Consider the following 57,671-nt stretch of genomic DNA (forward strand, 5'->3'; position numbering starts at 1 on the left):
GCCCGGCAGGTCCGGAATGATCTGGAGGAAAACGGAATCACAATAGAAGCGGTTGTGCTGACTCATTTTCACGACGATCACATCTACGGGTTAAAAGTTTTGCCTAAAGTGCCGGTTTACGGAAGCGTGCATTATCAGACTACACTTGATATGTGGACCGATCCGGAGGATCATCACTTGTTTATTCCGGACTGCACAGTCGAAGGCAGCACGAAGTTTACTTTCGGGGAGCATGAGCTTACCCTGATCGGTTTTCCCGGGCATTCCCACTGCGGACTGCTCGTTGAGATTAACGGCACGTATGTGCACATTGCCGACGAACTGATTCACACAAACGGGGGAGAGCCGATTCTCCCTTCCATTGATTATCGGAAGTATGTGGGCAGGCACGCGGAATCTTTGGAAAAGTTAAAAACCTATCGTTCCCGTATCCTGATCCCGAGCCACGGTCGGGTTATACGCGGAGAGGCCTATATAGACCGGGACATTGCGAATCGGCTCACCTATTTAAATGCCCTGCTGAACAGTTCCAAAGAACTCACTTACGAGGAAGCGACCAAGGATTGCGATTGCTCGTTCCTTCATAGGGAGTGGGTCCGGTTTGCTTACCGTTGAGGAACAGAGTACGGCGCGATTCCGGAAAGGATGACCTTAGTGAAGATAGACCGACTGCTTGCGATGACGGTGCTGATGCTCAACCGGGGACGGATAAGCGCCAAGGAGCTGGCCGAACGGTTCGAAGTGACGACGAAAACGATCTACCGCGACATGGAGACGCTCAGCCGGGCGGGAATTCCGGTTGTCGCCCACCAGGGCGTGTCCGGCGGATTTGAAATTATGGAGCCGTACACGCTGGCCAGGCAGCTCGTCTCCCTCAAAGAGATTTCGTCCCTGCTTGCGGCCGTCAAAGGCGTAAGCACGGCTCTCGACGACCAGACCTACGCTAATCTGGCGGAAAAAGTGCAGGGACTGCTTTTACGGACGGATACCGCGGACTGGGAGCGGCGCAAGGACGAGATCGTTTTCGATTTTCATCCGTGGGGGCAGGGGGAGGCGGCGAAAAACAAAGTCTCTCTCTTGAAGCGGGCGATTGAGGAAAGCCGACGGGCGGCTATCGCCTATGTGAACACGAACGGGACCGAGACCGAAAGAATCGTTGAACCCGCCGCCCTGATCCTGAAGGGTTCCGTCTGGTACCTGCACGCTTACTGCACGATGAGAAAAGAGTTCCGCGTCTTCCGGCTCTCCCGGATCGCGGATCTGTCCGTCCTTTCTCAGGCTTCGGAGCCTCGTGAAGTTCCTCCTCTGGAGGGATACAACTGGAACCCGCAGTGGCTCGCTCACAAGGAAGTGGAGATGACGCTGCACTTTCGTCCGGAGGTCCGGCACCGCGTGGGGGATGCTTTTCCGCCCGGTCTGGTGAGTCTGCTGCCGGACGGAAGCCTGTGCGTCCAAGGGGTTTTTGCGCTGGACGAGTGGTTTTACGGGATGCTGCTGAGTTTCGGAGACAGTCTGAAGATCGAGCATCCGTCCAGCCTGGCCGGCGAAATCCGGGAGCGGGCCCGCAAAATTTTGCTCCGCTACGAGAACTAGGACATACAGCTGTCCACTTTTCCCGGCTACACTACTCTTAAACAGGGAAAAGAGGAGAATGAACCTATGAATATGAAATCCGTTTTTGCAAACAAACCATCCTTCCGACTGGCGGGCGTGAGTGTCCGAACCACGAACGCCGCAGAGGCGGGACCGGAAGGAAAGCTGCCGCAGCTCTGGCAGCAGTTTTTCGTCAGCGATATTGCGTCCAGGCCCGGCATTGAGAACCCTCATCTGATTTACGGATTGTACACGGATTACGAAAGCGACGCGTCGGGAGAATATACGGCGCTGCTTGGACATGAAATCAGTGAAGAAACGACCGGCAGCGCATCTTCCGGTCTTCAGTTTGCGGATGTTCCCGCAGCCCGATACATGATTTTCGAGACGCGCAAAGGCCCGGTGAAAGAGGTGGTACCACAGCTGTGGCACGAAATCTGGGCGTATTTCCAAAACGCCGCGGAGCAGCGGACTTACACGGGAGACTTCGAGGTGTACGACGGACGCGGGTTTGACCCCGAGAACTGTGTCGTCCAGGTTTATATCGCCATCCGATAAAACGGAGACGCCGGCGCACCAGCCGGCGTTTTTCTTTACCTTGACATGAAACCATAAGGTTTCCTATAATCAAATAGGTAACCAAAACGTTTCCTAAATTAACGGAGGGAATCCATCTATGTCAGAAGAATTGCTCAAAAAACTTCGTTATAAAGAAGGACCGGCCCTCGTCCTGAATGCGCCTGAAGGGTACCGTCTCGGCATCGAAACGGAGACTGCCGACCAGGAGGAGGATAAGGCTGCATTTCTCCAGCTGTTTGTGAATCACGGGCAGGAGGTGGACGAATGGGTACCGAAGGTGATCCCCATGCTCCGGGAGGACGCCGTTTTCTGGATCACGTACCCCAAGCAGAGCTCCAAGGTCAAGACGGACATTAACCGGGATACTTTAGCCGCGAAGGTACAAAATAACACGGAGTTCCGGCCCGTCAGCAATGTGGCCGTCGACGACAAGTGGTCGGCTTTGCGTTTTCGCCGCTCGGATCTGGTAAAATCCAAAAAATAAGCACCTGCATACAGGAGGAACTATAGATGACTAACACGCCGAATACTCTGCCGGATATCCGCCAGACTCAGCTTTTCAATGCCCCGATCCAGAAGGTATGGAACGCCGTGGCGACGTCCGAAGGAATTGCCGCATGGTTTATGCCCAATGATTTTCAGCCCGAACTCGGATATGAATTCCATCTTGAAGCGGGGCCCTTCGGGAAGTCTCCCTGCAAGGTGACCGAGCTGGACCCGCCGAACCGGCTTTCCTTCCGGTGGGGCAAAGACTGGACGTTGACGTTCGAGTTAGCCGACCTGGACGGCAAAACCGAATTCACCCTGATTCACGCGGGATGGGACCCGGAGAAGGTGACCGAATTCGGACAGTCTCATGCGGAAGTCCGCGAGCGGATGTCCGGCGGCTGGGTAGGTCTGGTCGAGGCGCTCCGCAAGCAAGTCGAGGCCTGATATGGGCACGGCCGAACCGAATCAGGACGTATTTCAGGCCATTGCGGACCCGACCCGCCGCAAGGTCCTGAATCTGCTTGCCGGGCAGGAGATGCCCGTCAACGCGATCAGCGGCCACTTTCCGATGAGCCGGACGGCCGTTTCGAAGCATCTGCGTATTCTGGCCGATGCGGGCCTTGTCCAGGAGCGAAAAGTCGGCCGCGAGAAGCGGTACCGGCTTCAGCCGGAGCCTTTGCTGGAGCTGAAGCGGTGGCTGGCGTACTACGAGCGGTTCTGGGAGAACCGGCTCTCCGTGCTCAAGCACCTTGTGGAAGCGGACGAACCCGGCGAAAGCGGCGGAGAGCCTTCCGGGCTCAAGGCGGCGGAGCCGGGAAGCCGGCCTTAGCCGTCCATGCTTGCCCGCCCCGCGGCGGACGGTGAATCCCGTGTCCCTCTTTGTACCGAGGGGCACGGGATTTTTTTGGCGTCGCAGCCGGATGGCCCGAAGCGACGGCATCGCCAGAGCCGTTCAGCACCATGGCCATGACCGGTTAAAGGTAGCTCTGAAGGAATGGCGGTAAAATGTTCCACGGGAAACATGTCGAATTAGCGGGAGGAAGAGCGAACCGGGTCGGGCAGGCCGTTGGCTAAGCGGTTCCCCGCAAAAAGTAAAGTTGACTGAAAGTTAAATAAACTAAATTAATTAAGAGGATATTCGATAAATCATACAGAACTATTCATTTTTTTGTTAGGGGGATCAGCAATTTGGAGCAAACCATTTATTTAATTAGACATGGGGAAACCGTTTTAAATTCACAAGGGAGATACCAAGGAGAGCTTGATTCACCATTAACTTTAGAAGGAATCGAACAAGTAAGAAATATATCGAAGTTATTAAAAATCGTAATTCATGACAGTATACGGGACAAAAAGAAAGTAATCGCTGTATCACACGGACTAACAGGAAGAATCATAAGAGGAATCTATCAAAATTTAACAAAGGATCAAGCATTAAGATTGGAAGTATCTCAAAACACTTTCTTTAAATTGGCCGATAATGATATTAAAAGCTTTTGTTGCGAGTACGATGAATTTTGAATCGGATGCGTGAGTTGAATAACAAAGGACATAACGGATTAGATGATTAATCCGTTATGTCCTTTAATTTATAAATCTTTTTTCGCCCGTCGTCCGGTGCCCGTCGCCCCGGTGCTCGCGCGCCGCATCAGCCCTCGTCCGGCTGCGCCCAGACCGATACGCTTCCCCCGTTCACCGGGAAGTCGGCAAAACCGTCCTCGCCGATGGTGATTTCATCTTCCCGCGTGCCGGTCATATCGAGCCACACCTGGCCGGCACGTTCTTCGCCGACGAACATGCGCTTCTCGCCGTCCTCGCCGTTGGAGATGACGACCGCACAGCCGGAGCGCTCGACTTCGGCATCTCCGCGGCGGACCCAGCCGATCGTGTTCGGATGATCGAAGTAGTCCTCCTGCTCACCGTAGGCTTTGCGCTGGCGGGCATAGAGCAGCGGATCGATGGCCGCCGCCTTGCCCTCCGCCGGCTCCTCTCCGCCTATGCCGAAGTAATCCCCGTAGAAGACACACGGGTACCCGTCCTTGCGGAGCAGGACAAGGGCGTACGCGCTCTGCTTGAACCAGTCTTCGATCCACGATTCCAGCGACTCGTTCGGCTGGGAGTCGTGATTGTCCACGAAGGTGACGGCGTGCAGCGGATGGGTTTGAACGAGCGTGTCCTCGAACACGGTCGTAAGGTCAAAATCTTTGCCGGCTTGCGAGGCGGCATGGAGCTTGTAGTGGAGGGCGACGTCGAATAGGTCGATTTTGTAATCGACTTTATCGAGAAATTCGCGGCAGGCCGCCACCTCGGGGTTCCAGAACTCTCCCACGATGTAGAAGTTTTCTCCGCGTTCCTTGATCATTTCGCTTGCGAATTCCCGGATGAAATCGTGGTTGATATGCTTGATGGCATCCAGCCTGTATCCGTCGCACTGCAAAGTGTCGACAAGCCATTTGCCCCAGGTGATCATCTCTTTTCTCACGCCGGGATGGCTGTAGTCGATGTTGGCGAACATGAGATAGTCGTAGTTGCCAAATTCGTCGTCCACATTGTCGTTCCAGCTCTTATTTTCCCCAAGGATGCGGAAAATGCCGGTTTTATCTTCCTTGGCATCGTAATCGGTGCCGTTAAAATGCCCGAAATCCCATTTGAAAGCGGAGTATGTGTCGCCCCGTCCCGGAAAAGTGAATTTCGTCCAGCCTTCGATATCGAAAGGCTCGGAAATCACCTCGTTGCGGTTCTGGTCGTTCACTTGGACCACCTTGAACAGCTCTTTCTCGTCCGCACCCGCTTTATGATTCATCACGAGATCCACGTATACGCAAATCTCGTTGTCCTGACACGTTTTGATGGCTTCCAGCAGTTCTTCCTTCGTTCCGTACTTGGTCCGGACCGTTCCTTTCTGGTCGAATTCGCCCAGATCGTACAAGTCGTACACGCCGTATCCCGTATCCTGATCGGACTGTCCTTTGGTAACCGGGGGAATCCAGACGGAGTCGAACCCTTTCTTTTTCAGCTCGGGAGCCAGCTCCTTAAGCCGTTTCCAGTGGGAGCCGTCCGCGGGGACGTGCCACTCGAAAAACTGCATCATCGTATGATTCCTTGTCATTCCTTTTCCTCCTAGTCGACTGTGGGCCTTTTGCAGCAAAGGGTCGCTCATCTCTTTTGGTCTAAGGAATGGTTACCCAAGTGGACGTCCTGTCTAAACCTGCATGGTTTAAATAGGCTGCTGTCGGGATTGACCGTCGGTTAAATACAGGACTTAAGAATCATTTTAAGCGTTTTCAATAAAATTATTAAATATTTTACACACGGTTAATTCCGAACCTGCTAAAATCGGTAAGTAACTATTTACAGGAAGGTGGAATTCTCGTAATGGGATCCAGGAAGTTCAAAAGAATGAAGCAGCTCGCGACCGCTTCCCTAGCATTCGGCATCATTTCATCTCAGTCTTTAGGAGGCATTGTGCAAGCGCAAACATCCGCTTCCCCAACCGTTAATCTTCGTATCATGGAAACGACGGATTTGCATACAAATCTTGTAGACTACGATTATTACAAAGACGCTGCCGCGGCAAGCGTAGGTTTGGCCAAAACCGCTACGCTGATCAAAGAAGCGCGTAAAGAAAACCCTAACACTTTCCTGGTCGACAACGGAGACTTGATCCAAGGGACTCCGCTTGGAACATACATAGCCCAGATTAACCAGCTCAAAGACCCCGGTGCCATCCATCCTGTCTACAAAGCTATGAATCTTCTGGATTACGACGTGGCTACCTTCGGCAATCATGAATTCAATTACGGCCTTGATTTTCTAGACAAATCGATCAAAGGGGCCAAATTCCCTTATATTAATGCCAACGTCTACATAGACGACAAAGACAACAATCCGGACAACGATGTCAACAAATTCACGCCTTATCTGATTATGGACAAGACGTTCAAAGACGAGAACGGCAACGACCAGAAAATCAAAGTCGGCGTCATCGGGCTTGTAACTCCGCAAATCATGGAGTGGGACAAAGTGAACCTTACCGGCAAAGTCGTGGCCAAAGACATCGTCGCGACCGCCAAGAAATTCGTGCCTGAAATGAGAGCCAAAGGCGCGGACATCGTGATCGCGATGGCACACTCCGGTTTTGACGGCACGGCCGCGGCGAATGATCAGCTCGCCGAGAACGCGGTTCTGCCTCTAAGCAAGGTGCCCGGAATCGACGCGATTACGTTCTCGCACTCTCATAAGGTGTTCCCTACACCTGACGTGAAGAAGCTTGATGCGCTGTTTAAAGACGCGAACGGAAACCCGGTTGCCGGCGTAGATAACGCGAAAGGCACGATCAACGGCGTTGCGGCCGTGCAATCCGGCTACGGCGGTTCGAACCTCGGTCTGATCGACCTGAAGCTCGTGCAGGAGGGCGGCAAGTGGAAAGTTTCCAACTCCCAGTCCTCGACTCGTTATATCTATGACAGCACGACGAAAAAAGCGCTTGTGGATACCGATCCGGCTATCGTACAAGCGGTTGCGGCCGAGCACGAAGGCACGAAAAAATACGCGAACCAGCCGATCGGCGAAACGACCGCTCCGATTCACAGCTATTTCGCGCTTGTGCAGGACGACCCTTCGGTCCAAATCGTAACGAACGCTCAGAAAGAATATGTGAGCAAGTATATTTCGACGACCCTGCCGCAGTATAAAGATCTTCCGATTCTCTCCGTAGGCGCTCCGTTCAAAGCGGGACGCAACGGCCCGTCGGAGTACACGGATATCGCCAAAGGTCCTATCGCGATCAAGAGCGCGAGCGATCTCTATCTGTACGACAACACGCTGAAAGCCGTCAAAATCAAAGGCTCCGGCGTGAAAGAATGGCTGGAAATGTCCGCGGGCATGTTCAACCAGATCGACCCGGCCAAAACGGACGAGCAGCAGCTGCTGAACGCCTCCTTCCAGGTGTTTAACTTCGACGTGATCGACGGAGTGACTTACCAGGTGGACGTAACCAAACCGGCGAAATACAAAGTGGACGGAGCCGTTAACGACGCTTCCTCCAGCCGGATCGTGAATCTCCAGTTCAACGGCAAGCCGATCGACCCGAACCAGGAGTTCATCGTGGTCACGAACAACTACCGCGCAAGCGGCGGCGGCAACTTCCCTGGCCTCAAGAACGCGGAGCTGATCGTAGATTCCGCCGACGAGAACCGTCAGGCTCTGATGGATTACATTTCCGAACAGAAAACGATCAACCCGGCCGCGGACAAAAACTGGTCCATCGCACCGGTTGCCGGCAATGTGAAAGTCACGTTCACCAGCTCCCCGAGCGCGGTTACGTATCTGCCGGAGAACCCGCATATCAAGAGCACGGGCGCAACGACGGACAAAGGCTTCAGCGTCTACTCCATCGACCTGAGCGGAAAAGGCCAGCCTCAGCCGGACAACAAGAACGTAAAAGTCCAGCTGTTGGGCATCAACGATTTCCACGGTCAGCTCGATACGACGACTGAAACCGCGTCCGGCAAAGTGGGCAGCGCCCCTTACCTGGCGACTTACTTGAAAGAAAGAAAGAAAACGAACCCGAACACGCTGCTTGTTCATGCAGGTGATTCCGTAGGCGCGACCGCACCGGTTTCCTCGATGGAGCGCGACAAACCGACCCTGGAATTCATGAACATGATGAAGTTCGACGTAGGTACGCTGGGCAACCACGAGTTTGACCAGGGCGTAGGCGCTATGCTCGCTCAAATCAACGGCGGTACCGATACGAAGAACAAAGACGTGACCTTCGATAAATTGAACTTCCCGTACGTGAACGCCAACGTGGTGGATGAGAAAACGGGCGAGAACATCCTTCCTTCTTATGTCATCAAAGAAGTGGGCGGCCAGAAAATCGGATTTATCGGCGTGGCGACCAACTCCACTCCGTCCAAAGTATCTCCGGACGGCCTGAAAGGCGTTAAATTCGTTGAGCAGGCTCCTGTCGTCAACAAAGCCGTACAAGAGCTGAAAGCCAAAGGCGTAAAAGCTATCGTCGTTCTGGCGCACGATCCGGCAAGCGTGAAAGACAACGTGGCTTCCGGTGAGGCGGTTGATCTGGCTAACGCGATCGACGATGAAGTCGACGTTATTTTCGCCGGTGACAACCATGCCAAAGTCAATACGGTCGTAAACAACAAGCTGATCGTTCAAGCGTATTCCTACGGCACCGCTTTTGCCGACGTTGACCTCGAAATCGATCCGGCTACCGGCGATATCGTGAAGAAAACGGCGGAAATCGTAGACGTGAAACAGGAAGGCGTAACACCTGACGCGGATACGGTCGCACTGATCAACAAATATCTGGACAAATATCCGGTTCTGAAGCAGCCTGTCGGAACGACAGACTCTGTGATTTCCCGAAACAACGCCTACAACGAAGAAGCTCCGCTGGGCAACCTGATTGCGGACGCTATGCGTGACGGCATGAACACGGACTTCGCTTTCATGAACCCGGGCGGTATCCGTGCCGACCTGCCTAAAGGAGATATCAAATTCTCCGATCTTGCTAAAATTCAGCCGTTCGGCAACACGCTGGTTAAAATGACGCTGACAGGCGCACAGGTCAAAACGCTTCTGCAGCAGCAGTGGGGCAAGAAATCGGACGGTTCCGCAGATACCAAAACGCTGCAAATTTCCGGTCTGAAGTACACGGCCGACTTTAGCAAACCGGCAGCCGAGCGCATCGTGAAGCTGACGAAGGCGGACGGCACTCCGATTGAGGATGCCGCCGAGTACACCGTAACCGTGAATAACTTCATGGCTGCGGGCGGAGACAACTATAAAGTACTGGTTGAAGGTAAAAACTCTCAAGCCGGCCTGATCGATCTCGATGTGTTCTACAACTACATCACGAAAACGTTCAAAGGCGGCAAAATCACGGCGTCTCTCGACGGCCGTATCGTGAATCTGAAGTCGTTCGCGGATGTTCCGCAGGCGCACTGGGCTTATAAAGTCATCCAGGAGCTTTCCGGCAAGCAAATCATTGACGGCATAGCCGACAACCGTTTCGAGCCGGAGCAGGATGTAACCCGCGCCCAGTTCGTGAACATGATCGTGAAGCAGATGAAGCTCGTTTCTTCCAAGCCGTCCGCGTTCAAGGACGTTCCGGCCGGAAGCTGGTATGCGGAAGCCGTTGCCGCCGCATCCGAGAAGGGCATCGTAGAAGGCAACTCCGCAGATACCTTCGCGCCGGATCAGAAGATTACGCGTGAAGAGATGGCGGTTATGATTACCCGCATGTACGCGCAGCTTCAAGGCACTACAGGTACGCCTAAAGCTATCTTTACGGATGGCGGGGAAATCAGCGCTTGGGCCAAAACGGCTGTGGAAACAGCGGCCGAGAAGGGCCTGATGACCGGCCGTGCCGATGGCGTATTCGCACCGCGTGCGAAAGCGACACGCGCGGAAGCGGCGCAAGTGATCTACAACGGAATTACGAAGTAATCGGACGGCGTTCGCATCCTTGCGTTAAGCTAGCCGGAAGAGCCGCCGGGGGATTTTTTCCCTCGGCGGTTTTTGTTTAATAATAGGCATTTTTATTATCGTTAATATGTATAAAAAATCAGTGAATTTAATAGCTAGATAGAGAATTATCCCCTTCCAGTGGATAAAAACATCCCTGTTAACCTTTTGTAAAACCATTATAATTATTAGTAACTTACATAATAACTTCCATAATTTTACCCTCAGTTTTCCCCCACTTTCGGCTTGTCGTCATTCATAATTCACGATTCATGAAGCACTCATTTCACGTCGTTAGGTCCATTTCTGTCTCCATGCAGCAGCACGCATTTGTCTTTCATCGGCTTTATGTAACCGTTTACCAAGTTTTCGGATGAGCTTTATAAGGCTTCACGAGTTTGTTTTAAGTTCAAGCCAAGCGGCTGAATTTAGAAGCAGTGCCTGCGAAGAGAACGCACTGGAGGTGAGAAGGATTCCTCTTTGGAATGGCATTGTATAAATTTGATGAAATTGGGGTGTAGTATGAAAGCGCTTAAGCAATCTTTTGTTTGGAGATGGCTTGTTTTACTTTTATGTACAAGCATGGTCTTTTCAACTTATCTGACTGTTGTTTCGGGACAAGCAAGCGCCCAACCGGCCGATATCAAGGGGCATTGGGCAGAGAAAGAGCTTGGCGAATGGCACGATAAAGGCCTGATTCAGGGCTACTCGGACGGTTCTCTTCAGCCGGACAATGCCATTACGCGCGCAGAGCTTATGGCGCTTATTAACCGGTACTATAAATTAACGGCTTCCGCTCCGATCCAATTCACGGACGTTACGGCGGAGCAGTGGCAGTATGAACAAATCAGCAAAGCGGTGGCAGCCGGGTATGTGGACGGCTACAGCGACGGAAGCATCCGTCCGGACCAGCCGGTGAGCAGACAGGAGTCCGCGGTCATGCTTTCCAAGCTGCTCAAGCTGGATGAGGCTTCCAAAGATGCGCTGAAGAACATCAAAGACGCGGCGTCGATTGCCGATTGGAGCAAAGGCGCTGTAAGCGCCATGGTAGCCAAGGGAGTCATCGAAGGCTACGAAGACGGCACCTTCCGTCCCGCAGGCAAGCTGACCCGCGCAGAAACGGTCGTTCTGCTGGGCCGCGCGCCATCGCTGCAAACCGTTTCCTATGACAAGGCCGGCACCTTCGGACCTGCATCGGGAACCGAAACGGTTAACGGGGACGTTGCCGTAAATGTTTCGGGCGTTACTCTGCAGAATACCGTCATTCAAGGCAATCTTCTTCTGGGCAAAGGCATCGGAAACGGGGATGTCACCTTGAAGAACGTGAAAGTAGCGGGAACCGTTACCGTCAACGGGGGCGGAGAAAATTCCATCCACCTCGTGGATACGTTCCTGGTGAAGGTGATTGTCCACAAGGAAACCGGTGTGGTCCGCCTCGTGGCCCAAGGAAACACCTCCGTTCAGCAAACGATAGTCCAGTCTTCCGTTAAATTAGAGGAAAGTTCTCTGACGGGAGCCGGTTTTATCGACGTGATCTTCCCGAAAGAACTGCCTGCCGGTTCTACGGCACAGCTGATCGGGTCATTTAACTCCCTTCACGTGCTGGCTTCCGGCATCAAAATCGAGCTTTCCAAAGGCTCCATCGGCAAAGTAATCGTGGACGGAAGCGACACGACACTGGCCGTTAGCAATGATGCCAGCATTGTATCTCTCGTGCTGAATGCCCTGGCCAAAATTACCGGCTACGGCTCCGTTGAAAACGCGACGGTCAACGAAGGCGGCAAAGGCTCCTCCTTCGAGAAAGCTCCCGTCAAAGTGGATGGCCCGCAGAAAGGCTCCATCACAATCGGATTGCCGATCGGCGGCGGCTGGGGCGGTTCTGGCGGCAGCACCGGCGGCGGTTCCACGGAAACGGCCAAGAAAGTCATCGCGTATGTGCCCGGCTGGAAGAACTGGTCGGCCTCCAATCCGATCGACGCGGCCAAGCTGACGCACATCAACTATGCGTTCACGCATGTGAAAGACAATAAAATCGTCTCCCTTCCGGGACAGAACGACGATGCGAACTATGCCTATCTGCAAAGCTTGAAGAAAGACAATCCGAAGCTGAAAATTCTTCCTTCCGTCGGCGGATGGGGAGCGGACGGTTTCTCGGATGCGGCATTGACGGAAAGCGCGCGCAACACGTTTGCGGACAGCCTCATCGAGTACGTCAAGAAGTACAAGCTGGACGGGATCGACCTGGATTGGGAGTATCCGACGCAAAGCGCCGATGGTGTGATGAAGGCGCGCCCGGAGGATAAGCAGAATTTCACGCTGATGCTTCAAACGATTCGTGAGAAGCTGAACGCTCTCGGTAGCCAGGACGGCAAATATTATGAGCTGACGATTGCCGTCGGCGCTACGCAGAAATACCTTGACGGGGTTGAAATCGAGAAGATCACCCCGCTGCTCGATAACCTTAATCTGATGACCTACGATTTCCACGGCGGATGGGATACCAAAACCGCTCATCATACGAATTTGTATGCAGGTGATCTTAGCGTAGATTCATCCGTTAAGCTGTATCTGGCCAATAAAGTTCCTGCAAGCAAAATCGTGATCGGCGGAGCCTTCTTCGGCCATCTGTGGACGGATGTCGCCTCCGCGGCGAATAACGGACTGGGTCAAGCGGCTAAGGGAAGCGGAAGCACACCGACCTATAATGAAATTATCGCAACCTACAATGAGGCCAACGGCTATACCCGTTATTGGGATAGTACCGCCAATGCCCCTTATCTTTTCAACGGCAGCACGATGGTTTCCTATGACGATCCACAATCTCTCCATGAAAAAGGGGGCTATGTGCTGAACCAGAAACTCGGCGGTGCGATGTTCTGGGAATACAGCCAGGATCAGACGGGAGCTTTGCTGGACGCACTGGTGAAAGGTGTTCAAGGAAAGACACTGAACCCTGATACGACAACGGTTCCGGCGGCACCTGCAGTTACAGGTGTAAGCGAAGGGCAGACTTACAAGACGGGCGTACTGCCTAACTGGAAGGATGCGGCGGGTACCGCAGGCGGCGCTACGCTGAACGGAGCCGCCTACACCAAGGGAACCGGCATTACGGAAGCGGGCGAGTACACGCTCGTCGTTACCGCAGCCCACGGCAAAAGCGGCAAAACGGCTTCCACGACCGTGAAGTTCAAAGTTGAACCGCAAACGAAGGTGATCGCTTACGTGGGCGGCTGGAAAAACTGGTCCGAAGCCAAACCGGTGGACGCATCCAAACTGACGCACATCAACTATGCGTTTACGCATGTCAAAGACAACAAAATCGTGCCGATCGAAGTGCAGAACGATGATGCGAATTACGCGTATCTTCACAGCCTGAAAGCTCAGAACGCCGATCTTAAAACCCTTATCTCCGTAGGGGGATGGGGGGCGGACGGTTTCTCAGACGCGGCATTAACAGAAGCTTCCCGCCAAACATTTACCGACAGCATCATCGACTATGTGAAGAAATACAACCTGGACGGCGTCGATCTTGACTGGGAGTATCCGACGCAAAGCGCCGACGGCGTAATGAAGGCACGGCCGGAGGATAAACAGAACTTTACTTCCCTGCTGCAATTGATGCGTGACAAGCTTAACGCGCTGGGTCTGGAGAAGAACCGCTATTACGAGCTGACCATCGCGGTCGGTGCGGGAAGCGGTTATCTGAAGGGCGTTGAAATCGATAAAATTACTCCGCTGCTGGATAATATGAACCTGATGACCTATGATTTGTCGGGAGGATGGGTTCCGAAAACGGAGCACCATACCAATCTTTACGGATCCGGCAACAACAGTGTCGATCAATCCGTGCAGCTTTATAAGAAGAACGGTGTACCTGCAAACAAAATCGTCATCGGTGCCGCATTCTACAGCCACTTGTGGACGAATGTGGAATCTTCCGCCAATAACGGACTCGGACAAAAGGCCGTAGGCACCGGCGCAACCCCGACCTACAGCGTAACTCTCGCGACCTACAGCGAAGCCAACGGATATACCCGTTACTGGGATCAGGATTCTAAAGCTCCATACCTGTATAACGCTCAGACAGGAATCTTCATCTCGTTCGACGATCCTGAGTCCATGGCTGAGAAAGCGGCTTATACACTGAAAGAGAAGCTCGGCGGAGCTATGTTCTGGGAGTACAGCCAAGACGAAACCGGTGCTCTGCTGGATGCGCTGGTTGACGGGTTGAAAGGCAACCCTTACACGCCGGACACGACTTCCGTGCCTGCAAAACCCCAAATTACCAATGTAGCTGAGGCGCAAACCTACACGACAGGTGTGCTGCCCAACTGGACGGATGCACCGGGTACAGTCGGAGTGGCTACGCTGAACGGAGCGGAATACATTAAAGGAACCGGTATAACAGAAGCAGGCGACTATACCCTGGTGGTCACGGCTGTTCACGGCAAAAGCGGCAAAACGGCTTCTACGACCGTGAAGTTCAAAATAGACCCTAGAAAGAAAGTTATCGCCTACATCGCGGGCTGGGAAGACTGGTCCGTCACGAATTCGGTTTATGCCAACAAACTGACGCACCTGAACTACTCTTTTACACTGGTGAAAGACAACAAAATCATCACGCGTCCGGAGCAGAAGGACGACCAGAATTACCAGTACATTCACAGCCTGAAGGCACAGAATCCGAACCTTAAAGTGCTGTTTGCCGTAGGCGGCTGGGGAGCGGACGGCTTCTCGGATGCGGTTTTGACTAACGAAGCCCGCGACACCTTCTCGAACAGCATTATGGACTACATCAAGAAGTACAATCTGGACGGCGTGGATATCGACTGGGAATATCCGACGATCAGCGCGGACGGTGTAATGAAAGCAAGACCGGAAGACAAGCATAACTACACCCTGTTCCTGCAAATGCTCCGGGACAAACTGAATCAGCAGGGGCTTGCCGACAACAAGTATTATGAATTGTCCATGGCGGCAGGCGCCGGACCAAGTCACTTGAAGGCTCTCGAAGCCGAGGAAATTTCCAAGTATCTGGATAATTTCAATATCATGACCTATGATTACTCAGGCGGATGGGTTCAGAAGACGGAGCATCACACGAACGTTTACGGACCGGGACTCAGCATGGAAACCGTGGTTAAACGGTTCATAGACGCGAAAGTGCCGGCTAACAAAATCGTCGTCGGCATCGCTTTCTACAGCCATCTCTGGACCGATGTGCAGTCGCCTGCCAACAACGGTCTGGGACAGGCTGCAACAGGCAGCGGCGCTACTCCGACCTACAACGAAATTTTGGAGAAATACAACGCGGCCAACGGCTATACCCGTTACTGGGACGATGCTGCCAAGGCACCGTACCTCTTTAACGGCAGCACATGGCTTTCTTACGACGATCCTGAATCCATAACGGCGAAAGCCCAGTTTGTACAGGATCTGGGATTGGGCGGAGCGATGTTCTGGGAATACAGCATGGATAAATCGGGCGCACTTCTCGACGCGCTGATCAACGTGATTCCCGTTAAGTAAACGCGGCTCGCAAGCATGCAGGATTAACGGATAGGCGTATATCAAAAAAAGAAACCGGCGGAGGCTCAGCCCTCCGCCGGTTTTTCTTGTTTCCGAACCGTTATTTAAAGTCCCTTGCCTGACCCAGACTCGCGCAAGGGGGGATATCTTTGGACTTTTTTGCCTTGGCGGCAAGGAAAGACCGGGGCGGCACGTTCACAAGCACGATGCTGACCACGATGAGGATCAGTCCCGCCAGCAAGTTGATCGTAATCGCTTCGTTCATGAAAATAGCGCTGGCGGTAATGGAGATCAGCGGAATCAGGAAGGTGAACGAGGCGACTTTACTCGCTTCGCCCGAACCGACCAGCGTGAAGAAAGCCAGCCATCCCATCGCAATGACGAATACCGAAATGAAGAGCAGGCTGAAGATGAAAGGGCCGGTCCATGCGATGTCCGAGACGCTTTCTGTGGAGAGGCCTGTGCCCGTCAGGACGACTCCGCCCATCAGCAGCTGCAGCGTGACCATCCAGATGGAGTCGACGCGGTCGCCTGTTTTTTTCATAAAAACGGTACCGAAAGCCCAACTTACCGCAGAACCGAGCGCCAGCAGAATGCCGGTAAAGGAGATATGCCCGCTCAGCCCCGCTGAAGTAATGGTCGCCACCCCGGCGAAACCGAGGAGCAGGCCGAACATTTTCAGCCCGTACATGGATTCGCCCAGCCACAGCCAGGAGAGGATCCCAAGCAGCACCGGCTGGAAGAAGACGATAGCGGAGAACAGCCCCGAAGGCAGGTAACCGAGCCCGACGGTCTGCAATCCGTAGAACAAAATGATGTTCAGCACGGCGGAAATCAAATAAATGTGCCACGTTTGCTTGAAGTTGAGTTTCTTGTATCTCGGAATTGCGACAAGCAGCAGCAGGAAGCCGCCGATCAATGTACGAATACCCGCGAATAGCAGGGGCGGTGTATAAATGAGCGCGTGCTTGGTCAAGGGCCAGTTGATCCCCCACATCAAGACCAGAAACGCGAGCAGCAAAGCCGTTCGTTTACGGGAAGAACGTTCCATGTGAATCACTCCTTGGTTAGAACTGCTTTCTTATGATACGATGGGCTATAAGATAAATAAAATGAATAATTTTTATGAGGAGCATAAGCAAAAGGTTATGACGATTACTCAATTTCAAGTTTTTGTTAAGATAGCGGAGACGGGAAGTTTCACCAAAGCGGGCTTGGAGCTCAACATGACGCAGCCTGCCGTGAGCCATGCCATCTCCAGTCTTGAGGCCGATCTCGGCATCCATTTGATGATCCGGGACCGGAAGAACGGCATTACCCTGACGCATATCGGGAAAAGGGTGCTCATCCAAATGCGCGAGATTTTGCAGCGCGTCGAGAACATCGAGCAGGAGATTGCCGCGGAGAAAGGGCTGGAGGTCGGAACCGTCCGCATCGGCGCGTTTCCTACTGCCGCGGCTCATTTTTTGCCGAAGATCATGAGTACGTTTAAGCAGAAATATCCGAATCTCCAACTGGTGCTTCATGAAGGTACGATTGCCGAAGTGAAGGAGTGGCTGTCGACGCGGTTTATCGACGTGGGCCTCGTTATTTTTCCCGATGCGGATATGGAGATCGTTCCTCTTTTTAGAGACAAGATGGTGGCTGTTCTTCCGGAGAACCACGCGCTGGGGGGCCGAAGTTCTCTTACCATCTCCGATTTGAGCGGAGAGCCGATGATTTTGTGCAGAGGAGGGTACGAAGCCCCGATTATCGATTTGTTTCAGAAGTCGGGCGCGGATCTCCGGTTGGCTTGTGCGGCGTCCAACGTCGCGACGGTGCTGAATATGATCCGGGAAGGGCTGGGACTCGCTATCATGTCCCGCTTGTCCTTATCCGCCCTGCCTCCGGGGCTCGTTACGCTCGACCTGGAGCCTCGCGTCTGCCGGGATATATCCGTAGCCGTGCCTTCTTTGAAAGAAGCATCGCTGGCGGTACATTTATTTATTCAAACGGCCAGAGAGCTTTTTCCCCGGGAATAAAGGGAAGATTGACGTCAGAGGCGTTTAAAACGGAAAAGAAGCATACCCGGTATTTTCGGGTAAAGAGCATGTAAAAGGTCATTCAAGCGAAAGGGGAACAAGATGAAGAGAATCCGTGTGATAGGGCTCGCCCTACTCCTGATATTTCTTACCTGTACGGCTGTGTTTGCCGCGGCGGTGCCCCGGAATAACGGAATCGTTACCGATCCCGTCGGTTTGCTTACGCAAACCCAGGCCCGTCAGGTGGAAAGCGGACTGAAGAACAAAGATTACGAAGTGTTTGTGCTTACCGCCAAAGGCTTAACCGAAAGGGAAGGAGAGCGCCTCGCGAATGAAGCTTACGATCAATGGGGGCTGAACCGGAATCAGCTGATGCTGGTCATCACGACTCAGCCGAATTTTGTGCATCTGGTTTATGAGAACGAGCAGCTGGCCGCGGCCGTTTCGCGAAGCAAGGCGAAGGATGCGAAGGGGATTGTCGATCTTAAGTTTGTGCCTGCTGCCGGGGAAGGCAAGATTGGAGAAGGTATTCTGGCGGTCAGCGGCTACGTGAACTCGCTTGCCGGAACGGGAGCATCGGGAGCCGGTGACTCTTCGGGCAGCATGGCCTCGATTATTCCGGTTGTGCTGGGGCTTGCCGTGATTGGAGCGGGAATTTGGGCTTTCTGGCAGTACAAAAGAAGGACCACGGCCCGGAAACGGCTGGCGGAAGCGAAACAGCTGCTCGACGGGACGCAGCCGGTGCTGAACGGAATGCTGTTTTCGGAAGTTTTTCAGGACCTGGAGAAACAATTTTTGCAAGGGAAAACAAAAGAAAAGGCTACCGAGTTGGAGAATGCGGTAGTGCGGCTGCAGGGAGAAGCCGAAGAGCTGGGCGGACACTTGGCGGCTCAGAAAATTCCTTTTCTCCTTAACGCCAAGGGAGAGGCCGAGATGAGAAACCTTCTCCAATCCGTGCAGGAATTTGTCAAAAAGCTGGAGCCGTACAGGACGCAGCTTGCGGAGATCGAAAAGCAATCCACGGAAGTCAGAAAATCCGTGAACCGGGCAAAGACCGGCATCGCCGAAGCGGAGGAAGTTGTCGAAGCGCTTGCCCGCCGGACAGGTTACTCGCTGACTGTTCTGAGGAAGCATGCGGAACAGGCCAAGACGGCTTATGCCAAGGCCGACGAGCTGGACGAATTCGATTTTATACAGGCCGAAACGTCGGTCGAAGCCGCACTGAAGGAGCTGGATTTCATCAAGAAGTCGGTTAAGGACTTCGAAGCGCTGGAGGCGCGGCAGCCCGGATTTTTACCGGGGATTCAAGCAATGGAACAAGAACTCAGGGAAAAAGCGCGGCGGGAAAGCCTGCTGCTTACCGATGGCGACCCATATGCTCTGCTTGAGCAGGCTAGGGAGGAGACTGTCCGTCTCGGTACTCTGCTGGAAGCGGGCGATACCGAAGAGGGCGGCCGGAGCGCGGCCGGCATAGAAGAGGGCATGGAAGCCGCCTGCAGCCTGGTAGAGGCGATGATCGCCGACCGGGAGTCTGCGCGGAAGACGGCTCATGAGGTCGAGGAGCTGACGGGGGACCTCGGCTCATTCGACCGCGCCTACCCGGAGGAGTCCCTTAAAATCGCCCGCGATTACGCGGAAGCGCACCGGCGGGAGCAGCAGGCCGACTACACCCGCATGACGCGGGCGCGCGAAGAGCTTGGCCGGCGGCTGACGGAGATCCGGTCCGGACTCGCCCCGGACGTTCAGGAGTACCGCTCGGCCCGGGAGGCCGGTACGGAGGCCCAAGCGCTGATGACCGAAATCCGCGAGCTTCGCACGCGGATTCTCGGGTATCACGACAGCTTGGACGCGCGGGTCCGGACCGTCCGGCATGCGCTGGACGAAGAACGAAGCCGGCTGCGGCAGGCGGCTTCCGCTTTCGGGGAGCTGCAGGTGGAATCACCGGAGCTGTCCGCGATGATCGGCGACGGCGAAAGCAGGCTGGCCGAGCTGGAGCAGCTGGCGCAGGCACCGGTGCTCGACGTGGACCTGCTGGAAGAGCGGCAGCGGGGGCTGGCCGTCCAGGCCGGGCAGGCCGCGGAGCGTGTGCAGCAGCTGCTGCGGGAGAAAGAAGAGACGCTGCGCACGATCAGGCAGCTCGAAGGAGAGTACCGGAGCCGGCATGCCCGGTACGGCGGCAGCATAAGCCTGTCGCCCTATTCCTCCGGCTACGAGACGCTGATGGAGGAAAGCCGGCGGCTTATCGCCCGGGGGCTTTTCGCGGAAGCGATGCAGCGCATCTCGTCCGGCCAGCAGCTGCTGGAGCAGATGGACCGGGACTATCAGCGCCGGATGCATGAGGAGCAGCTTCGCCGCAGAGGCCCCGGCGGGCCCGGGGGCGGCGGCAACTCCTCTGGCAGCTCCAGCTGGGGCGGCGGCTCTTCCGGAGGACGATCCTCGGGATCGTCCAAGTGGTAAGGCGCCGCGCGGCACGGTAAGCGCGGACTGGTTGCGGAAATGAACGAAAAGAAGGAGGGATCAGATTCCTCCTTCTTTTTTTGCATGCTAACGAAGGGGGAAGCTCGCGCTATCCCCGACTTTTCGGATAAGAGCTGACCCAGGGAGATCTCCTGCTCAATCTGAAACGTTTTTCTTGCCTTCGCCGTAGTACACCCAAAAGGAGGTATGGCCATGCTAAAAAAAATGCTGACTAAACTTCTTGGTGCCGACAAGCACAAAGGTTCCCACTACCGCCCCCATGACAGCAGTGACGATTACCGCAGACATTCCCACAAGAACTACAACGGCCACAATCACTACGGTCACAATCACTACAAGAAAAAACGCTCTTCCAGCTCCTACAGCAGCTGATCCTCATCCTTCAAGTTCTGCCAGAATTCCATCGATATCGCTTTGTATCTCGCTCGCTCGTTCATAAGGCTGTTCCGTCAAAAGCAACCGGCGGAGCAGTTTTTTTGTCCCGGGATGCAGAAGCAGCTCCTTTTCCCAGCTCGGCCCGGCGCCTTTGGCCGCGCTTTCGTCTTCCGTAGAATAGGTGCTGTACAGTAAAAATAAGAGCAGATGACCGGCCGCGTAAAAATCGCTGATCACATGAACGGCCCGCCGGAATTTTTTCTCCGACGGATCGTCGTCGTCCACATCCGCGTCCCAGCGGGGGAAATGTTCTCCGGCAGGGTTGTCCGAAGTGTTGCCGCCGGAACTTAGCGCCCGGGCGAGCCCGAAGTCGATCAGCTTCACCGTGTCCCCATCCAAAAGCACGTTGGCGATCGAAATGTCCCGGTGGACGACTCCCTGTCCGTGAAGCATCCCGGCAAGCTCCAGCAGCCGCCGGACCAGAAGCAGGGATTCCTTCTCGGAGAAGGCTTTCTCTTCACGGAAAAGCAGCACATCGAGCGAGCTTCCACGTACATACTCCATCGCAAAGCAGAACTCACCCCTCCATCGGAAAGCCTCGTAGAATGCCGGAATATCCGGATGCCGCAGCTGCCGGAGCATAGCGGTCTCCTGCCCGAAGATGTATTCCGCCCGCTTTTTGCCGCCTCTTACGGGCGATACCCTTTTCAGCACCACCTGCTGTCCGTTATCCGTTCTCAGCGCTAGATAGGCGACGCCGAAGCTGCCAGCTCCGAGTTTTTCCGCGATTTTATAGGTACCCGCTATCACCGCACCCTTCCGAAAAGGCAAGCCGCGTATAGACCGGAGGCTTTTGCCGAAGCATTTATGCAGATAGGTGTACAGGTGTTTGAAACGCTTGGGCATCCTCATGGCAAGGGCCTCCTTTACCGGCCGGTTTAATGGCTGCAGATCACGATCAACACAGGCAGAGTATCGATCACCAGGCGGGATGCGGCATTTTCCTATCTACCGGTCCCCTCCGCATATTCATAAGCATGTTATACGTTAAAACGCGGCTTGAAGTAACGGTTCCCTTTTGACAATCCGGCGAATGTCTTTGTAAAGTAACGGTAGCGAGACTGGAAGGAGTTAGTATCATGGCCGTTAAACAAATTTTGTACATTGAGGACGATCCCGAAATCGGCAAATGGGTCAACAGCCACTTGATCGAGCGGGGCTACGAAGTGAACTGGCTGAAATCCGGAGAGAAGGCGGCGGAATTCTGGGAGAAAAGCGACCTGGTCATCCTGGACGTGATGCTCCCTGGTCTGGACGGCTTTTCGATCGGGCAGCGGATGAAAAAAAATTACCCGGATACGCCCGTTCTGATGCTCTCCGCGCGGACTTCCATCGACGATAAATTGCAGGGTCTGCAATTCGCGGACGATTACGTGACGAAGCCGTTTCACCCGGATGAGCTGGCGGCCCGTGTCGAAGTGCTGCTACGGCGTACGGGGAAACTGGCGCAGGCGGAGCTCACGCTGCATCATTTGCAGGTGAATATGGAGGAGAACCGAATCGTGGACACGCGGACCGGAGAAGAAATTATTTTGACAGGGAAACAATTTCAGATTTTCATGTATTTCCTGCGTCATCCGAATCAGATTCTTACAAAAGAGCAGCTGTACGAAGGGGTCTGGGGAGATCCTTACATCGACGGGGACAAAACGCTGATGGTTCATATCCGCTATCTCCGCGAAAAGATCGAGCGCGACCCCAGCCAACCTGAAATCGTGGAGACGATCCGGGGCATCGGTTACCGGGTGAGAGCATGAAGTGGCGCCATTCGCTGCTGGTAAAATATTTGTGCATCGTGGTGTTCGCGATGCTGATTTGGCCGGTTATTTTTCCGATGGCCGCTGTTCTGTATTATTTGCCGCATTCGTTCAAGACCCAGGAAGAGAACCGGAAGACCAATCCTTATGCGAGGGGAAATGACATCGAGAAGTTCTGGCACGGGGAAGCTAAGAAGCTGCAGGGCGCCGGAGATGAGGGAATTGACAAGCGGATACGGGAGCTGAAGGAGAAATATCCGAAGGCGGATCTGTTCTGGGTCGACGGCAGCGGAAAAACGCGCTTAACCCTGCCTGAACGGTCGGACCTTCCAGCCGTATGGGAAACGGCCGATACGATCGCTTTTATGAAAAAAAGCTATGACGGCGATCCTTTTACAACGGTTGCTTTCGTGGGAGAAGATGCGTCTCAGGGGTTTATGGTGATGCAGATTCCGCGGGTGCTGATGAAGGAGGAACGGCCTATCTACAGCGACCGGTATGTCATCGGCATTGTTCTGCTGGCCTTCGGCTTGTTCCTGTTCACGTCGTGGCTGTTTTTCTACCGCATCCGCAAGCGTCTCGTTCATCTGGAGGAGGCGATGGGGCTGCCGGATGGCCGGGACATCCCCCATCCGATAGCCGTCAGCAAGAAGGACGAAATCGGACAGTTGGAGCTGGCCTTCAACCGGATGATCGAGGAGCTGACGACGAGCCGCCAGCGGGAACGCAAAGAGGAAGGGCTCCGAAAGCAGCTGATCGCGAACCTGTCCCACGACCTGCGCACGCCGCTGACGATTATCCGCAGCCACGCCTACTCGCTGCAGAAGGAGCCGATCTCCGCGTCAGGCAAGTCTTCGCTGGCTCTGATCGAGACGAAGTCCGACGATCTCAACCGGCTCATCGACAACCTGCTGTCGTATACGCTGCTTTCCGCCGGAAAGTACCCGCTCCAGCGGACCGAGATCGACGTGGCCCGGCTCGTCCGGGCGTCCGCCGCCGCCTGGTACCCTGTATTCGAGGAGGAAGGCATGGTCATGGACGTCGGTGTGCCGGAGCATCCCGTCTACTGGAAAGCCGATCCCCAGTGGATGAACCGGATTCTGGACAACCTGTTCCAGAATGTGCTCCGCCACGCCAAGTCCGGCGGATATATCGGCCTGCGCACCGAGGAAAGGGAAGGCGGGACCGCTCTCGTGATCGAGGACAAAGGCCCTGGCATGAAGGCGCCGTCGGCGGAGAAGGGGGCGGGGATCGGCCTCACGATCGTCGCGCTGATGGTGAAAGAAATGCATCTGGGCTGGGATGTCGTCAGCTCGCGGGAAGGAACGGCGATCTATTTGTTCCCGCGCGACCGGTGATTTTAAACGAATTTTAAACAAGCCCCACCCTGGGATTAACCTTCGCTCTTTAACATAAGGGGCGAGGTGATTTTCCATGAACGAAATGATTATTCAGACCTTCGGGTTGTCCAAACAATACAAACTGAGATCTGCTGTGGACAACGTGAATCTCCAAATCCGCAAAGGAGATATTTACGGCTTTCTGGGGCCCAACGGCGCCGGGAAAACGACAACCATACGGATGCTGCTCGGCTTGATCCGCCCGACGAAGGGAACGGTGCAGCTGTTTGGCAAAGATCTGCGCAAGGAAAAGCTGGCGATTCTGCGCAAGGTCGGCTCTTTGGTGGAGTACCCTTCCTACTACGGTCATCTGACCGCTTACGAAAATCTGGAGGCTATCCGCCGTATTCTCGACGTGCCGAAACAGCGGATCGACGAAGTGCTGGCGATTGTCCGCCTGACGAAGGAAGCGAAGCGCCCGGTGAAGGGCTACTCGCTCGGCATGAAGCAGCGTCTGGGCATCGCCGCCGCGCTGCTGGGCAGCCCGGAGCTGCTCGTGCTCGACGAGCCTACGAACGGGCTCGACCCGTCCGGCATCCTGGAGATCCGGGAGCTGATCAAAAGCATGCCGCAGCAGTACGGCGTGACGGTTCTGGTATCGAGCCACCTGCTGAGCGAGGTGGATCAGATGGCCAGCCGCGTCGGCATTATCCGAGGTGGCTCGATGATCTTCGAAGACACGATCGAGAGCCTGCGCAGAAAGGCGGGCGGCCAGATCCGCATTGCGGTGGACGCGCCGCAGCAGGCGCTGCGTACCGCCGCCTCGGCCGGCTGTTTCGCGGTGGCCGACGAGTCTTCGCTTCTTCTCGAGGAAGCTCCCGACGAGAAGATCGCGCAGGTTGTGGCCGGCCTGGTCCAGGCGGGACACTCCGTCTACCGGGTGGAAGAGAAGAAGAAATCGCTGGAAGATTTCTTCCTGGACCTGGTAGGGGAGGGAGACAGCTTATGACCGGCAGAGTACTGGCCGCGGATTTCCTGAAAATCCGCCGGACGCTCGTATGGTTCCTCGTGCTGCTAGGTCCCGTGGGCGTGGTCGGCCTCCAGGCCGTCAACTTTGGCCTGCGTTACGACTATCTGACCAAGCAGTACGCGAATGATCTCTGGTACGCGCTGCTCTCAAACATCCAGTTTCTCGCGGCCCCGGCCCTGCTGCTCGGCATGACGCTGCTGACGTCGATGATCGCGGGCTACGAGCATCAGAGGAATTCCTGGAAGCAGCTGCTGGCCCTGCCGGTTTCCCGCTTCAGCGTCTTCACGTCGAAGCTGCTGCTCGTATTCATCCTGCTGCTCGTGTCGTGCCTCTTGCTGGCGGCCGGATCCGTAATTCTCGGCCTCCTGCTCGGCTTCGGAATGAACGTTCCCGTTATGCACGTCATCCGCATCAGTCTGTTCCCGCTTCTCGCCGGAATCCCGATCCTGTCCGTTCAGCTGTGGTTGTCCGTAGCGGTCCGAAATCAAGCCATCCCACTGACGGCCGGAATTTTGGGAACCGTGCTGACCCTCTTTTCCATCCGGCTGCCGGACTGGTTCCTGTGGAAATGGCCGCTGCTCGTGAACGAGGCCGGACGGCCCGAGCTTAACGTATGGCTTGGAATCGGCACGGGTATCGTCGTGTTCCTGATCGGGCTGACTCACTTTACAAGACAGGATGTGAACTGAGATGGCCGCTTTCTTTAAGATATTGGGTGCGGAATGGCTGAAGCTGCGCAAAACGAACATCTGGCTGCTGATTTTCATCTCCCCGCTGCTCGCTTTTGCGACCGGTCTGGCCCTGCCGGTGCCGGCGAATGAACCCTTGATCGCATGGACGCTTCTGCTGAGCACGATGGCCCTCATTCATGCGATGCTGTTCCTCCCGCTGCTGACCGGCGTGTTCTCGGCTTTCGTGTGCCGCTACGAGCATACGGGCGGGGGCTGGAAGCAGGTGCTGGCGCTGCCGGTTTCGCGCTCCCACCTGTTCATCGCCAAGTTCCTGCTCGTCACCGGGCTGCTCGCCGTCACTCAGCTGCTGTTCCTCGGCGGCTTGATCGGAGCGGGCTTCATCAAAGGGCTCGGAGCAAGCATCCCTTGGAGCCAGCTGCTGTGGCCCGTCTTCGGAGGCTGGCTCGCTACCCTGCCGCTGGCAGCTCTGCAGCTCTGGGTATCCATCGCCTGGGTGAGCTTTGCGGCTCCGCTCGCGCTCAACGTTATCTTCACGCTGCCGAACATTCTGGTAGCCAATTCCGAGACGTACGGTCCGTTTTATCCGTGGGCGCAGCCGTTCCTGGCCATGCTTCCGGCGAGCGAAACCAGCTTGGGAGGGCTTCATGTTTCTTTTGAAACGCTGATCTATGTCATTCTGGGAGGCTTCGTCGTTTTCTTCCTCTCCGGTCTGGGTTATTTTCAAAGAAAAGAAATTGGATGAGATTTTACGGATTTCTCCCAATTTTCTGGATAAATGATAGAATGAGAGAAGGTGCCTGAAAGGTGCATCTTCTCTTTTTTTTCGTTAAGGAAAGGCGGAGGCGCACGGGGCGAAAATTTTTCGGAAAAGCTCCGCAAGGTGTGATTCGATTAAAGAGGTGTTGGCAGTTGAACGGGTTAATCGGACTTTTATGCCTCATTTGGGGTTACAACTGGGTTATCATGAAGCTCGCTAACGGCGTATTTCCCCCGGTGTTGTTCGCCGGGTACCGCTTCGGGGTGGGGGCCGCCGCTCTGCTGCTGTTCTGTCTGTTCAAGAAGGTTCCGCTTCCGTCACGGAAAGATTTGAAATGGTTTATCCTGTGCGGAATTCTCCAGACGGCCTATTTCAATCTGGCGATTCAGATTTCGCTGGAGGATATAAGCGCGGGGCTTACCTCCGTGCTGACGTACAGTATGCCGCTCTGGCTGACGCTGATGGCGCACTTTCTCATTCCGGGCGAAAAGCTTACGACCCGCAAAACGATCGGGCTGATCGCGGGAATCATCGGGATGTTCTTCGCTTTGGATGTGCGCCTCGGAGGAAGCTTCTGGGCCATGCTGCTGGCTTTGTCGTCAGGGCTTGCCTGGGCCGTCTCCAACGTGATCATCAAGCGCAAGCTGGCCCACTGCGACAATCTCCAGTTTACGACCTGGCAGATGGTAGCGGGAGCGGCGGGGCTGTTTCTGTATTCGGCTGTTTTTGAACACGGGGAGAGCCATTGGGGACTTATGCCTGCGGTTTATGTCGGTTTTGCCGGGATTGTCGCTTCCGCGTTCGCTTTCGTCCTGTGGTTCCATATTTTATCGCGCGCCGAGGCGGGGAAAGCTTCCGTTTCTCTGCTGCTGGTACCGGTCATCGGCGTTCTGTCGGGCGTTCTTTTCCTGGGTGAAACTTTGAGGGCGGGCACTGTGACGGGAATCGTTTTCGTGCTGATCGGCATCTGGTTCGTCAATTCTAAAAAGCCGGTCCGTAAGGAAGAGCGTGCGGCCGGATAGCGGGATAGGAGCAAAGGGGATCTCGAACCCCGATTCCTTTTTTTAGAAAATGTGGTCTGAATTTCTGGATCGGGGTAAGTATAGGCTAGAGATGGAAATTGGCGTAAGCGGAGGAGGCGGGGAGCATGTTCGGAAAAGCGATTCTGATTCATAACGGCAGCGCCGGTCAGGCGGAAACGGGCAGCAGACTAGGAGCGGTCATCGGCCCGCTTGCGGCGGGAATTGGAGAGCTTACGCTGGTGCAGACGAAAGAGCCCGGAGATGCGGAGCGGATCTGCCGGGAACGGGGGGAAGAGACGGATCTCGTCCTCGTGTTGGGCGGGGACGGGACCGTCCATGAATGCGTGAACGGGCTGGCGCCGCTTGCCGATCCGCCCGTTGTCGGTATTCTTCCCGGCGGGACATGCAACGATTTCTCCCGGGCACTCTACATTCCCCAGGAACTGGATCGGGCCGCGGAAACTCTTATGCGAGGGAAGACACAGCCGGTAGATATCGGACGGGCGAACGACCGGTATTTCTCGAACTTCTTCGGTATCGGCCTCATTACCGACGCCTCGGTCAATATCAATCCGCAGCTGAAAGGAACGATCGGCAAGCTGAGTTATTTTATCAGCACGCTCCAGACGGTAACGTCCGCAGATCCGTTCCGCTTTACGCTGGAACACGACAGTGGGCGAACAGACGGGGAAGCGGTGATGCTATTCGTCGCCAACGGCCGGTTTCTCGGTACGAGGCCGCTGCCCCTGGCGTCCGATGCTCTGTATGACGGCGTTCTGGATGTGGCGATTATCCGCGAGGCCGGGCTGCCGCTGCTGAAGGAGTTGTTCAAGATCAAAAATTTTGAGGAATGGGATTCCGAGAAGAGCAGCTTCGAGTTCATCCGCACCACTTCCTTAAAGCTAACCACGGATCAGCCTATGCAGGCGGACATGGACGGGGAAATTTATGTGCAGACTCCGGCGAGTATTTCAGTCCTGGGAAAAAAGCTGACTTTTCTCGTGGGGGAAGAACAGCCGTGAAAACAAGCGGCAGCCGTCAGTAAACAGACTGCCGTCTCACTGTGTGAGACCACCGCTGCGCAACGCCGTACCGCGCACCGGGAGCCCTGCAGCGCAGTATGAATAACCGGTGCACGAAATTGTAGAGTGAATGCCTCTGGGATCGAACCGCGGCTTCACCAGGCAGTCTCTCCCGGTTCCCGCGGTATTGAATTGTACGCAAGCTCTTATTCGGCAGACACAAAACGCCCGGATCTCCTCAAAAGAGACGGGCGTTTTCCCTCTTTTCAACCCGAATCCGGAAACTTCTTTGACCCGCTTCGTATGAATGGAGTATAAGGAAGAAATCTCATGATTACGGAGGCTGCCATGGAATCGAAAAAGAAGTTCGGAACCGGATCTACGCTGTTAAGCAGTCTAGGCGTTCTGATGCTTGTCGGGAGCTACCTGATCTCGGAAAATCCTGCCGGAGGTGAATCGGCGGGCATTCGGCTGCTTTTTTATACCGCCATCGGTTCGCTCGCCGCAAGCCTTGTGCTTGGTTATGCAGGCATGCTGAAAGGGGAGCGGGGCTTCCTGCAATTTGCCGCAGCGGGGAGCGTCTTCCTGATCGCCGCGGCTTTGATTGCGGCCCTGCTGATGATGGTTTTAGCCGGGTTCCAGGAGCCTTAGTTTAGCTCGCTAATCTTTGAAGTTCCGTGCTTTTCCGTTGCCGCGAGCTTCTCCCCGGCCCAAAACGCGCCTCTTTCTCATCCTCCGTTTGGTTGTGATGCCCTCAAGACGGGAAAGGGGCCGTTTTTGTGACAGAGCGGCGGCGCGAATTGCATCCGATTATGGTACAATACAGGCATATAAATCGGGGGGAACTCACAACCTAACAGGCAAAAGAAGGGGATAGCAGCTTCATGCGGATCAATAAATTCATTAGCGAAACGGGTATTTGCTCCCGACGAAAAGCGGATGAGCTCGTTCAAGCCGGGCGAGTGACCATTAACGGAGCTCCGGCGGAGCTGGGCAGTACGGCCGAGCCGGGAGACGATGTGAGAATCGACGGCAAGCCGCTGGGGACCAAGAAGAAGTCCGTCTATATAGCGTTGAATAAACCGGTTGGCATCACGTGCACGACGGAACGCCACATTCCGGGCAATATCGTCGATTTCGTGCGGCACCCGGAGAGAATTTTCCCGATCGGCCGTCTGGATAAAGACTCGGAAGGTCTTATCCTCATGACCAATGACGGGGATATCGTCAATAAAATTTTGCGCGCGGAAAATAACCACGAGAAAGAATATATCGTCACCGTGAATCAGCCGATCACGAACTCCTTTGTGCAGGGCATGTCCACGGGCGTCCGCATTCTGGGGACGAAGACGAAACCGTGCAAGGTGACCCGCATCAACGATCACACTTTCCGGATCATCCTGACGCAGGGGCTGAACCGGCAAATCCGGCGTATGTGCCAGGCATTCGGGTATCAGGTACACCGGCTGCAGCGGGTGCGCATCATGAATATCAAGCTGGACGGACTTCCCAAAGGAAAATGGAGAGACCTGAGCGAATCCGAGTTTAGCCGGCTGACGGAGCTGCTGGATTGAAAACGGCGGCAGTGAAGGGCAGCATCTTATCTACATCCACAGGAAGAGGTGCGCGATGGAACAGGCGTCCAGTCCCGGTCAGACTTATAAAATCGTAGATGTATGCCTGCTGGCGGGAAAAATCATGCTCCAGAACGGAGCGGAAACGTATCGGGTGGAAGATACGATGACCCGCATCGCGGCCTCTTACGGCCTTCATCATACCCACAGCTTCGTGACCCCGACGGGCATTATCTTCTCCGTGGACGGCAGCGATCCGACCAAGCTGGTCCGGATCTCCACGCGGTCAACCGATTTGCACAAGGTGACGCTGGTCAACGGGCTCTCCCGCAAAATAAGCGACGGACAGCTTGACCTTCAGGAAGCGCACCGGCTGCTTCTCAAGGTGGATAAGGCCAATCTGGCCTACCCCGTGGCTATCCAGATTGCGGCGGCGGCCGTGTCCAGCGGCTGTTTTACGATCATGTTCAACGGCGGGTGGCCCGATTTTCTTCCGGCCGTCGTCACAGGCGGTCTGGGTTTTATCGGGTTCCTTATTTTCCACCAGTATGTGCAGATCAAGTTCGTAGCCGAGTTTCTGGCTTCCTTTATTATCGGCATGCTGGCCTCTCTGTTTATATGGACCGGGCTCGGACAGGAGCTGGACAAAATCATCATCGGCTCCGTTATGCCGCTTGTTCCGGGCCTGCTGATCACGAACGCCGTGAGGGATTTGATGGCGGGCCATCTCGTGTCCGGCTTGTCCAAGGGCGCGGAAGCTTTCTTGACGGCGTTTGCGATCGGAGCCGGTATCGCGGTCGTCTTTTCATTTTATTAACGGAGGAATCCTTCAATGATTGCACAACTCGTGACGAGTTATATCGCCTCCGCCGCCTTCGGCATTATTTTTAACGTTCCCCGGAATACCTTGATCCAGTGCGGTTTCGTCGGGATGATGGGCTGGCTCGTATACGTCACTCTTGTGCGGAGCGATACCAACGCCATTGTGGCCACCTTGGCCGCGGCGTTCTTCGTGACGGTGATATCCCGGGTTTTCGCCCGTCTCTACAAGACCCCCATTATCGTTTTCAGTGTGGCGGGGATCATTCCTCTCGTTCCGGGAGGCATGGCCTATGATGCGATGCGTTCTTTCGTGGAAAACGATTATAGTCTTGCCGTTCAGCTCGCCGCCAAAGCGTTTATGATTTCCGGTTCGATTGCCGCCGGTCTTATTTTTTCCGAGGTGATGAACCAGCTTTTTAAAAGGCCGAAGGCCTAGCTCGGGCAAGAAAATGAGGCAAGAAAATGAAGGATTGCCGCCTTTTGCTGCCGCAACCGAGACCATCCGTTGAGTTCACGCGGGTGGTTTTTTCATCTGAAGGCCCGGCTCGAAGCCAAAAACCCGCAAATTTTGTTCGGATTCGGGAACGCGGTGGTCCAAACCTTGTTTGCGGACGAGGAGAAGGACGTCAAAGGATTAAGGGGCGGCGGCATACGGTATTGAGCCTGCCCGCAGCTTTTGCCCATCACCCTCTCGAGGCCCGGCGGAGGCCGGTTTTGATGAAATTCTTTCTTGAAGACCTGTCCCTTCTGGCAATAAAATTCGAGGGATTATTGGAATAAACAAGCATGTATACCTGCTTAAGGAGCGGGGGCGCAGAAAGAAGTGATTTTTGTCACAAATTATTCACATGTGTAAAAAATTGTTTTTCTCTTGTCATCAAGACGGAGGTATAATAGGAGTACATAGGGTTCCGTTTCGACCTGTTCGACATTTTTCCCGATCTTGCAAGTAATGGACTCGCAGCCAAGAAAAACCTTCTTCCTTTTATGTGAAAAATGTTACAATCTTATCAGGCCGCGTGGGTTCATTTATCACGAATAGGGAAACTTATGCGAAGACAGAAGACGTCTCGATGGCTAGGCAGGGATCGAAAAATAAACGGGCTTCTATTTCAAAGCAAAGGAGGACGTTAGCTTATGTCAGAAACATCCAATCAAACCCCAAGCACTACCGAAAAAAGGGAAACGCAGGATGTCCTTGATCAGTTGATGAAGCCAGAGGTTCAGGAGTCTTTAACCGTTCTCGTGGAGAATCTGCCGAAATTGGCGGAAATGGTTACGATTCTTACCAAAGCTTACGATTTGGCTCAAAGCGTTGCGAGCGACCAAGTTCTGATCGACGACCTCAAAGGCGGTATGAACGAGTTTGTTAAGCCGATCACCGAGAAAGCCAAAGGCGTAGCTGCCGCTGCAATCGAAGCAAACGATCGCGCTCAAGCGGAACATTCCTCGATCGGTCTGTTCGGACTTCTCAAAATGCTGAAAGACCCGCAAGTACAAAAGACATTCCGTTTCGTACAGGCATTCTTGGATGTTCAAGCCGAACGGCAGCAACAGCGTTAAATCATAAGGTAAGCTGAAACAAGAATGGAGGATGAGTATGTCCAAGCATATTTTGATCTTAGGTGGCGGTTACGGCGGCTTGCTCAGCGCACTGACAGCCCGTCAACACTTGACTGCGGAAGAAGCTACGATTACGGTTGTTAACCGTTTTCCTACGCATCAAATCATTACCGAGCTGCACCGCCTGGCTGTAGGTAATCTGCACGAGAAAGCAGTTGCCCTGCCTCTGGAAAAGCTCCTGCGCGGCAAAGACATCAACCTGGAAATCGGCACGGTCGAAACGATTTCCGCGGACAGCAAGCGCGTCATCCTGTCGAACGGCAAATCGTTCGATTACGATAAGCTCGTCGTTGCCCTGGGCAGCGAAACGGCGTTCTTCGGCATTCCTGGCCTCCAGGAACACAGCTTCACGCTGAAATCCGTTAACGACGCCAACCGCATCCGCGAGCACGTGGAAGCACGCATCGAAGCTTACAGCCAGACCAAGAACAAAGCGGACGCGACATTCGTAGTCGGAGGCGGCGGTCTGACCGGTATCGAGCTTGTGGGCGAACTCGCCGACATGCTGCCTGGCCTGTGCCGCAGCAAAGGCGTCGATTTCAACGACGTCTCCCTGTACTGCGTAGAGGCGGCTCCTTCCATCCTGATGGGCTTCCATCCGGAACTGATCGAGCGCGCTACGACAAGCCTGCAGAAGCGCGGCGTAACGTTCCTGACGGGCGTTGCGATCACCGAAATGCAGGAATCCGTCGTTTCCCTGAAAGACGGAAGCACAATCGAAACCAGCACGCTCGTCTGGACAGGCGGCGTACAAGGCACTCCGGTTGTCGCTAACTCCGGCATCGAAGTGAACCGCGGCCGCGCGACGGTCAACGAGTTCATGCAGTCCACGTCCCACCCGGACGTATTCCTTGCAGGCGACTGCGCCGTGGTCTTCCCGGCCGGTGCCGAGCGTCCTTATCCGCCAACCGCACAACTGGCTTGGCAGATGGGCGAAGTGGTCGGTTACAACCTCTTCGCAGCACAGAAAGGCGCACCGATGGACGTCTTCACGCCTGTATTCTCCGGTACACTCGGAAGTCTGGGCCGCAAAGACGGAATCGGTTCGATCGGCGGCAACCAAACCCGCCTGAAAGGCCTGCCTGCATCGCTCATGAAGGAAGCAAGTAACATCCGTTACCTGTCTCACATTCATGGCCTGTTTGCACTGGCTTACTAAGAGCGGTCCGGAATCTTTCCGGAATCAACCGGTCTGAACATAAGTCCCGGCATTCTCCTTAGGGGGAGTGGCGGGGCTTTTTTTCATGCTTTTTTGAGGGGAGAAGACTTGTCCGGTTCCGCAAAAAAAGCCCGCTTAAAGAGCGGAGACGCTTCTTTAAACGGGTTACATAAGGGGGATAGTCCGGCCGCTGTGAAGGCCTGTTTTTATTTAATCACGAGCTGATCGCCGGTTACGGTGACGTCGGCCTTCAGCGCCTTGGAGAAGAAGGCGGCGGGCACATACATGTTGCCGTCTTCTTTAATGACGGCCGCTTCGCCAAGGGAGAACGGAGCCATCTTGTTGATGGTGTACGCATCTTTTCCCTTGTAAACGCTTGTCCATACCGCGCCTTTGGACAGCTCGGCGGCCCATTGCTCCTGGTTCCATTTAAGCTGGAAGCCCAGCTTCTCGGCTGTAACGCGCAGGGGAACCATGGTGGTACCTGCCGCTGTGGTGTAGAGAGAGCCCTGCTTCGCCGATAGTACTTCACCGCCCACTACTAGACGTGAGGGTGCGGAGGCATTTCCTCCCTGAGCGATGGGGACGGAGAACTCCTGGATGCCTGCCGCATAAGGGGCGATATCGTAAGGCGAGAACACGATAACCGCTTGACCGTCCTTGATCTGGAAGGACTGCGTGTCGGTAATGCCGGAGAACGCGTCCTCGAAGAAATCATCCGGATGCTTGGCGATTTCCTGACGGATCTGCTTGTCGATAATCGCTTTATAATTCTCCCCGAATAAATCTTTCAGCTCAATTTTCTGAGCTTCTTCCGCATTCAGGACGTTATAGGTATCCACACGGGGCATTCCGTGAGCGCCCCCCGTATAAACGGAGGTTACCACTCGAAGCGACAGACGGTTCGCATCTTCCTGACCGCCCGATGCGCTTACTTCAACTACCGAATCGACCGAATAAGGCATTGCCAGCTCGCTTGCGGAACCGTTGGCGGCAGCCAAGTCACCTTGAGCCTGTTTGCGCACTGCCTCCACATCTTTCATGGCATGACGGTAAATAATATCGTTAAGCTCGTCCTGATATTGCGTATCTTTCATTCCCTGTATAACGGGAATCTGAAGATTGACGCTCAGTTCGGGGGCTTCTTCCTTTATTTCTTTGGTTGTCACCTGTACAGCTCCATTTTTAACTGAAGCTGGTGCGGATACGGGTTCCGCCGCAGCGGACACAGAAGCGGCCGCAGGCGCCTGTACCGCGCTGTCCGCGTAAGAAGTTCCGGCTGAGGCCGCCAGCAGACAGGAGCCTGCCAGGCCGAGTGTCAGAAGCTTGAATGATTTTTTCATAATAAGTATCCCTCCTAGGTTGTCCGGTTTTATTATAGGCACCCCTTGCATCAAGGTGGGTTACAGAGAGGTAACATTACCCATCTGGAGCCAAACTGTAACCGGATTTTAACTTTTTAAGGACACGGACGAAGGGTTCCGGGATGATCGGACGTTAGATTATTTCCGGTGTCTTTCTCCTGAAAGTTTCAGCGTTCGGAAACAAAAGTTTAATGGAGAAGTCTGGGAAGGACATGCTATAATCGGTTTTATGGACTTTGAATAACGGTGGATATTTTCAGACCACGGCGCAGCTTCCCGAAAGGGGGTGAGGCCGATGGTCGCACTTGTGGCGTTTTATGACGTACTGCGCTGGACCGTAACGTTACTGAGCCTTGTGTTCGGTATCCGTAAGCTCTACCGCTGGGCGCGTCGTAAATTCCGGAACAAGCGAAAAAACCACCGCTAAGTAGGTTAGGAGACCTCATCGGTGGTTTTCGCTTGCATTTCATTTAGTTGTGCTTGCGCGCCGTGGTGTTCCACAGCCTTTCGGGTCCTAAAGAGTTTTCACCGCGCCAACGGTGAAGGCTCTTTTTAGTATAGATAGCAAAAAGAAACTTTATACACTAATTCAGTACTACGTTAAACGCAGTGTTATACACAGTATAGCATAATTTTTGGAACGAGAGAAGTTGGTTGAGTGTGTAGTTCATATAAACTATCACCCCTGTTGTGGGCATGAATGGACTTGAACGAGATGTATAATATTCCTCGCCATTGTCGATTTTGAAAAATAGGCTGTTCAAGCCGGAGTTGACAAAACCGACAACCTGTAACTATAATAGTTACATGTAAGAGGCAATGTACTACGAAATCATTATCCGGGAGGAATCCGTTATGAAAATAGCTATTATCGGCGCAAGCGGCAAAGCCGGCAGCCGTATTTTGAAAGAAGCGCAGGACAGAGGGCATGAAGTTACCGCAATCGTAAGAGACGCGGCTAAAGTAAGCGCGGAAGGCGCAGCCCTTCTGGAAAAGGACCTGTTCGATCTGACCGCATCCGATCTGAAAGCATTCGATATCGTCGTTAACGCTTTCGGAGCGGCGCCGGGCCAGGAACATCTCCATGTAGACGCGGGCAACGTGCTGATCGAAGCACTGAAAGGCACTCCGGAGACGAAATTGATCGTCGTCGGGGGAGCGGGCAGCCTGTTCGTGGACGAAGCGAAAACGACGCGCGTGCTGGAAACGCCGGATTTCCCGTCCGCCTATTTTGCGACGGCTTCAAATCAGGGCAAAAACCTGGAGATTCTGCAAAACACCGAGGGAATCAAATGGACGTTCGTCAGTCCGTCCGCTATCTTCGCACTCGGCAAGAGAACAGGGCAGTACCGTACGGGCAAGGATAACCTGCTCGTTAACTCCAAAGGCGAAAGCTATGTGAGTTATGAAGATTATGCGGCCGCCGTTTTGGATGAGATTGAACAGCCGAAGCATATAAATGAGCGTTTTACTGTCGTATCCGAATCTTAATGAATTGTCAGAACCGCCCGTGCACTGCGCACCGGCGGTTTTTTGCTTTTGCCGGGAACAGGTAAAAAAGAGAAGCTCGTGACTTTTGAAAAGGAGGGGAGTATGGTGGATAATAGAACTATTCCCTAGCGGTTTACTTATCGTTTACGAGAACGGACAGGTGAGACAGGATGCCCATTTCACGAAAATATATAAGCAAGTACTGGAAGCCCTTCAGCGCTGCGGTCGCTTTTCTGACACTGGAAGCCTTGTGCGATCTCACGCTGCCGACGCTGATGTCCAAAATCATCGATGTAGGCGTAGCGGGCAAACAGATGGATTACGTGTGGCGGATAGGCGGCGTTATGCTGCTGGTAACCGCGCTGGGGGCCATTTCGGCGTCGATCCGCAATGTGATCTCGAGTCATGTCTCGCAGAAGTTCGGGGCCGAGCTGAGGTCGGATTTATTCCGCAAAATCCAGTCCCTGTCTTTTGAAAATATTGACCGGTTCGATCGGGCGTCACTGGTCACCCGGTTGACCAACGACGTTACGCAGGTTCAAATGTTCGTGAACGGCCTGATGCGCGTATTCGTCAAAGCGCCGCTGCTCTGCATCGGAAGCTTGATTATGGCGGCGCGTCTGAATCCGCCGCTCTCCGTCATTCTGGCTGTTGTCGTTCCCGTGGTCGGCATCCTGATCGCAATCAATATGAAGGTGGGCTTTCCTTACTTTATCAAGGTGCAGCAGGCGCTCGACCGGGTTAACGGGATTATGCGGGAGTATTTGTCCGGTGTCCGGGTCGTCAAAGCCTTCAACCGGTTCGGTTACGAAGTCGGCAAATTCGGCGGAGCGAACGAAGAGTACCGTTCCCGGTCGGTTACAGCCATGCGGGTCATGTCGGCCTTTAACCCGGGGATTACGCTGACCGTTAATTTCGGGATTGTGGCTGTCTTATGGCTAGGCGGTCTTCGTGTAGATCAGGGCCAGATGCAGGCCGGGCACATTATCGCTTTCGTCAATTACATGACGCAGATTTTGTTCTCGCTCATGCTGATTTCCATGGTGTTCAACATGTTTGTGCGCGCGCGGGCTTCCGCGGGCCGGATCGGCGAAATTTTCGCGGAGGAGAATACGATGGCTGCGCAAATTCCGGCCACAGCGGCAGCCGGCGGAGGCGCGGCAAGCTCCGAGGATAAGCCGGCATCAGGTACGCAGACGGGAATGCGGACCGGTACGCATTCGGGGGCGCGGCCAGCCCCGCAGACCGGCGGGACAACGACCGGACAGACAGCCCCACAGCCGGGGGCCTTGGCTAACCCGGCCTATCCGGGAGGCTTCACGGCCGGCGGCCGAAACCCGGATGCTGCGGCTCCATCCGCCCCGCAGACCGGGGGAAGCGTCGAGTTCGAGAACGTCACGTTCTCGTACGAGGGAACATCCGGCGAGCCGGTGCTGAGGCGGATCACCTTCTCCTGCGAGCCCGGACAGACCGTCGGCATCATCGGTTCCACGGGCTCCGGCAAAAGCACGCTCGTCAGCCTCATTCCCCGGTTCTATGACGCGGTGTCCGGAACCGTCAAAGTGAACGGTACCGATGTCAGAGAACTGGAGCCGAGCCGCCTGCGCGAGAAGATCGCCGTCGTGCCCCAGAAAACCGTGCTGTTCACCGGCACGGTGGCCGATAATCTCCGCTGGGGCAAAGAAGACGCCTCGCCGGAGGAGATGGAGCATGCGGCCCGGATGGCCGAGGCCCACGAGTTCATAGCCGCTTCGCCCGAAGGCTATGAAACCAGGCTCGGGCAGGGAGGCGTGAACTTCTCCGGCGGCCAGAAACAGCGGCTTTCGATTGCGCGCGCCATCGTGAGAAAGCCGGAGATTCTTATCCTCGACGACTGCACTAGCGCCGTCGATGCCGCCACGGAAGCGCGGATCAAGGACGCGCTGAAGAAATACGCCGAGGGGCTCACCTGCCTGCTGATCGCCCAGCGGATCACGTCCGTCATGGACGCGGATAAAATCGTCGTGCTGGACCGCGGCGAGATTGTAGGCTCCGGCACGCATGACGAGCTGCTCGGAAGCTGCCGAGTCTACCGGGAAATCTTCCAGTCGTAAATGGGAAAGGAGGTCGGTTGACATGGCAGCTTCCCAAGAACGGCCGGGCGGCCAGAACCCTCCCGGCAGCCCCGTGACAGTCTCGCCCAGAGGAGGGCCGGGGCACGGAGGAATGCGCGGCCGCGGACCGGTCGTGAAGCCGAAGAACTTCAAAGGGACCTTGCGCAGGCTGTGGGCTTATTTCGGCAGCGAGCGGAAGCTGCTGACGGTCGTTTTCGCCCTGATTCTGATCGGAGCGGCTCTCACTCTGGTGGGGCCTTATCTGATCGGGGTCTCCGTGGATGCGATGTCTCATCCGGAACAAGGCGTCGATTTCGGCATCCTGAAGACGATGGTACTGGTCCTCTTGCTGGCGTACCTCATCGACGCGGTGTTCACCTTCCTCCAGAGCTGGCTTATGGCAGGTGTATCGCAGCGGATTGTGATGCGGCTGCGGGGAGCTCTTTTCGCCAAGCTTCAGAAGCTTCCGGTCGCTTACTTCGATACCCGGCCTCACGGGGAATTGATGAGCCGCCTGTCCAACGATATCGACAATGTGAGCAGCACGATTTCGCAGTCCACCACGCAGCTTATGAGCGGCATCATTGCGATTGTCGGCTCTCTGACGATGATGCTCGTGCTCAGTCCGACGCTGACGCTGGCCAGCCTGGTTACCGTGCCGATCCTGTTCGTGCTGACCCGGACCATTACGAAGAAAACAAGCGTCCTGTTCAAAAACCAGCAGATCCAGCTCGGCAAACTGAACGGACATATTGAAGAGACCATATCCGGTCTCCAGGTCGTCAAAGCGTTTAATCACGAAGAAAAGGCGATTGCGGAGTTCGAACAGGTTAATGCGGAGCTGTGCGAGGTAGGGCTCAAGGCGCAAATCCGCTCCGGATTCCTGATGCCTCTGCTTAACGTCATTAATAATATCGGCTTTGCCGCTGTAGCCCTGGTCGGGGGGATTCTCGCCGTGCGCGGGGATATTACCGTCGGGGTTATCGCGAGTTTTTTAAGCTATTCGCGGCAGTTTGTCCGGCCGTTGAACGATCTCGCCAATATTTTCAATATTCTCCAGTCCGGTGTGGCGGGGGCGGAGCGGGTGTTCGAGGTCATAGACGAGAAAGAGGAGCCCTCCGATTCCGTGGAGGCTGTCGAGCTTCTTCATCCGAAGGGACACGTCGTTTTTGAACATGTAAGCTTCGGCTACCGCCCGGATGTGCCCATTCTGAAAAACGTAAGCTTCGATTCCGCCCAAGGCAGCTCCACGGCGCTTGTCGGCCCGACGGGGGCGGGCAAGACGACTATCGTCAACCTTTTGACAAGGTTTTACGATGTTACCGGGGGGCGCATTCTGATCGACGGGCGGGATATCCGCGAGTATACGCGGGACAGCCTGCGGAGGACGTTCGGTATCGTGCTCCAGGATACGTACCTTTTCTCGGGGACGATCAAGGAAAATATCAAGTACGGCAGGCCGGATGCCACGGATGCCGAGGTCGAAGCCGCAGCCGCCATGGCTAACGCGGACGTGTTCATTAACCGGCTTCCCGCGAAATACGAAACCCTCCTGTCGGAGAACGGCGGGAATTTAAGCCAGGGCCAGAGGCAGCTTCTTGCGATTGCCCGGGTCATTCTGGCGAAGCCTTCTATCCTCATTCTGGACGAAGCGACCAGCAGCATCGACACGCGTACGGAGCTTCATATCCAGGATGCGCTGCTCAAGGTTATGCAGGACCGGACCAGCTTTATTATCGCGCACAGGCTGAATACAATCCGGGATGCGGATACCATTATGGTCATCGACCACGGAGAAATTGTGGAAAAAGGCGCGCACGACTCGCTGATCGGACAGCAGGGCGTGTATTCCCGGATGTTTTACAACCAGTTCAAAAATGTAGAAGGCGCCGTCTAAAAAACGATGCCCGGGTACATGGTCTGAAAACGATCCGGGAGATAGCGAAAATGTTCCTTGTGGAACAATTTACGCCGTTAAGGATCGAAAGCTTGCCAATCGGAAGGAGAGAGCTGTTATGCTGTTTTATTTCACTGCCGCCTTGGTTGCAGCTGTCGACCAGTTTGCGAAAGCTTTGATCCGCGCCACGATGGCGGTCGGGGAATCCGTTCCGTTCTGGGGGAGCATGGCGCTTACGCATTATGAGAACAGCGGGATGGCCGGAAGCAGGTTTCAGGGATACGCGCGCGTATTTGCCGTACTGGCGGTTGTGTTCATCGCCATTGTGCTTTACTATCGCCGCAAAGGGGAAATCCAGGGCCCGCTGATGGATGCGAGCATGGGATTTCTGACGGGAGGCGCAGCGGGAAATGCCATCGACCGTTTCTGGTTCGGCAAAGTGACGGATTTTCTTGAATTCCGTCCCGGCGGGGGCATTCTGAATCTGGCCGATATCGCGATTAACATCGGCGTTGTTCTTTTCCTGATCGGGGGCATTCTGGACTACTACCGGAAAAAGCAGAACCCGCTCGCCGCCGGGGAAGAGCAGGGGTGACCCGGTCTGCTTTTCGTTTGATTTTTCTCACGGCAGGGTTCCGCAAAACAGAGGTTTTGTAACATCACCGGGATTTGCAGGTGCGGCCGCTCTTTTCAAGGCAATTATCGTCGTCAATAATGAAGGTGTATAAAGACTTTTCCGGTCTGCGGAGGAGTCTTTTTTTACGAACAGGGTTTGGTGTTTTGTCTAAAGGTCTTGAATCAGACAATGTTCGTCTCTCAGTTCCTCCCGGTTTCCTATGGTTGGGAAATAATCCGGAGGATGATATAATCGGCAGATAGAACGAACGTTCGCGGAACGGGTATTTATAAAAAAGGGCGGTGAGGGAATGAGCGGTGAAGTAAGAATTTCAGTCCGTACTCTGGTGGAATATGCTTACCGGAGCGGCAGTATCGAATCCGGCTTCCGGACCGCCACGGCATTAACCGAAGGAACCAAGGCCCATCAGAAGGTGCAGAAAACTTACGGGGACAGCGACCAGAAAGAAGTTTTCCTGCAAACGGAAATCCTCTTAGACGGGATGGTATTTATGCTGGAGGGCCGCTGCGACGGGCTGCTTTTCGATGATGACGGCGGTGAGGTTACGATTGACGAGATCAAATCTTCGACGGGCGATCCCCGGCTTGTGGAGGAAAACCGCCATCCCGTTCACTGGGCCCAGGCGGTCTGTTACGCCTATATGTATGCGCGGCAGAACGGTAGGGACCACATGAAAGTCCAGCTGACGTATGTCCAGGTCGGGACGGAGGAACAGCAGCGGTACGTCAGGGAATATTCCTATAACGAAATGGAGGCCGCCGTGCTGGAAGCCGTGCGTCTTTATGCTCCTTACGCGGCCATGCAGCTGCAGAACCGCCGGGAACGGGACGCCAGCATCAGGGAGCTGCCCTTTCCCTATCCGGCCTACCGGGAAGGACAGCGGCAGTTCGCCGGATCGGTCTACAAAACGATCAAAGACGGCCACAAGCTGTTCGCGAATGCGCCTACCGGCACGGGCAAAACCATTTCGACCCTTTTTCCGTCCGTTAAAGCGGTGGGTGAAGGACTGCTCCAGCGGATTTTTTATCTGACGGCGAAGACGCTGACGCGTACGGCCGCGGAGGAAGCTTTTTCCCTCATGATCGAACGGGGTCTTCATATGCGTACCGTCACGCTGACGGCGAAAGACAAGATTTGTTTCCGTGAAGAGGTGGATTGCAGGAAGGAAATGTGCGAGTTTGCCGACGGGTATTATGACCGGGTGAACGGGGCTGTCCTGGACATGCTGTCCCATGAAAAGCTGATGAACCGGAGCGTCATCGAGAAATACGCGCGCAAGCACAAAGTGTGTCCGTTCGAGTTTTCGCTTGATGCGGCTTATGCGGCCGACGCGGTTATCTGCGACTACAATTATATTTTCGACCCTAAAGTATATCTCAAGCGGCTTCCGGAGGAAGTGAAAAAGCAGACGGCGCTTCTGATCGACGAGGCGCACAATCTTGTGGACCGCGGCAGAGAGATGTTTTCCGCCGAGTTGACGAAAGCCCCTTTTCTGCAGCTGAAAAGGGATTTCAAGGGGCGGAACTCCGCCGTGGAAGCCGCGGCCAAGGCCGTGAACGACTATTTCATCGCCTTCCGCAAGGAACAGGGCAGCGGCGGAAGCTTCGTGCTCCGGGAAGTGGCGGAAGAGCTGCCGGTCCTGCTGGAGGCGTTCGCGCAGCAGGCGGAGCGGGAGCTCTCCGCTCCCGGGCAGGGCGGCGAGGCGCAGGAGCTTCTGCTCGACACCTACTTCGCGGTGCAGAGCTTTCTGCGCACGGCGAAGTATTACGACGAGCGGTATGTGACTCTCGCCGAGGTGCAGCGCAGCGATGTGCGGCTCAAGCTGCTCTGCCTGGACCCTTCCGCGCTGCTGGCGCAGATGGGGAAAGGGTATCGGGCGCATGTGTTCTTCTCCGCCACACTGTCGCCTTTTTCCTACTACATGGATATGCTGGGCGGCGGAGAGGACGATTACACGGTGGCGATTCCGTGGCCGTTCCGGCAGGAGCAGCTCGATGTATGGATCGAGCCGCTTTCCACCCGCTACAAGGACCGGGACAAGACCAAGCTGCCGATCTCGCGGCTTCTGGGAAAGCTCGTCCGCGAGAAACCGGGCAATTATCTCGTCTTCTTCCCTTCTTACGAATACATGCGGGAGGTGGCCACTCTTTTCCTGGAACAGGAGAGGGGGCCGCAATCCGGCGCAGCGGTTAACGGAGAAGCGGGCGGCACAGAAGCGGCTTCGGGGACTGCTTCCGGAGACGGCATAGAGGCCGGCGTGACGGGTACGGTAAAAGCCGGCTTGGCTGATGATTTAATAAGCGGCGGTTCGGAAGCCGGCTTAAACAACGGCCCCGGAACCGGACTGTCCATCGGCGCTTTAGCGGGCATGGAAACCGATGCCTCAACCGATACGGGAACCCGAACGGAGCTCACCGTGGATGATACCGGTGGAATTGCCGGCGGCGCACCCGAAAAAAGCCTTTTCGAAGCGGTGGAAATCTTGCTTCAAGACCGGCTGCCGGCTTCGGATGAGAGCGGCGGCGGGTCTATCCTAGCGGAGGGAGCGAGTACCGGCGGCTCCGGCGATGAAGCCGGAAGCGGGGACCGCGGAAGCCGCATGCTGCGCATCCTGGTCCAGCAGCCGTCGATGCCGGAGGAGGAGCGGGAATCCTTTCTCGCATCCTTCCGGGCGGACTCTTCCCGCACTCTGATCGGCTTTGCCGTCATGGGCGGGATTTTCTCCGAAGGCATCGACCTGAGGGGCGACCGGCTTACGGGCGTGGTCGTGGTGGGTGTAGGGCTACCCCAGGTAGGGCCGGAGCGGAATTTGATCAAAGAGCATTTTGACCGGGACGGCCGAAGCGGCTTCGATTACGCGTATGTATTCCCGGGCATGAATAAAGTCATGCAGGCCGGCGGCCGTCTGATCCGGACGGAGAACGACTATGGAACGCTGGTCCTGATCGACGACCGCTTCCTGCAAAGGCGCTACCAGTCTCTTCTCCCGCCAGAGTGGCGGCATTTTACGATCCCCGGTCAGAAGAATGAACGGGCTCATTAGCTTTTTAGACTATTTGTCAGCATTCTTCTCGTATTTATCCTGGTGTTCTTTCTTCATGCGGATATAGTCTTCGTCCTTCTTCGCGATTTCCCATTGAGCTTTAAATATAGCGGCGGACTCCGCTTTTACGGGATCGTTCTGGTAGGGCAGGATCGAACCGTCTTCTTGGGAATATTTCCGGCCTCCCTTGTGGTTCGTGTAACGCCTGGCGCGCGTATAGCCCATCTGGAGAAATTTTCTCGCCATGTCCATTCCGATAAAATCACCTGATTTTTTATAATCCAGAAACAGGTCATAAATTTTCCCGGAAGATTCCTTCGCGATTTCCGGCGTTTTAAACCGCCAGTGCGGCAAAATCTCGCTCTTATAGGGCTCGACGAGCAGGACGCCTTGTTCTCCGCGGCCTACGGTGTACAGCTCCGGTTTTTTACGGAGGTCCAGATGCTCGTAATCCAGCGAATAGTCGAATTTTTTAGCCATGAGGGACGCTCCTTCCGATATCTTTGGATAGATTGGGCTTGAGGTAAAAGCACAAAAAAAGACCACGCGAGTGTTTCGCGTAGTCTTTTTTACCCTGTAAGTCAGGTTAGCTTAGGGTTAAGCCCGTTTGCTTCCCATAGAACGCAGGATCAGGCTGACGATGAATACCAGTACGATACCACCGATCAAAGCAGGGAAGAAGTAGAATCCTCCGACTTCAGGACCCCAGTTGCCAAGCAGCAGACCGCCGAGCCATGCGCCCAAGAAACCTGCGATAATGTTGCCGATAATGCCGCCGGGAATATCTTTACCGATAATCATGCCGGCTAACCAACCGATGATACCACCGATAATTAATGACCATAAGAAACTCATCTAGATTACCTCCTAAATGTTTATGTTTTAGTTTGTGTTACCTGGTTGCTTAGTATTAACCTCATTGCTTTTTCTTTAATCAGGTTTGCAAAAGTTACCACGAAAATTGTTTTCCTAAAAGAATTGGAAAATAACTTGCACTTGGAAATTGCCTATGGTAAGATGAAGTCAATCGAGTATTTGAAACCTGGAATTCACTTATTATAAAGGGTTATCATTTGTGAGATGGAGCCTTTTATAATATGTGAATTTTTATTTGCTTCAAGAGTAAAAAGAACATGTTAAATTTAATTTCTAGGAGGTACCACACATGCAAACTGGTACAGTTAAATGGTTCAACGCTGAAAAAGGCTTTGGTTTTATCGAAGTTGAAGGCGGCAACGATGTATTCGTACACTTCTCCGCAATCCAAGGCGAAGGCTTCAAGTCCCTGGACGAAGGCCAACGCGTTGAGTTCAACGTAGTTCAAGGCAACCGCGGACCGCAAGCTGAGAACGTTGTTAAGCTGTAATTTCAGCTAAACGAAAGAAGCTGTTCACAACCTTATGTTGTGGACAGCTTCTTTGTTTTATCCCGGGAAATGATGGGGCTCTTATTTGATTTTGCCGATGGATAAACTGACTTTATAATTGCCGTACTTCAACAAATCGTCGAGGAAGGCATTGAGATCCTCGTTGCTTCCGACCTGCACACGCAGCCAGTAACAGCCCTCTCCGCTGACACGGTGGGCTTCCAGAATGCGGGAGTCGCGGGAGGCGAACGTTTGCAGATCACCGTGGGCGTTTTGGGATTTCAGAAATACCGTGACCATGGCGTGCACCGTAAGGCCGAGCTTTTCCGGATTCCACTTGAGGGTCCGTCCCTCGATAATGCCCCAGTCTTCCAGCTTCCGTATTCTTGCTCCTACCGCCTGGCCGGTCAAATGAACCTTGAGGCCGATCTCTTTATTCGAGCGGGTCGCCTCCTCCAGAAGGCACTGCAAAATCTTGTGATCCGTCTCATCAATGCTGAACATGTCCATCCGCCTTCCGAATACTTTCATGGTGAAAAAGGGACAACCTCAGATCTTTCACGGGGTTCTTTCCGGAGCCGCTCCTCTTTTTATAAAATTGTATCAAATCCTTTTTTAAAAAGATATTGGTACTTATGGAGGCGATTTTATGAAAATCCGTTTGATACGCAACGCAACGCTGTGGCTGGAATACGGAGGCCGGCGCATTCTCGTGGATCCGATGCTGAGCGGAGCCGGGGCCAACCCGCCGATCCCGAACACGGCCAACGACCGACGCAACCCGCTCGTGCCGCTTCCGGTACCCGTGGAAGAGCTGCTGGAGCCGGACCTGGTGCTGATCACGCATCTGCACCCTGATCACTGGGACGCGGAGGCCGCCGGAAGGCTGCCCAAGGGAACGCCCGTCCTGTGCCAGCCGGGGGACGCGGAGCCGCTTGCGGAGCAGGGCTTCACGGCCGTATCGGCCGTAGAGGAGGAGACGGCCTGGCGCGGTCTGCGCATCGCGCGTACATCCGGCCAGCACGGAACCGGCGACATCGGCGCAGCCATGGGTCCGGTGTCGGGCTTCGTGCTCCGCGCGGAAGGAGAGCCGGCGGTCTATATCGCCGGCGATACGATCTACTGCGCCGAAGTGGCGGAGGCGCTGGAGAGGCATCGGCCTGCGGTAACGGTCGTGAACGCAGGCGGGGCCCTTTTCACGGCCGGCGATCCGATCACGATGACGGCCGACGATGTGGTCGCCGTTTGCCGCAAAGCGCCGCAAACGCGGGTGATCGCCGTGCACATGGAGGCGATCAATCACTGCCTCCTGACGCGCGAGGCTCTTCTTGCGCGCCTGGAGGAGGAGGGGCTGTCGGAACGGACCGACGTTCCGGCGGACGGGCAGTGGCTCGAGGCCGCGGGAGCCGCGACCAACTAAACAAAGCATGCCCGGGTCTTAAAACCGGGGCATGCTTTGTTTTTCTTTTGCCGCTGCTTCTCCTGCCGACGGTTAGGGCCCGCTACCGGGCGGTAAAGGTATACCGGTATGTAACGAGTGTGTCCGACGTGTAGTAGTTGTCGAGCTTTTTTTTCTCGCCGGGTGTGATTATGACGTTGTCATACGATTTTTCATGAACGACTTGTCCTTGGGCATCATAGGTAGTGAAGGTCAGGCTGCCCTGGAATGTATACGAGGAGCTGTAATTTCCGACATATACCCGGATATCGTAAGAGTCGTCTTCGGAAAAAGCGCTCGCGGCAACGGCCAGACGGTCGATATCTTCCCGGACCTCGGACTTGCTCATCCGTTCCCGGTAATGTCGGTCGAGCTCCGAACGCATCGACTCGTCGATTTTATGGGCCCCGTGGGTGATGGCGGCGATCGGAATGGTCGAAGCGATGTACAAAAGGAGCACGGCTCCGCCGGCGCTGCGGAGGATCGTCCGCTTGTCGTAATCGCCCGCGATAAGGGCGATAAAAGTTGAACCAGTAAAATTTGCGAATGTCAGGCTCGAATAAACCGCGAAGGAGAAATTCCGATGGCTGTTTTACGACCGTATTTGTACAGTGAAAATGCGAGGGAGCAGGGAGAGTTTTATGCCCGGGCCCTCCAAGGGGAAATTGTGAGCATTCAAACTTTCGGGGATGCACCCGTCCAATACGGGCAGGACCGCGACCGGGTGATGCATCTGGTGCTACAGGCGTGCGGGCTAACGTTCTACATGGCGGATGGCGATGGGGTAGAGAGGGGCAGCGGACTGGACCTTACGCTTGAATTCGGCACCGATGCCGAAGCGGAGCAGGTCTTCGGCGCACTTTCGGAGGGCGGCAAAGTCCTGATGCCTCTGCAGAGGATGTTCTGGGGCACGATGTTCGGCAGGATCGAGGATGCCTACGGCGTCCGCTGGCAGATTGCGACGGAGTCTGCGATTAATCAGGTTGAGGCTTGACAGGAAAACCAAAGTCAGCTAGACTAACTTATATAACAAGGTAGTTATCGATAAAGACTCCTTGTTTTCTTTCTTGGTTACTACATTGTAATGCAAGTTAGAAGCACAAATGAATAAGTGCGGATTGAGGGGATGATTTACATTTCTACGTACACACAGATGTTAAAGGGGATCCTGGAGGGGTGTATTCTCGCAATCATCTCGCAGAATGAAGTCTACGGTTACGAACTGTCCCGGAAGCTTCAGGAAAGCGGATTCGACTATGTCAGCGAAGGAAGCATTTATCCGCTGCTGCTCCGCATGCAGAAGGAGAAATGGATTGAGGGCTATATGAAGGCCGACAGGCGTTCCGGAGGCCCTCCAAGGAAATATTACCGGCTTACGAAAGCGGGCGGGGAGGTGCTGGCTCAGTTCCATGACAACTGGAGCGCAATGAAGCGGAGTGTGGATCACATTTTAGAAGGAGGGCAATCTCGATGAATACAAGTCAAATGAGTGCTGAAAATGCCAAGCTGCAGCAGCAGCTCAATGAGGAAAATAAAAAGTACTACGGAGGCATGCTTGTTTATATCCGCACGAGCGATATCGATGAGAGACAGGGGGAAGAACTGCTCCTTGAAATGCTTCAGCACTTGCTGCAGGCGCAGAAGGAAGGACGCAGCGCCCGCGTCGTATTCGGAACCGATCCTCTCGAATACTGTAAGGATCTTGTTTCCCAGCTGCCTTCTCGGGGACGAGCGGAGCGGTTCCGCATGGTTGTTATGATCCCCTGGATCACCCTTACCTGGATGTTCCTGGCCTACGCCGTTACCGGCTTTTTAACGATAATGGCGGGTGCCGGGATCGGGCGAATGAACGAAGTCAGCCCGGCTTTTCTGTTTATTGCCGCCGTTGACTCTATCCTTGTGGTGAAGGTGGTTCTTGCTCTGATGAATAAAACCGCCTTTAACGGGAGCGAGCGTAAATTTCGTCTGCTTTTCCTGCTGCTGTACATCGTAAGTATCGGAGCGGTGACTGCTGCCGGGTTGCTTTTAAAGCCTTACCTGCCTGTCTTTACCGTATCGCCCTGGATTTCTTTGCTGATTTTTGCGGCCGGATATGCCGGACAGAAAGTGATGTTTGGTGGCAGGGGAAAAAGGAGAGGAATGGGGGCTGCGGGATAGATTCCGTTCTCAGGATGAAATAAACCGTAACGGAGTCATCATTCTAAAGGATGATTCCGTTTTTTTCTTAGTAAAAAAATGGTCTGTAAGCGTTGACATAACCGATTTTACCGCTTATGATATGAAATAAGTTAATAATTTGTGACGGAGAACCGGAGATTCACGTAAGTTGCAAGGTCTAAGAGGCCTCGCAATTTATGTGAATTTTTTTTCTGTCAAATTATAATGGCTATCCGTCGTTTTTACCTGATGCGCTCCTTCAAAGAGAACTTTCATCGGTGAAGCCGGGAACCGGTTCAAGCTGCAGATGAACCTCCGGACGGGTAGGGTACAGAGCACGATTGAGAGAGAGGGGTATGCCGCTTGCCAAGTCATGAAAGCGTTTTATCAAAAAAGAAAAGATGGCGGGAAAACGCGCTTGCGTATTTCTTTCTGGCGCCGTCCCTGATTATTTTCGCCACCTTTTTGTTCTACCCGATGCTGAGATCGGTTTACCTGAGTATGACGCTCACCGATCCGAGGGGGCGTGTAGCCGAATTTGTATGGTTTGATAACTTCGTCGATTTGTTCCAGTCGGGCCAGTTTTATTCGGATCTGAAAGTGACGCTGCTCTTTATTTTATATACCGTGCCGACTAGTATCATCTGGGCTCTGCTCCTGGCGGCCATTACACACAACAAGCTGAAAGGGATGAAGATTTTCCAGTTCGTGTTTTCCCTGCCTCTCGTCATTTCGGTAGGTACGGGCTCGATCATCTGGCTGCTGCTGTTTCACCCTACGGCCGGCATGCTCAACTACTTCCTGAGCCTGGTTCATATTCAGGCCATCCCGTGGCTGACCGATCCCGCGTGGGCGCTGGTCTCCGTTTCCCTCATGACCGTCTGGATGAACATGGGCTTCCTCTTTATCGTCCTGTCCAGCGGCATGCAGGGAGTGCCGGAGGAAATTTACGAGAGCGCCAAAATCGACGGCTCGGGTCCGGTGCGCACCTTCATCCAGATCGTTCTGCCGCTGTTGTCCCCGACGCTGTTCTTCGCTCTTATCGTATCGGTGATCGGAGCGTTCCAGGCGTTCGGACAAATCAACATCCTGACTAAAGGCGGACCGATGGGCTCGACGAATGTGGTCGTATACTCCATCTACCAGGAAGCCTTCGTCAACTTCCGTTTCGGAACGGGAAGCGCCGAGGCGCTCATTCTCTTCTTTATCATTCTGATATTGACCGTTCTGCAGTTTACGGTTCTGGAAAAGAAGGTGCATTATCAATGATCGCACGGAGACTGAACAACACGCTGCTCTACCTGCTTCTTATCGTGCTGGCCCTAGTGGTCCTGTACCCGCTTCTGTTCACGGTCTTCTCTTCGTTCATGACGGAGCAGGAGGTTTCCAAATTCCCGCCGGCGCTTGTGCCGAGCCAGCTTTACTGGGGGAATTTTAAAGCCGCAATCGACAACGTCCCGGTCTTTCAGTTCATTCTGAACAGCTTTATCGTGTCGTCGGCGATTATGGTCAGTCAGGTTATTACGTCCGCCATGGCGGCTTACGCGTTCTCTTTTCTGAATTTCACGGGAAAAAATGCCCTGTTCATGGTTTTCCTGGCCACCATGATGATCCCGTGGGAAGTCACCATCATCCCGAACTACCTGACGATCAAGTCTTGGGGATGGATGGACAGCTACCCGGGCCTGATCGTGCCTTTCATGGCGGCGGCCTTCGGCGTGTTCCTGCTCCGCCAGTTTTTCCTCCAGCTGCCGCACGAATTGTTCGATGCGGCGAAGATCGACGGATGCGGACACTGGCGGAACTTCTTCTCCATCGTGCTGCCGCTCTCCAAGCCGGCTTTGTCCACGCTTGCCGTCTATGAGTTCCTGACGCACTGGAACAGCTACCTTTGGCCTTTGCTTATCACGAACAAGGTGTCCATGCGGACCGTTCAAATCGGCGTCGCCATGCTCCAGCATGCGGAAGTCATGTCGTGGAACATGATTCTCGCGGGAATCACCATCGTCCTCCTGCCGTCTTTCCTGCTGCTCGCGCTGGGCGTCAAGCAGCTCGTAAGGGGCATTACGGCCGGTGCGGTCAAAGGCTGACGGAGCTTCACTCTGATGTCTGATCTGCCGCCGGTCTTCCGGCGGCGGATAATTCATAAATAAACCAAACCAATCTTGTTTAACTAGGGGGAAGAAATAGCTATGAATAAAAAAGGGATGGCTGCTTCTTTATTGACGGCTGTTATGCTCGTCTCCGCCGGCTGCGGCGGATCGGACACCGCCGGTACGGGCGACAAAGGAAGCAAGGACAGCGGCTCCGGCAGCGGACCGAAGAAAGTTGTTTTCTGGCACGCCATGGGCGGAGCCAACACGAAAGTCGTCGACCAGCTCGTGGCCGATTACAACGCTTCCCAAGACAAAATTAAAGTGGAAGCGGTATTCCAAGGCTCCTATGACGACCTGCTCAGCAAACTGAAAGCTTCGATGGGTACGAAAGAAGGCCCTTCCGTCGTTCAAATGTACGAAATCGGAAGCCGCTTCATGATCGACTCCAAGATGGTTACCCCTATGCAAAATTTCATAGATGCGGACAAATACGATCTGACGCAGCTGGAGCCGAATATCACCGGCTACTACACGTTTAACGACAAGCTGTTCTCCATGCCGTTCAACACGTCCAATCCGGTTCTCTACTATAATAAGGACTTGTTTAAAGCGGCCGGACTCGACCCGGAAAAGCCGCCAGCCACCTACGAAGAGTTCCAGAAAGCGGCCGAAGCCATTTCGAAAACGGGCAAGGCGACCGGCGGTAACTTCGCGATTTACGGCTGGTTTATGGAGCAGTTTTTCGCCAATCAGGGAGCGGAATATATCAACAACGGCAACGGCCGCAAAGAGATGGCGACCCAGTCGCTCGTCAATTCCGAAGCGGGCGTCCAGACGCTGACCTGGTGGAAGAGCATGGTGGACGGCAAAGCGATGAACAACCTGGGCCGTAAAACGGACGACTCCAAGAAAGCTTTCTCCGCCGGCCAAGTCGGCATGATTCTCGATTCCACGGCAGTCCTGAAGGGTCTTGTGGACAGCTCCAAAGGCAAGTTCGAAGTCGGAACCGGCTTCCTGCCGAAACCGGCCAACGCCAAAGACGGAGGCGTCGTTGTAGGCGGAGCGAGCCTGTGGATCATGAACGACCGTGCGGACGACGAGCAGAAAGCGACCTGGGACTTCATCAAGTTCCTGACTTCGCCTAAAGAGCAGGCGTACTGGCACATCAACACCGGCTACTTCCCGATCACGAAGAAGGCGTACGACGAGCAGAGCGTCAAAGACAACTTGAAAAGTTTCCCGCAGTTCCAGACCGCTGTCGACCAGCTCCACCAGACGAAGCTGAACACGGCTACTCAGGGCGCCGTCATGGGCGTATTCCCGGAAGCCAGACAGATTGTCGAAGGGGCGATCGAGGAAGTGCTGAACAACAAGAAGTCTCCGAAGGACGCCTTGGATGCGGCCGCGAGGGATATCACGTCGAAGATCGAGAAGTACAACAAAACCGTCAAATAAAAGAAGGGATAACGTCCGGTAGATTTCCATTTCTTTGTTAAAAATAGGCCGGAAATCCGTTGACAGATGAAGCGGACCGAACTATGATAGGGTACAAGTTAATACTATGTGACGGAGACTAAGAGACTCACATAAGTTGCTTGTCTAGCGACAGGTGGCTTATGTGTTTTTTCTATTCGCCGTAAAGGACTTAACGATTTTGTAAAGCCGTATGGAATTGCCCGCGAGAGGATATTTTATCCGGGAAAGAGAAGTACACTTAGGAAGACGGCGGATTACGTCCACAGATTCCATCACAACGACGCTTCGGAGGGAGTAGGGAATTATCATGACAGCAAACAAACCGATGATTATCGCGCATCGCGGGGCCAAAGGCATGTCGCCCGAAAATACGCTCGGCGCTTTCAAGCTGGGACTTGAGCAGGGCTGTGAAGGCATTGAGCTTGACGTCCATCTGTCTGCCGACGGGGAACTGATCGTTATCCACGACCATACGTTGGACCGGACCACGGACAGAAAGGGAGCCGTCGCGGAGAAAACGCTGGCCGAGATTAAAGAAGCCGACGCCGGCTCCTGGTACTCGGAAGCTTACAAAGGGGAGAAAGTGCCTATGCTGGCGGAAGTCTTCGACCTGGTGCCCGCCTCGGTCATGATCAATATCGAGATTAAGGCGCCCGGCAACGGCATGGAACAGAAGCTGGCGGACTTTCTGAGCGAACGCGGGCGGATCGACAACGTTGTGACTTCTTCCTTCGATCACAAAAGCGTCAGACGGCTCAAGCTGATCGAGCCCAAGGCGAAAATCGGCCTGCTGTATGCCAACAACCTGCTGGACCCGACCGCGTACGCGCGAAGCTTCGATGTGGAGGTTTATTCCCTGCATCCGCACTTTCGTGCGATTGACGCGGAAGACGTCGCGAAAGCGGTGGAGAACGGTCTGAAAGTCTATCCGTACACAGCGAACGAGATTCATGATTTTAAGGAATTGAACGAGAAAAGGGTATCGGGGATCATCACCGATTTTCCCGGACGGTTGAAAGAATGGCTCCAAGGCGGAGCGGCGGAGTGAGTACAGCATGAGTTACATTTTTCTTCAAAAGCTTTTTATGGCGCTCATCCTCGGTGCCTTTATCGGGATTGACCGCCAGCTCAAGCATAAACCGCTTGGTCTCAAAACGAGCATGGTCATCTCGGTGGCCAGCTGTCTTATCACCATCGTGTCTATCGAATCCGTCCATAAGTATGCCATTCCCGGGACGACGACTATGGACCCGATGCGTCTGGCCGCGCAGATCATCAGCGGCGTCGGTTTTATCGGCGCCGGGGTTATTCTGCGGCGCAGCAACGAGATCATTTCCGGCCTGACCACCGCGGCGATGGTATGGGCGGCTTCGGCGCTCGGCATCGCCGCGGGCGCGGGTTTTTACAAGGAAGCGGCTACGGCGGTCGTGCTGATCATTATGGCGATCAACCTGATTCCGCTCTTCTTCAAATGGTTCGGGCCCCGCAAGCTGAGCGAGCGGAACCTGGCCATTCTCATCATTGTAAGCCCCAGCGCCGACCTGTCCTACGTCATCGACGAGCTTCATCAGGAGTTCCTGAAAGTGAAGCACATCAAAATCAAGGACTTGAAGGACGAACTGAGGCAAATCCAACTGGTCGTCTCCGCGCCGGAGAAGCACCGGACCACGGTCATTTATTCCAAGATCAAGCACATCACGGATGTGGTGGCCGTTGAGGTCGAAACGATCAGCTCGTAAGTCCGCAGTAAAGGAGTTAAGCCCATGTCGTTTAACAACCAGAGGGTTCTGCCCGCTGTTCGCAAAATCAAGGATCTGGAGAAGCTGCTGACGTCTCCGTTCCAGTACATCGTGCTGCTCGACTGCCATATCGGCATGCTGAAAAGCCTTGTGGACCTGGCGAAATCCCACGGCAAAAAGCCGCTTCTGCATGTGGATCTTGTGGAGGGGCTGAAGAACGACGAGTACGCGACGGAGTACCTCTGCCAATACATCAAGCCCACCGGGCTGATTTCGACGCGTGCGAGCGTCATCATGAAGACGAAAGAGAACGGACTGCTGGCGATCCAGCGGCTCTTTCTCCTCGACTCCAGCGCCCTTCGCAAAAGCTACACGCTTCTGGGGAGGACGAAGCCGGATTACATCGAAGTCCTCCCGGGAGTCATGCCCCACATCATCAAGGAGGTCGGCGAAGCTACCGGCATCCCTATCGTTGCTGGGGGCTTGATCCGGACCGTAAGCGATGTCGAGAACGCGCTGGAGGCGGGCGCCACGGCCGTAACGACCTCAGACAGCTCGCTCTGGAAACACTATCAGGCGTGAGCCCGTTTTGGCCGTATTGCTTTCAAGTTCGGATGGAATATGGTAAAATGATCACATAAGTTCATACATTTGGTTGGAGATCAGGAGAAACCACGACAGCCGTTACGTCCAGGACGTAGCCGGCATGTTTGTGGTTTTTTTGTTTATCTCAGAGGGGAGAGCAACATGGAAACAGCTTTTTCGGGAGATACAAGAAAAGAAAGCCTATGGAGAATGGAAGACCGGATATTTGACGTGCTCGTGATCGGCGGAGGCATTACGGGCGCGGGGATTGCACTCGATGCCCAGTCCCGGGGACTGAAAACGGCGCTGGTCGATATGCAGGACTTCGCGCAGGGCACGTCGAGCCGCTCGACCAAGCTTGTCCACGGAGGGCTGCGTTACCTGAAGCAGCTGGAAGTCAAGGTTGTGGCGGAAGTCGGCAAGGAGCGGGCCATCGTATACGAGAACGGCCCGCATGTAACGACGCCCGAATGGATGCTGCTGCCCTTCTATCAGGGCGGAACGTTCGGGGCTTTCTCGACGTCCATCGGCCTGCGGGTGTACGATTTCCTGGCCGGCGTGAAGAAGAGCGAGCGCCGCAGCATGCTGAGCCCGCAGGAAACGCTGGATAAAGAGCCGCTGCTCAAGGAGAAGCATCTGAAGGGCGGCGGCTACTACGTCGAATACCGCACGGACGATGCGCGGCTGACGATCGAAGTGATGAAGAAAGCCGTCGAGTTCGGCGTGCAGGCCGTGTCTTATGCGAAAGTGGAAGCTTTCGAGTACGAGAACGGACGGGTGACCGGCGTGCGCGTGGCCGATCAGCTGTCCGGCGAAACGCACCTGATCCGGGCGAAGCGGATCGTCAATGCGGCCGGACCGTGGGTGGACACTCTCCGCGAGCGCGACGGCTCGAAGAAAGGGAAGACGCTCCGTCTGACGAAAGGCGTCCACCTTGTCTTCGACGGGGAGCGGTTCCCGCTGCGGCAGGCGATTTACTTCGATACGCCGGACGGCCGGATGCTGTTCGCCATTCCGAGAGACGGCAAAACTTACATCGGCACGACTGATACGAACTATAAGGAGGATATCGCTCATCCGGTCATGACCACGGAAGACCGGACGTATATCATCCGTGCGGCCAACGAGATGTTCCCGAGCCTCCGGCTGACCGAGCAGGACGTCGAATCCAGCTGGGCCGGTCTCCGGCCGCTCATTCACCAGGAGGGCAAGGACCCGTCGGAGATCTCGCGCAAGGACGAAATTTTCGTTTCGGACTCCGGCTTGATCTCCATTGCGGGCGGTAAACTGACCGGGTACCGGAAAATGGCCGAAACCGTCGTGGACCTGGTCGTCCGCCAGCTTCAGGAAGAGGGCGGCATTCAGGTGTCCGAATCCCAGACGAGAACGCTGCCCATCTCGGGCGGCGATGTAGGCGGCTCCGCCCGTTACCCGCAGTTCGTGGAGCAGAAAGTCGCGGACGGGCAGAAGATCGGGCTGACGGTGATGGAAGCCCGTCTGCTTGCCCAGCGCTACGGCTCCAACATCGACAAGGTGTATCGTCTGATAGAAACGAAGCGGGGAGAAGCGGAGATGTTCCGGATGCCGGCCTCGCTGTTCGGTTCGCTCGTATATTCCATCGAGCAGGAAATGACCGTCAAGCCTTCGGACTTCTTCGTCCGCCGGACGGGCGCGGTGTTTTTCAACATCAAGTGGGTGAGAGCCTGGAAAGAACCGGTGATCCATTACATGGCATCCCGGTTCAACTGGACGGAAGAGCAGCGCGCCGCTTATACGGCGGAGCTGGAGCGGGATCTGCATGACGCGACTGTGCCGATTGACGAGAAAACTCCCGAGCTTGTACGCGGATAGCGGTAGATGAGATTGAGCGGATGAAATAAAAGTAGGAGAGATTCCTTGACGAAAGGCCTATCGGACGATAGCTGCCTTTCGGTCGAGGAGTCTTTTTTTGCTTGGCTAAAATAAAGGAGACACCCGGGGCCGTCCTTTCACCGGGCTTTTGTTTTGTTGACGGCCCAGGCAATATTTGTTATAGTTCCCTCATTGAATAATTCTATAGTAGAACTATATGATAATAGAACTATATAGAAGGCACATCAGGAGCATCGAAAGGGGCTATTATGGACGAAACATTACTATCACAGATTATCGACCGTTACGAAAGCACGATTTTTACGGTGAACCGGCGGCTCAACGCTATGATCAAGGACCGGATGCCGGAGGAGCTGACGCAGGAGCAGTACGCCACCCTCCGTTATTTGCAGAGCCGGGGCCAATGCACCTCCTCTGAGCTGGCGGAAATTTTTTGCGTCGGAAAGAGCTCCATTACGGCGATTATCACCCGTCTTGTCGACAAGGAGCTTATTGCCCGGATGCCGGACGACAAGGACCGCAGAGTGACTTATTTGGCGCTGACGGACAAGGGAACCGCGGCCGTGAACGAAATGCGGCTTCGCATTCAGGAATTGTTGGCCGGCGTGATTAAACATTTTGACGGGCAGGAAGCAATAACGTTTATAGAGACCTTTGAGAAACTGGCGGACGTTTTGGTCCAGCAGCCGGATGAGGGGAGCAGACACAAGGGATGAGAACCGTACTGAAGCTCAGATGGCTCGTATTGGTGCTGTGGATCGCCGTAGCGGCGGGGCTGATGCTCACTGCGCCGAACATGGAATCGCTGGTCCGGGAGAAAGGTCAGATTACCGTACCGGAAGGGTATTCTTCCACGAAGGCGTCCAAACTGATCGAGGAAATGAAGAAAGGCTCTCCGGAAGCCGAAGGGGAACAATCATCGGTGCTGGTCTTTCACGGCACGGAGAAACTGACCCAAGCTCAGCTTGACGAAGTCAAGCGGGGAGTCGACAAGCTCAAGAACG

54 protein-coding genes (2 of these 54 only partly in view) are annotated in these 57,671 nt (G+C 54.6%); 46 read left to right on the forward strand and 8 right to left on the reverse strand.

What is annotated here, in order from left to right; all coding sequences use genetic code 11:
• The 7 genes from AC2TF6_RS01415 to AC2TF6_RS01445 form a co-directional block, all read left to right on the forward strand.
• Positions 1 to 615, forward strand: the 3' portion of a protein-coding gene (locus tag AC2TF6_RS01415; RefSeq protein ID WP_491309664.1) for an MBL fold metallo-hydrolase. It extends 138 nt beyond the left edge of the window; 615 of the gene's 753 nt are visible here — the last part of the coding sequence; its start codon lies off the left edge, out of view; it ends in the stop codon at positions 613 to 615.
• A 39-nt stretch (positions 616 to 654) separates the two neighbouring features.
• A complete protein-coding gene (locus tag AC2TF6_RS01420) occupies positions 655 to 1,593 on the forward strand; it encodes a helix-turn-helix transcriptional regulator (RefSeq protein WP_491309665.1) in 939 nt (312 codons plus the stop codon).
• Positions 1,594 to 1,659: 66 nt separating this feature from the next.
• The gene (locus AC2TF6_RS01425) at positions 1,660 to 2,151 is read left to right on the forward strand and encodes a GyrI-like domain-containing protein (RefSeq protein WP_491309666.1); all 492 of its coding nucleotides are present in this window, start codon (positions 1,660 to 1,662) and stop codon (positions 2,149 to 2,151) included.
• Between the two features lie 118 nt (positions 2,152 to 2,269).
• Positions 2,270 to 2,656 carry a hypothetical protein gene (locus AC2TF6_RS01430; protein ID WP_491309667.1) on the forward strand — a complete coding sequence of 129 codons (387 nt, stop codon included), beginning with the start codon at positions 2,270 to 2,272 and terminating at the stop codon, positions 2,654 to 2,656.
• Positions 2,657 to 2,682: 26 nt separating this feature from the next.
• Positions 2,683 to 3,105, forward strand: a complete 423-nt coding sequence (locus AC2TF6_RS01435) for an SRPBCC family protein (protein ID WP_009675860.1) — start codon at positions 2,683 to 2,685, stop codon at positions 3,103 to 3,105.
• A 1-nt stretch (position 3,106) separates the two neighbouring features.
• Positions 3,107 to 3,490, forward strand: a complete 384-nt coding sequence (locus tag AC2TF6_RS01440; protein WP_491309668.1) for an ArsR/SmtB family transcription factor — start codon at positions 3,107 to 3,109, stop codon at positions 3,488 to 3,490.
• Positions 3,491 to 3,849: 359 nt separating this feature from the next.
• Positions 3,850 to 4,182, forward strand: coding sequence for a phosphoglycerate mutase family protein (locus AC2TF6_RS01445; RefSeq protein WP_491309669.1), 333 nt, complete (start codon positions 3,850 to 3,852; stop codon positions 4,180 to 4,182).
• 127 nt (positions 4,183 to 4,309) lie between these two features.
• Here AC2TF6_RS01445 and AC2TF6_RS01450 read toward each other — a convergent pair whose 3' ends face one another.
• Positions 4,310 to 5,770: an alpha-amylase gene (locus AC2TF6_RS01450; RefSeq protein ID WP_491309670.1), complete on the reverse strand. Its 1,461-nt coding sequence runs from the start codon at positions 5,768 to 5,770 to the stop codon at positions 4,310 to 4,312.
• Positions 5,771 to 6,060: 290 nt separating this feature from the next.
• Here AC2TF6_RS01450 and AC2TF6_RS01455 point away from each other — a divergent pair, with 290 nt between their 5' ends.
• Both AC2TF6_RS01455 and AC2TF6_RS01460 read left to right on the forward strand, forming a co-directional pair.
• Positions 6,061 to 10,134, forward strand: coding sequence for a bifunctional 2',3'-cyclic-nucleotide 2'-phosphodiesterase/3'-nucleotidase (locus AC2TF6_RS01455; RefSeq protein ID WP_491309671.1), 4,074 nt, complete (start codon positions 6,061 to 6,063; stop codon positions 10,132 to 10,134).
• A gap of 540 nt (positions 10,135 to 10,674) precedes the next feature.
• Positions 10,675 to 15,681: a glycosyl hydrolase family 18 protein gene (locus tag AC2TF6_RS01460; RefSeq protein WP_491309672.1), complete on the forward strand. Its 5,007-nt coding sequence runs from the start codon at positions 10,675 to 10,677 to the stop codon at positions 15,679 to 15,681.
• 100 nt (positions 15,682 to 15,781) lie between these two features.
• On the opposite strand, the gene AC2TF6_RS01465 is transcribed toward AC2TF6_RS01460, so the two are convergent.
• A complete protein-coding gene (locus AC2TF6_RS01465) occupies positions 15,782 to 16,732 on the reverse strand; it encodes a DMT family transporter (protein WP_491309673.1) in 951 nt (316 codons plus the stop codon).
• Between the two features lie 97 nt (positions 16,733 to 16,829).
• Between AC2TF6_RS01465 and AC2TF6_RS01470 the strand changes: the two genes are divergently transcribed.
• From AC2TF6_RS01470 to AC2TF6_RS01480, 3 genes are all read left to right on the forward strand, one after another.
• A complete protein-coding gene (locus AC2TF6_RS01470) occupies positions 16,830 to 17,702 on the forward strand; it encodes a LysR family transcriptional regulator (protein ID WP_491309674.1) in 873 nt (290 codons plus the stop codon).
• Between the two features lie 102 nt (positions 17,703 to 17,804).
• A complete protein-coding gene (locus AC2TF6_RS01475) occupies positions 17,805 to 20,159 on the forward strand; it encodes a TPM domain-containing protein (RefSeq protein WP_491309675.1) in 2,355 nt (784 codons plus the stop codon).
• Positions 20,160 to 20,372: 213 nt separating this feature from the next.
• Positions 20,373 to 20,552, forward strand: coding sequence for a hypothetical protein (locus AC2TF6_RS01480; protein WP_491309676.1), 180 nt, complete (start codon positions 20,373 to 20,375; stop codon positions 20,550 to 20,552).
• Positions 20,553 to 20,555: 3 nt separating this feature from the next.
• Here AC2TF6_RS01480 and AC2TF6_RS01485 read toward each other — a convergent pair whose 3' ends face one another.
• Complete coding sequence (locus AC2TF6_RS01485; RefSeq protein ID WP_491309677.1) at positions 20,556 to 21,467, reverse strand: serine/threonine protein kinase; 912 nt, start codon at positions 21,465 to 21,467, stop codon at positions 20,556 to 20,558.
• Between the two features lie 227 nt (positions 21,468 to 21,694).
• On the opposite strand from AC2TF6_RS01485, the gene AC2TF6_RS01490 reads away from it, so the two are divergent.
• The 14 genes from AC2TF6_RS01490 to AC2TF6_RS01555 all read left to right on the forward strand — a co-directional run bounded on the left by AC2TF6_RS01490 (position 21,695) and on the right by AC2TF6_RS01555 (position 33,413).
• Positions 21,695 to 22,372 carry a response regulator transcription factor gene (locus tag AC2TF6_RS01490; protein WP_009675837.1) on the forward strand — a complete coding sequence of 226 codons (678 nt, stop codon included), beginning with the start codon at positions 21,695 to 21,697 and terminating at the stop codon, positions 22,370 to 22,372.
• A complete protein-coding gene (locus AC2TF6_RS01495; protein ID WP_491309678.1) occupies positions 22,369 to 23,730 on the forward strand; it encodes a sensor histidine kinase in 1,362 nt (453 codons plus the stop codon). The genes AC2TF6_RS01490 and AC2TF6_RS01495 overlap by 4 nt, the downstream gene beginning before the upstream one ends.
• A 76-nt stretch (positions 23,731 to 23,806) precedes the next feature.
• Positions 23,807 to 24,721, forward strand: a complete 915-nt coding sequence (locus AC2TF6_RS01500; protein ID WP_413006473.1) for an ABC transporter ATP-binding protein — start codon at positions 23,807 to 23,809, stop codon at positions 24,719 to 24,721.
• The gene (locus tag AC2TF6_RS01505) at positions 24,718 to 25,431 is read left to right on the forward strand and encodes an ABC transporter permease (protein ID WP_491309679.1); all 714 of its coding nucleotides are present in this window, start codon (positions 24,718 to 24,720) and stop codon (positions 25,429 to 25,431) included. Before AC2TF6_RS01500 ends, AC2TF6_RS01505 begins: the two co-directional genes overlap by 4 nt.
• A gap of 1 nt (position 25,432) precedes the next feature.
• The gene (locus AC2TF6_RS01510) at positions 25,433 to 26,176 is read left to right on the forward strand and encodes an ABC transporter permease (protein ID WP_491309680.1); all 744 of its coding nucleotides are present in this window, start codon (positions 25,433 to 25,435) and stop codon (positions 26,174 to 26,176) included.
• A 167-nt stretch (positions 26,177 to 26,343) separates the two neighbouring features.
• Entirely contained in the window at positions 26,344 to 27,213 is an 870-nt protein-coding gene (locus AC2TF6_RS01515; protein ID WP_009675967.1) for a DMT family transporter, read from the forward strand.
• 125 nt (positions 27,214 to 27,338) lie between these two features.
• Complete coding sequence (locus AC2TF6_RS01520; protein WP_491309681.1) at positions 27,339 to 28,235, forward strand: diacylglycerol/lipid kinase family protein; 897 nt, start codon at positions 27,339 to 27,341, stop codon at positions 28,233 to 28,235.
• A gap of 330 nt (positions 28,236 to 28,565) precedes the next feature.
• Complete coding sequence (locus AC2TF6_RS01525) at positions 28,566 to 28,886, forward strand: hypothetical protein (RefSeq protein WP_491309682.1); 321 nt, start codon at positions 28,566 to 28,568, stop codon at positions 28,884 to 28,886.
• Positions 28,887 to 29,119: 233 nt separating this feature from the next.
• The gene (rluF, locus tag AC2TF6_RS01530; RefSeq protein ID WP_491309683.1) at positions 29,120 to 29,809 is read left to right on the forward strand and encodes a 23S rRNA pseudouridine(2604) synthase RluF; all 690 of its coding nucleotides are present in this window, start codon (positions 29,120 to 29,122) and stop codon (positions 29,807 to 29,809) included.
• A gap of 55 nt (positions 29,810 to 29,864) precedes the next feature.
• On the forward strand, positions 29,865 to 30,626 hold the full coding sequence (locus AC2TF6_RS01535) for a threonine/serine exporter family protein (RefSeq protein WP_491309684.1): 762 nt from the start codon (positions 29,865 to 29,867) through the stop codon (positions 30,624 to 30,626).
• A gap of 15 nt (positions 30,627 to 30,641) precedes the next feature.
• Positions 30,642 to 31,067 carry a threonine/serine exporter family protein gene (locus AC2TF6_RS01540; protein WP_491309685.1) on the forward strand — a complete coding sequence of 142 codons (426 nt, stop codon included), beginning with the start codon at positions 30,642 to 30,644 and terminating at the stop codon, positions 31,065 to 31,067.
• Between the two features lie 69 nt (positions 31,068 to 31,136).
• Entirely contained in the window at positions 31,137 to 31,292 is a 156-nt protein-coding gene (locus AC2TF6_RS01545; RefSeq protein WP_491309686.1) for a hypothetical protein, read from the forward strand.
• 476 nt (positions 31,293 to 31,768) lie between these two features.
• On the forward strand, positions 31,769 to 32,194 hold the full coding sequence (locus AC2TF6_RS01550; RefSeq protein WP_491309687.1) for a DUF1641 domain-containing protein: 426 nt from the start codon (positions 31,769 to 31,771) through the stop codon (positions 32,192 to 32,194).
• Between the two features lie 37 nt (positions 32,195 to 32,231).
• Positions 32,232 to 33,413 carry an NAD(P)/FAD-dependent oxidoreductase gene (locus AC2TF6_RS01555; protein WP_491309688.1) on the forward strand — a complete coding sequence of 394 codons (1,182 nt, stop codon included), beginning with the start codon at positions 32,232 to 32,234 and terminating at the stop codon, positions 33,411 to 33,413.
• 206 nt (positions 33,414 to 33,619) lie between these two features.
• Here the strand turns inward: AC2TF6_RS01555 and AC2TF6_RS01560 are convergent, their stop codons facing one another.
• Positions 33,620 to 34,756 carry a stalk domain-containing protein gene (locus AC2TF6_RS01560; protein WP_491309689.1) on the reverse strand — a complete coding sequence of 379 codons (1,137 nt, stop codon included), beginning with the start codon at positions 34,754 to 34,756 and terminating at the stop codon, positions 33,620 to 33,622.
• A gap of 316 nt (positions 34,757 to 35,072) precedes the next feature.
• On the opposite strand from AC2TF6_RS01560, the gene AC2TF6_RS01565 reads away from it, so the two are divergent.
• The 6 genes from AC2TF6_RS01565 to AC2TF6_RS01590 all read left to right on the forward strand — a co-directional run bounded on the left by AC2TF6_RS01565 (position 35,073) and on the right by AC2TF6_RS01590 (position 43,938).
• Entirely contained in the window at positions 35,073 to 35,204 is a 132-nt protein-coding gene (locus AC2TF6_RS01565) for a hypothetical protein (protein WP_491309690.1), read from the forward strand.
• 428 nt (positions 35,205 to 35,632) lie between these two features.
• On the forward strand, positions 35,633 to 36,268 hold the full coding sequence (locus AC2TF6_RS01570; RefSeq protein WP_491309691.1) for an NAD(P)-dependent oxidoreductase: 636 nt from the start codon (positions 35,633 to 35,635) through the stop codon (positions 36,266 to 36,268).
• Between the two features lie 170 nt (positions 36,269 to 36,438).
• Positions 36,439 to 38,361 carry an ABC transporter ATP-binding protein gene (locus AC2TF6_RS01575; protein WP_491309692.1) on the forward strand — a complete coding sequence of 641 codons (1,923 nt, stop codon included), beginning with the start codon at positions 36,439 to 36,441 and terminating at the stop codon, positions 38,359 to 38,361.
• Between the two features lie 22 nt (positions 38,362 to 38,383).
• Positions 38,384 to 40,258: an ABC transporter ATP-binding protein gene (locus AC2TF6_RS01580; protein ID WP_491309693.1), complete on the forward strand. Its 1,875-nt coding sequence runs from the start codon at positions 38,384 to 38,386 to the stop codon at positions 40,256 to 40,258.
• A 118-nt stretch (positions 40,259 to 40,376) separates the two neighbouring features.
• A complete protein-coding gene (lspA, locus tag AC2TF6_RS01585) occupies positions 40,377 to 40,853 on the forward strand; it encodes a signal peptidase II (protein ID WP_491309694.1) in 477 nt (158 codons plus the stop codon).
• 331 nt (positions 40,854 to 41,184) lie between these two features.
• Entirely contained in the window at positions 41,185 to 43,938 is a 2,754-nt protein-coding gene (locus tag AC2TF6_RS01590; protein ID WP_491309695.1) for an ATP-dependent DNA helicase, read from the forward strand.
• A gap of 9 nt (positions 43,939 to 43,947) precedes the next feature.
• Here AC2TF6_RS01590 and AC2TF6_RS01595 read toward each other — a convergent pair whose 3' ends face one another.
• A complete protein-coding gene (locus AC2TF6_RS01595) occupies positions 43,948 to 44,418 on the reverse strand; it encodes a DUF4385 domain-containing protein (protein ID WP_491309696.1) in 471 nt (156 codons plus the stop codon).
• Positions 44,419 to 44,535: 117 nt separating this feature from the next.
• A complete protein-coding gene (locus AC2TF6_RS01600) occupies positions 44,536 to 44,793 on the reverse strand; it encodes a GlsB/YeaQ/YmgE family stress response membrane protein (protein ID WP_009675854.1) in 258 nt (85 codons plus the stop codon).
• A 310-nt stretch (positions 44,794 to 45,103) separates the two neighbouring features.
• Here AC2TF6_RS01600 and AC2TF6_RS01605 point away from each other — a divergent pair, with 310 nt between their 5' ends.
• On the forward strand, positions 45,104 to 45,304 hold the full coding sequence (locus tag AC2TF6_RS01605) for a cold-shock protein (RefSeq protein WP_016423690.1): 201 nt from the start codon (positions 45,104 to 45,106) through the stop codon (positions 45,302 to 45,304).
• Between the two features lie 81 nt (positions 45,305 to 45,385).
• Here the strand turns inward: AC2TF6_RS01605 and AC2TF6_RS01610 are convergent, their stop codons facing one another.
• Positions 45,386 to 45,808: an Lrp/AsnC family transcriptional regulator gene (locus tag AC2TF6_RS01610; RefSeq protein WP_491309697.1), complete on the reverse strand. Its 423-nt coding sequence runs from the start codon at positions 45,806 to 45,808 to the stop codon at positions 45,386 to 45,388.
• Between the two features lie 145 nt (positions 45,809 to 45,953).
• Between AC2TF6_RS01610 and AC2TF6_RS01615 the strand changes: the two genes are divergently transcribed.
• Positions 45,954 to 46,724, forward strand: a complete 771-nt coding sequence (locus tag AC2TF6_RS01615; RefSeq protein ID WP_491309698.1) for an MBL fold metallo-hydrolase — start codon at positions 45,954 to 45,956, stop codon at positions 46,722 to 46,724.
• An 82-nt stretch (positions 46,725 to 46,806) separates the two neighbouring features.
• On the opposite strand, the gene AC2TF6_RS01620 is transcribed toward AC2TF6_RS01615, so the two are convergent.
• Complete coding sequence (locus AC2TF6_RS01620; protein ID WP_491309699.1) at positions 46,807 to 47,193, reverse strand: hypothetical protein; 387 nt, start codon at positions 47,191 to 47,193, stop codon at positions 46,807 to 46,809.
• A gap of 132 nt (positions 47,194 to 47,325) precedes the next feature.
• On the opposite strand from AC2TF6_RS01620, the gene AC2TF6_RS01625 reads away from it, so the two are divergent.
• From AC2TF6_RS01625 to AC2TF6_RS01680, 12 genes are all read left to right on the forward strand, one after another.
• Entirely contained in the window at positions 47,326 to 47,736 is a 411-nt protein-coding gene (locus tag AC2TF6_RS01625; RefSeq protein WP_491309700.1) for a VOC family protein, read from the forward strand.
• 132 nt (positions 47,737 to 47,868) lie between these two features.
• Positions 47,869 to 48,216: a PadR family transcriptional regulator gene (locus AC2TF6_RS01630; RefSeq protein ID WP_491309701.1), complete on the forward strand. Its 348-nt coding sequence runs from the start codon at positions 47,869 to 47,871 to the stop codon at positions 48,214 to 48,216.
• Positions 48,213 to 48,899 carry a DUF1129 family protein gene (locus tag AC2TF6_RS01635; protein WP_491309702.1) on the forward strand — a complete coding sequence of 229 codons (687 nt, stop codon included), beginning with the start codon at positions 48,213 to 48,215 and terminating at the stop codon, positions 48,897 to 48,899. The genes AC2TF6_RS01630 and AC2TF6_RS01635 overlap by 4 nt, the downstream gene beginning before the upstream one ends.
• A 363-nt stretch (positions 48,900 to 49,262) precedes the next feature.
• On the forward strand, positions 49,263 to 50,168 hold the full coding sequence (locus tag AC2TF6_RS01640; RefSeq protein ID WP_491309703.1) for a carbohydrate ABC transporter permease: 906 nt from the start codon (positions 49,263 to 49,265) through the stop codon (positions 50,166 to 50,168).
• Positions 50,165 to 50,989: a carbohydrate ABC transporter permease gene (locus AC2TF6_RS01645; RefSeq protein ID WP_042231327.1), complete on the forward strand. Its 825-nt coding sequence runs from the start codon at positions 50,165 to 50,167 to the stop codon at positions 50,987 to 50,989. Before AC2TF6_RS01640 ends, AC2TF6_RS01645 begins: the two co-directional genes overlap by 4 nt.
• A gap of 102 nt (positions 50,990 to 51,091) precedes the next feature.
• Positions 51,092 to 52,450, forward strand: a complete 1,359-nt coding sequence (locus AC2TF6_RS01650) for an ABC transporter substrate-binding protein (RefSeq protein WP_491309704.1) — start codon at positions 51,092 to 51,094, stop codon at positions 52,448 to 52,450.
• Between the two features lie 328 nt (positions 52,451 to 52,778).
• Complete coding sequence (locus tag AC2TF6_RS01655) at positions 52,779 to 53,519, forward strand: glycerophosphodiester phosphodiesterase (protein WP_491309705.1); 741 nt, start codon at positions 52,779 to 52,781, stop codon at positions 53,517 to 53,519.
• Between the two features lie 7 nt (positions 53,520 to 53,526).
• On the forward strand, positions 53,527 to 54,210 hold the full coding sequence (locus AC2TF6_RS01660) for an MgtC/SapB family protein (RefSeq protein ID WP_042231320.1): 684 nt from the start codon (positions 53,527 to 53,529) through the stop codon (positions 54,208 to 54,210).
• Positions 54,211 to 54,234: 24 nt separating this feature from the next.
• Positions 54,235 to 54,792 (forward strand): glycerol-3-phosphate responsive antiterminator, encoded by a 558-nt coding sequence (locus AC2TF6_RS01665; protein ID WP_491309706.1) that lies wholly within the window; start codon positions 54,235 to 54,237, stop codon positions 54,790 to 54,792.
• Positions 54,793 to 54,957: 165 nt separating this feature from the next.
• Entirely contained in the window at positions 54,958 to 56,646 is a 1,689-nt protein-coding gene (locus AC2TF6_RS01670; RefSeq protein WP_491309707.1) for a glycerol-3-phosphate dehydrogenase/oxidase, read from the forward strand.
• 269 nt (positions 56,647 to 56,915) lie between these two features.
• Complete coding sequence (locus AC2TF6_RS01675; protein ID WP_491309708.1) at positions 56,916 to 57,383, forward strand: MarR family winged helix-turn-helix transcriptional regulator; 468 nt, start codon at positions 56,916 to 56,918, stop codon at positions 57,381 to 57,383.
• Positions 57,380 to 57,671, forward strand: partial view of an efflux RND transporter permease subunit gene (locus tag AC2TF6_RS01680; protein WP_491309709.1) — the 5' portion only. Its footprint extends 2,894 nt past the window's final position; 292 of the gene's 3,186 nt are visible here — the first part of the coding sequence; the start codon lies at positions 57,380 to 57,382; its stop codon lies beyond the right edge, outside the window. The genes AC2TF6_RS01675 and AC2TF6_RS01680 overlap by 4 nt, the downstream gene beginning before the upstream one ends.

It is taken from the genome of Paenibacillus sp. JNUCC 35, assembly GCF_058269095.1.

Coding starts and splice junctions, on each gene's coding strand:
- AC2TF6_RS01425 (WP_491309666.1), top strand. CDS start 1,660: ATGAATATGAAATCCGTTTTTGCAAACAAACCATCCTTCCGACTGGCG.
- AC2TF6_RS01430 (WP_491309667.1), top strand. CDS start 2,270: ATGTCAGAAGAATTGCTCAAAAAACTTCGTTATAAAGAAGGACCGGCC.
- AC2TF6_RS01435 (WP_009675860.1), top strand. CDS start 2,683: ATGACTAACACGCCGAATACTCTGCCGGATATCCGCCAGACTCAGCTT.
- AC2TF6_RS01440 (WP_491309668.1), top strand. CDS start 3,107: ATGGGCACGGCCGAACCGAATCAGGACGTATTTCAGGCCATTGCGGAC.
- AC2TF6_RS01450 (WP_491309670.1), bottom strand. CDS start 5,770: ATGACAAGGAATCATACGATGATGCAGTTTTTCGAGTGGCACGTCCCC.
- AC2TF6_RS01455 (WP_491309671.1), top strand. CDS start 6,061: ATGAAGCAGCTCGCGACCGCTTCCCTAGCATTCGGCATCATTTCATCT.
- AC2TF6_RS01460 (WP_491309672.1), top strand. CDS start 10,675: ATGAAAGCGCTTAAGCAATCTTTTGTTTGGAGATGGCTTGTTTTACTT.
- AC2TF6_RS01465 (WP_491309673.1), bottom strand. CDS start 16,732: ATGGAACGTTCTTCCCGTAAACGAACGGCTTTGCTGCTCGCGTTTCTG.
- AC2TF6_RS01470 (WP_491309674.1), top strand. CDS start 16,830: ATGACGATTACTCAATTTCAAGTTTTTGTTAAGATAGCGGAGACGGGA.
- AC2TF6_RS01475 (WP_491309675.1), top strand. CDS start 17,805: ATGAAGAGAATCCGTGTGATAGGGCTCGCCCTACTCCTGATATTTCTT.
- AC2TF6_RS01480 (WP_491309676.1), top strand. CDS start 20,373: ATGCTAAAAAAAATGCTGACTAAACTTCTTGGTGCCGACAAGCACAAA.
- AC2TF6_RS01485 (WP_491309677.1), bottom strand. CDS start 21,467: ATGAGGATGCCCAAGCGTTTCAAACACCTGTACACCTATCTGCATAAA.
- AC2TF6_RS01490 (WP_009675837.1), top strand. CDS start 21,695: ATGGCCGTTAAACAAATTTTGTACATTGAGGACGATCCCGAAATCGGC.
- AC2TF6_RS01495 (WP_491309678.1), top strand. CDS start 22,369: ATGAAGTGGCGCCATTCGCTGCTGGTAAAATATTTGTGCATCGTGGTG.
- AC2TF6_RS01500 (WP_413006473.1), top strand. CDS start 23,807: ATGAACGAAATGATTATTCAGACCTTCGGGTTGTCCAAACAATACAAA.
- AC2TF6_RS01505 (WP_491309679.1), top strand. CDS start 24,718: ATGACCGGCAGAGTACTGGCCGCGGATTTCCTGAAAATCCGCCGGACG.
- AC2TF6_RS01510 (WP_491309680.1), top strand. CDS start 25,433: ATGGCCGCTTTCTTTAAGATATTGGGTGCGGAATGGCTGAAGCTGCGC.
- AC2TF6_RS01520 (WP_491309681.1), top strand. CDS start 27,339: ATGTTCGGAAAAGCGATTCTGATTCATAACGGCAGCGCCGGTCAGGCG.
- AC2TF6_RS01525 (WP_491309682.1), top strand. CDS start 28,566: ATGATTACGGAGGCTGCCATGGAATCGAAAAAGAAGTTCGGAACCGGA.
- rluF (WP_491309683.1), top strand. CDS start 29,120: ATGCGGATCAATAAATTCATTAGCGAAACGGGTATTTGCTCCCGACGA.
- AC2TF6_RS01535 (WP_491309684.1), top strand. CDS start 29,865: ATGGAACAGGCGTCCAGTCCCGGTCAGACTTATAAAATCGTAGATGTA.
- AC2TF6_RS01540 (WP_491309685.1), top strand. CDS start 30,642: ATGATTGCACAACTCGTGACGAGTTATATCGCCTCCGCCGCCTTCGGC.
- AC2TF6_RS01550 (WP_491309687.1), top strand. CDS start 31,769: ATGTCAGAAACATCCAATCAAACCCCAAGCACTACCGAAAAAAGGGAA.
- AC2TF6_RS01555 (WP_491309688.1), top strand. CDS start 32,232: ATGTCCAAGCATATTTTGATCTTAGGTGGCGGTTACGGCGGCTTGCTC.
- AC2TF6_RS01560 (WP_491309689.1), bottom strand. CDS start 34,756: ATGAAAAAATCATTCAAGCTTCTGACACTCGGCCTGGCAGGCTCCTGT.
- AC2TF6_RS01565 (WP_491309690.1), top strand. CDS start 35,073: ATGGTCGCACTTGTGGCGTTTTATGACGTACTGCGCTGGACCGTAACG.
- AC2TF6_RS01570 (WP_491309691.1), top strand. CDS start 35,633: ATGAAAATAGCTATTATCGGCGCAAGCGGCAAAGCCGGCAGCCGTATT.
- AC2TF6_RS01575 (WP_491309692.1), top strand. CDS start 36,439: ATGCCCATTTCACGAAAATATATAAGCAAGTACTGGAAGCCCTTCAGC.
- AC2TF6_RS01580 (WP_491309693.1), top strand. CDS start 38,384: ATGGCAGCTTCCCAAGAACGGCCGGGCGGCCAGAACCCTCCCGGCAGC.
- lspA (WP_491309694.1), top strand. CDS start 40,377: ATGCTGTTTTATTTCACTGCCGCCTTGGTTGCAGCTGTCGACCAGTTT.
- AC2TF6_RS01590 (WP_491309695.1), top strand. CDS start 41,185: ATGAGCGGTGAAGTAAGAATTTCAGTCCGTACTCTGGTGGAATATGCT.
- AC2TF6_RS01595 (WP_491309696.1), bottom strand. CDS start 44,418: ATGGCTAAAAAATTCGACTATTCGCTGGATTACGAGCATCTGGACCTC.
- AC2TF6_RS01600 (WP_009675854.1), bottom strand. CDS start 44,793: ATGAGTTTCTTATGGTCATTAATTATCGGTGGTATCATCGGTTGGTTA.
- AC2TF6_RS01605 (WP_016423690.1), top strand. CDS start 45,104: ATGCAAACTGGTACAGTTAAATGGTTCAACGCTGAAAAAGGCTTTGGT.
- AC2TF6_RS01610 (WP_491309697.1), bottom strand. CDS start 45,808: ATGTTCAGCATTGATGAGACGGATCACAAGATTTTGCAGTGCCTTCTG.
- AC2TF6_RS01615 (WP_491309698.1), top strand. CDS start 45,954: ATGAAAATCCGTTTGATACGCAACGCAACGCTGTGGCTGGAATACGGA.
- AC2TF6_RS01625 (WP_491309700.1), top strand. CDS start 47,326: ATGGCTGTTTTACGACCGTATTTGTACAGTGAAAATGCGAGGGAGCAG.
- AC2TF6_RS01630 (WP_491309701.1), top strand. CDS start 47,869: ATGATTTACATTTCTACGTACACACAGATGTTAAAGGGGATCCTGGAG.
- AC2TF6_RS01635 (WP_491309702.1), top strand. CDS start 48,213: ATGAATACAAGTCAAATGAGTGCTGAAAATGCCAAGCTGCAGCAGCAG.
- AC2TF6_RS01645 (WP_042231327.1), top strand. CDS start 50,165: ATGATCGCACGGAGACTGAACAACACGCTGCTCTACCTGCTTCTTATC.
- AC2TF6_RS01650 (WP_491309704.1), top strand. CDS start 51,092: ATGAATAAAAAAGGGATGGCTGCTTCTTTATTGACGGCTGTTATGCTC.
- AC2TF6_RS01655 (WP_491309705.1), top strand. CDS start 52,779: ATGACAGCAAACAAACCGATGATTATCGCGCATCGCGGGGCCAAAGGC.
- AC2TF6_RS01660 (WP_042231320.1), top strand. CDS start 53,527: ATGAGTTACATTTTTCTTCAAAAGCTTTTTATGGCGCTCATCCTCGGT.
- AC2TF6_RS01665 (WP_491309706.1), top strand. CDS start 54,235: ATGTCGTTTAACAACCAGAGGGTTCTGCCCGCTGTTCGCAAAATCAAG.
- AC2TF6_RS01670 (WP_491309707.1), top strand. CDS start 54,958: ATGGAAACAGCTTTTTCGGGAGATACAAGAAAAGAAAGCCTATGGAGA.
- AC2TF6_RS01675 (WP_491309708.1), top strand. CDS start 56,916: ATGGACGAAACATTACTATCACAGATTATCGACCGTTACGAAAGCACG.